This window comes from Synechococcus sp. UW69, from assembly GCF_900474185.1.
Classification (GTDB): Bacteria; Cyanobacteriota; Cyanobacteriia; order PCC-6307; family Cyanobiaceae; genus Parasynechococcus.
In genome coordinates this window covers 221739-277821 of the sequence record NZ_UCNW01000004.1, presented here as the reverse complement: position 1 = coordinate 277821, position 56083 = coordinate 221739, and the positions used below count along the sequence as shown (strand labels likewise).

Below are 56083 nucleotides of genomic sequence, written 5' to 3'. Positions count from 1 at the left end.
CAGCGTTGCGCGGAAGGCTTCCACCAGTGGGGCTGGGAGATCGCGAATGAAGCCAACTGTGTCGGTGAGCAGCAGCCGTTGGGGGCGCGCCCCAGGGCAGGGGAGGTCGAGTTTTCGCGTGGTGGGGTCGAGCGTGGCGAACAACTTGTTCTCCGCCAGCACGCGATCGCTCGCCCGTTTGCCACACAAGGCATTGAGCAGGCTGGATTTACCGGCGTTGGTGTAACCGACCAGGGCCACCCGCGGCAGACCACGCCGCTGATCCCGCAGTCGGCTGCGGTGGGATTGGAGCTGGCGCTGATCCCGCAGCAGCCGTTCGATGCGTCGGCTGATGGCCCGACGGTCTTTCTCCAGTTGTGTTTCCCCTGGGCCGCGCGTGCCGATGCCGCCGCCCTGACGCGACAGGCTGCTGCCCCGTCCCAACAGGCGTGGCAGCCGGTATCGCAGTTGGGCTAGTTCCACCTGGAGGCGCCCTGCAGCACTGCCGGCCCGCTGAGCAAAGATGTCGAGGATCAGTTCACTGCGGTCAGAGACCGGGCAGCTCAGCAGTCGTTCCAGATTGCGGGCCTGCACTGGGGTCAGCTCCCGGTCTGTGATCACCAGTGAGGCCTGGCAACGACGGATCTCGAGGGCGGCTTCCTGAAGTTTTCCGGAACCCCAGACCGTCTGGGGATTGGCTTGGCCCCGACGCTGGCTGGTCAGAGCCACGGGCTGGGCTCCGGCACTGCGCACCAGCCCCTCCAGTTCAGCTAAATCACGCTGGTCGCGCTGCCCATCCCCGCTGGTGAGCGTGAGCAGGAGCACCCGCTCCTCTCCAGTGGCGGCTTGGATGGTTGAGGCTTGGGGTTCGTCTGGTGTGAGGGAGCAAAGGTCCCGCAGGTCGCCCTGTTCGAACTCTCTCCACCCATCGGGCTGCAGTGGATCAGGGATTAATAGTTCTGCCGGGCGGCCGCCATCGGCCGCGGGGCACGGTGCAAAGCGCAGCCAGTGCCTCGGGGCGATGTCGAGAGCGACAACAGCGTCGCGGGGATCCTGGTGCAGCCCTTTGCGGGCGAAGGGGCAGCTGATCAGCCGCCATCCTCCGCTGCTCCGCCGCGGTGTTGCTGGCAGGTGCTGCAGCGGTGAATCGCTGCCGGTGAGCGGGCCCATCCAGAGCAGGCGGCAGAGCCCACGGCCGTCGAGCACCAGATGCAGGGGCATCTCGAGATCCAGAACCAGATCCGCCAGTCGTTCGAGGCTCAGCAGATCGGCCCCGCAGCCTTCCGGATGACGACGATGACTCAGGCGCTCCAGCTGACGTTGCTGGCTGGGGCGCAGACCGCGGCAGCGCCCTCCCAGGTGGGATTGCTTCAACGGCTCAGCAACCAGGCGCCGGCGGAGCGCAGTCCCAGGGACAATCCCGGAAGACGGGTCAGGTACGTGGCCCGTCGCAACTGAAATGCCAGGGGGCCGGCGAGGGTGAATCCCATGCCAGTCAGTGTGGCGTCGCCGACCCCGAGGCTGAGCATTTCGCCACGATCCTCAAACTGGAAAGGTTGCGGTTCCTCCCCCATCCGCAGGCTTGCGATGGCTGCGGCAGTGGCATCCCCCTGCTGCATGGCCACTTGTGCACTGGCGGGCCATGGACTGTCAGGCCGTGCTGAGAGATCCCCCAGGGCAAACGTGTTGGCGCTTCCCACCAGGCGCAGGTCAGCGTTGACGGCCAGACGTCCTCTCTCCAGCACTGGTGGAGGCGCGATGGCTGGGATGGAGGGGCTACTCCCTGCAGTCCAGATCAATCCCGCATGACGTAGAACCACGCCATCCGCCAGAACGGCACTGCTGGCATGCACTTCGCTCACGCTCGTGTTCAGCTGCACCACGACCCCTTTGCGTTCCAGCGCTGCCTGGGCTTTCTCCCGATTGAACGCCGTGCTGCTGGGCAGGATTTCATCGCCCATTTCCACCAAGCGAATGCTGGCGGCCCCTTCGATCAGATCCGCGAGCTTGCACGCCAGTTCCACTCCGGTGGGTCCAGCTCCAACGATGATCAGCCCTGCGTCTCCATCACGCTGCTTGAGCTGAGTGTTGAGCCATTGCTTCAGCCGGCCTACATCGCTGAGATCACGGAAACCAGAGCTGTGCTCCTGCACGCCGGGGATGCCGAAATCATTGGCTTTCGAGCCTGTCGCCAGCACCAGTTGGGCCCAGCCCAATCGGTCTCCCGAATCGAGTTCGATGGTTTGGCTGGTTTGATCGATGCGAACAACGGTGTTTTGGATCCAGCAGATGCTGTTATTCAGCAGCTGGTCATAACGGGGGGCCACCTCCCAGGTTTGAAGTTCATCGCTGAGTAGTTCGTACAGCAGCGGTTGAAACAGAAACCGATCCCGCGGTTCGATCAGAACGATGGGGCAGCCGGGCTGCCGACGCTGAAGTGCAAGAGCTGTGAAAAGTCCTCCGAATCCACCACCAACGATCACCACGGCATCCGACGTGGACGAGGGTGAACGCATGAAAGAAACCGCTGGTTTGAGAACGATAGGAAGCACAGCCGGTCCCACGACAGGGGAGGATGGCGTGATGACGGAGGCCCCCGACGCAATGGTGCCCATGGCGGTGCAAAACGACTTGCGCGATGGGCGCAAGCTGCTTGAGACCATGGAGCCGCAGGAGCGTCTGGCCTGGGGGCTGGATCAATTCGGCGACCGATTTGCTCTGACGACCAGTTTTGGCATTCAGTCGGCTGTGCTCTTGCACATGCTGAGCACACTTCCCGGAGGTGACGCTGTTCCGGTGATCTGGATTGATACCGGTTATTTGCCACCGGAGACTTACTCCTACGCCCACCAACTCACCGATCAGCTCAAGATCCGTCTGGTGGTTCGTCAGAGCGAGATGTCCCCGGCTCGAATGGAGGCCCTGCATGGTCAGCTCTGGGAGTCTGGCCGTGTCGAAGACCTGGAGACCTATCACCGGATCCGCAAGGTTGAACCTCTGGAGCAAGCGCTTAATGACCTCCATACGCGCTGCTGGGCCAGCGGCGTGCGGCGTGGTCAGACCGATCACCGTCGCTCGATGACGGCCTTGGACCCGATTCGGGAGCGCTGGTCATTGAGACCACTTCTCGAGTGGACCCAGCGTGATGTGTATTACTACATGCAATCAAACAATCTCCCTCAGCATCCATTGTTCGAGCAGGGCTATTCCACAGTGGGGGACTGGCATTCCAGTGGCCCTGATGTGGGAGACCTGAGTGGCCGCGACACCCGCTTTGGGGGGCTAAAGCAAGAGTGTGGAATCCATCTGCCCCAGGACGCTGTTGAAGGGTTGATGGGTGAAGGCATCTGAGTGAAGGCGTTTGAACGTAGTGGCGGCCGCGCTCTGCTGATTGGCAACAGTCGTTGGCATTGGGCCCAGCGGACTGAACAGGGAGTTCGTGTTGATCACGGTGATCCAGACCCTGGTCGAATCGGTACAGATCCTCCGATCTGGGCGGCGGTGGGGCCGGTGCCCGAGCAGCTCAGGGCTCACCAGGACCTGCGCATTCGTCTGGAGGATGTTCCATTGCCGAAGGCACCTCCTTGGTTGGGTGTGGATCGAGCGCTCGGGGCATGGATGGCCTGGCGACGTAGTCAGGAGCAACAGCTCGACTGTTCCAGGGGGCTGCTTTTGGTGGATGCAGGCACCGTGTTGAGCTTCACCAAGGTTGGTGCGGATGGCAGTTTTGGTGGAGGGCAGTTGCTACCGGGCTATCGCCTGCAGCTCAGGGCCATGGCGGAAGGAACTGTTGGCCTTCCAGCAACGCTGGAGCGTCCTCAAGAGGCCTTCCCCCAAGACATCTTTCCCCAAGAAACGGCGGCGGCCATGCAGCGGGGTGTGTTGCAAGGGTTGCTGGCCGCCATCGCACTTGCCCAGCAGCATTCGCAAGGGTTGCTTTGGATCTGCGGTGGTGACGCTGAGCTGATCAAGACGCACTGGGCCCATGCAACGGAATTGCTGCAGATGGAGACCGATCTTCAGCTGCAGGCTCTGTTGGATCTGGCCGCAGGCATCAGCTCACTTCGAGATCGCTGATCAATGTGTCGGCCATGGTGGCCGCTTTGACCTTGAGATAAATCCGTTCGATTTTTCCGGCTTCATCAATCAAATAGGTGTGACGCATCATTCCCATGTATTCGCGCCCCATGAATTTTTTCAGTCCGTAGCTCTCATAGAGGCTGGCTACCGCACAGGGCTCCACATCGGTCAGCAGCGTGAAGGGGAGCTCGTATTTGTTGATGAATTTGCTGTGGGATGTGGCTCCGTCCTTGCTGATGCCCAGAACGGTGATGTTGTTGGCCTTCAGTTGATCCCAGCGATCGCGGAAGTTGCAGGCTTCCTTGGTGCACCCAGGGGTGTCATCTTTCGGATAGAAGTACAAAACAACCTTCTTCCCGCGCAGTGAAGAAAGGCTGACGGGTTCACCGTTCTGATCGGGAAGGCTGAAGTCGGGGGCGGCGTCGCCGATTTGCAGGCTCACAGACTGTGCTTTGGCAGTGGCGGCAGCGTACGGCGTTCAGGACAAGCCCGGTTCCGGACAAGACTGTTTGTGCTGCCTACCTTGCAACCAACCTGCAGTTGTTGGGCCATGGTGTCGCGGACTCGGGTGGACCAAATCGGACGTTCCCTAGCTGCTTTAGGTCTGTTGGCCATGGGAGTCAGTGCGCTCGTCGCACCGCGTCATGGTCTCTCTTTGGATCAAGCCGCTCCACGGCTGTATGAGGCGAATTTGAGCCGGCAGCTGTTGCAGCGCGAAATCACCTTGCATCAACGCAGTGAAGCCGAAACGCTGCTGATGGATTTCACGCGTGCGCAGATGACGCGCCATTACTGGGGTGAATTCGCAGGCTCCCTGCAGGATCTCGGCCTGTCTGCCAGACCGCAGCTTGTGGCAACGGTCGATCGCGATGCCGTTCGGACCCGGCTGTGGATTCAGCCTCATCACGGCACGGAGGCTTACCTCGCCGAAGTTGAGCGCTGGGGCGGTCGCCTTCGGATGCGTCACTGCCGCGGCGACAGGGATGGCGTGCGTCTGGTGCATGAAGACCGCTGCCCGGACGGATGGCAAAGGATTCACTTGAATTGACCCGAGATTTCTGCTTTCTTTTGGCGAGGAGAAGGTACAAATCGACCTGAAATATTGAGTCTCGCGAGTCTGTTCTCGCGAAATTCCTGTTTTTCATGTGGTGCTGGCCTTTTCAGAGGCTTGTTCTTGTTGGCGATTTTTCTTTTGGGAGCTATTTTTTTATTGACGTGCTCTCTTTGTCGTCCGTGTTTTCTCGTCTCGCCGCTGGCCTTCTGGCCGGTGCCTCCCTCGCCGCTCTGGCAGTTCCTGCTGAAGCAGGAACCAAGCGTCCCGTCCGCTGGAACACCGGTGGTGCTGTGTGGACAACCACCTCTTCTGAGTTCAAGACCTTCCTGACCACCGGTGAAGTCACCGATCGTGCTCTGGATGCCGGCATCAACAACTCCGGTTGGACTGCCGAAGAAATCCAGGAAGGTATGACCAAGACCTACGCCGTTGACATCATCGGCGTGTCCCGCTTCCTGTACTCCGACGACGGCGTCAAGTTCCTGAAGGATCAGACCCGTTCCTACTTCCCTTACTGGAAGATGAAGTCCACCTCCGTGGTGGCCCTGCGTTCCGCGATCATCGCCGACTCCATCGACGGTGAAATCTCCTCCGCCAGCATCATGGCTGAGCTGCCCGTGGACTTCCGCCTGGCTGATACCTGCGGCACCTACGACGGCATCCAGAACGTCTGTGCCCCCGACAAGTGCGAAGGCGACGCCCAGTGCACCTCCCTGCTGTCCTGGTACGTCTTCCTGCCCGCTTGCGTGCAGGCCAACTCCGTGCTGCCCGAGCCCGCTGCTCGTCCTGCTTACGTCGCTCCTGCCCGTCCCCTCTGGTGATCAGGCCCTGAGCCCTGTGTCATCGCCCCGGCCTCGGCCGGGGTTTTTTTATGGCTTGATTTGGTTGCCTTTGATCAGTTGATGGCGCATGGGCAGCCGCAGGCCGCCGTCGCCCAGGCCATTCAACGTCCGGCGCAATTCCGCCAGCACCTCGGTTTTGATCTCTCCCATGGCCTGCCGGTAAGGCGACCCCTCGGCCAGCCATCGGTCTGCCAGCTCTTTCCCCCCCGGCAGGGTCAGGGGTTCCAGCCAATCGTCGCAACTGAGCTGCCAGCCCGCGTTTGCCAAGAGCTCTTCAGGGCGCTGTTGGAGCTCGAGCCAGTGTTGTTCCTGGGCCACAACAGGGCCTAAGAGCTCCTCTGCGCCCCCGTTCTGCTGCAGAGCACCGGCGGGACCCAGTTCGGCGCGACTGAGCAGCAGCCGTAAGCCCGTCGTCGGGAGGGAATGCCGGTTGATCGCATCCAGTAGCGCCGTCCAGTTCTGCTTTTGCAGGTCTGCTGCGGCGAGCCGTCCTCCGATCCAGTCGAAGGCTTGGGTCGACGACAGGGTGTCGAGGTTGTCGGTCAGCAGTTGGGGTCGATGCTCCGGTTCGAGCAGATCCAGCTGCGCTTCCAATCGGTTGCGATCCGCTTCGTTGTCGCAAAGCACGGTCACGCCACCTTCCGGGGTGGCCCGCAAGGGATCGATAGCCCAGATCAGCGAACGCATCCCCAACAGCAGCACCCGATCTCTGCGGGTCCAGGGGATGTCTCGCCAGAGTCGCTCGCGCAGCCGCTGCAGGCGTTCCCCCTCCTGGCCGAGTTGACGTTGCACCCAGCGGTCCACACCGGGACGGTCGGGCCCGCTGCTGAGCAGCAAGGGCTGGTCAGCTGCAAGTTCCGCGGCCGCGGCGAGTTGGGCTGCCCGGCGTTCAGCCATCCTTTCTCGCCGTTCCCCCTCCCATCCCAGTTGGCCGGGTTGCCAGAACACCTCCCCCTGCAGTGCAGAGGGGAGGTATTGCTGCTCCACCCAGTGTTCGGCGTAGGCGTGGGGGTAGCGGTAGCCCGCGCCGTCGCCAAAGGCGGCTCCGTCCCGGTTGGCGTCCCGTAAATGCCCTGGCACATCCTGTTGACGGGCGGCGCGTACCGTTTTCAGGGCATCAAAGAAGCCCAGAACGCTGTTGCTTTTTTCGGTACCCGCCAGGTAAAGGGCGGCCTGGGCCAGCGGATACAGCCCTTCTGGAAGTCCCACCCGTTCGAAGGCAGCCGCACAGGCTTCCACCACAACAATGGCCTGCGGGTCGGCCAGGCCGATGTCTTCCCCCGCCGCGATCAGCATCCGGCGGAAAATGAAGCGCGGGTTCTCGCCGGCCTCCACCATGCGCGCCAGCCAGAACATCGCCGCATCGGCATCTGAGCCCCGCAGCGATTTGATGAAGGCGCTGATGGTGTCGTAGTGGGCATCGCCGTGCTTGTCGTAGAGGACCGCCCGCTGCTGGATCGATTCCTCGGCGATGGCCAGATTGATCTGAATCACCCCCTCGCCATCGGGCTCCGAACTTTCCACCGCCAGTTCAAGCGCATTGAGCAGGCTGCGAGCGTCACCACCCGCCACGTCCACGAGGTGGTCGGCGGCATCGCTGCTGATCACAATTGATCGGTCGCCGTAGCCCCGTTCCCCATCAGCAAGGGCGCGTTGCAGCAGCCGCTGTAAATCCTCTGGCTCCAGTGGCAACAGACGGAACAGCCGTGAGCGGCTGACCAGCGCCTTGTTGACTTCGAAATAGGGGTTCTCCGTGGTGGCACCGATCAGGGTGACGGTTCCGTTCTCCACCCACGGCAACAGGGCATCTTGCTGGGCACTGTTGAAGCGGTGCACCTCATCGATGAACAGGATCGTGCGCAATCCATGCCGTTCCAGCCGTAGGCGTGCAGCATCCACCTCGATCCGCAGGTCCTTTACGCCTGCGAGAACGGCATTGAGGCTGCTGAAGTGAGCGCGGGTGTGGTTGGCAATGATCCGCGCCAGGGTGGTTTTGCCGACCCCCGGCGGTCCATGCAGGATCAGGTTGCCAACCCGATCGGCCTTGATGGCGCGACGCAGTAGCCGTCCGTCCGCCAAGATCCCGCTCTGGCCCTCAAATTCCTCCAGCGTGCGAGGGCGCATCCGGTCAGCCAGGGGGGCTAGTCGCCGCCGTTGCTGCTCACCGTGAAAAGCGAAGAGGTCCTGAGCCAACGGACAATCGGCGTTGACCCAGTGTCCCTGACGTTCCCAATCGGCGCTGGAACTGGTCCGAATCGAACGTTTTAGGCGTGCCGGTCCCCAGAGGTGCAAATCCTGTGCGGCCAGGCTCTCAGGAACGCTGCATAATCCGGGAAAGCCTTTTTGCCGTGCGTCATCCGCAGCGACTCCTGCTCACCCTCGCCGCCCTGATCACGGTCAGTTCCTGCAAGAGCGAAGCACCGAAGCCGCCGCCGCCGAAGGTGCAGGCCGTCTCGACCCAGATGGCTGAATTCACCGAGGGTGTCGACACCGTCAGCACGTTGGAAGCCAGCAATCTTGTCGAGCTCGCCGCTCAGTCGGGAGGTCGAATCCTTGAGTTGAAGATTCGCCAGGGTGATGAAGTCGAAGCCGGTGAATTGCTGGTGGTGCTTGATCAAGTCGAGAAAAAGGCCAAAGCCGAAACCGCTAGAGCCAACTACGAGCGCTACAAATATTTGACTGAGACAGGAGCTGCATCACAGAAGGAATTGGATCGTTATCGCACCCAGTACATCTCGGCGCAGGCCGAGCTTGATTACAACAACTTGATTTCCCCTTCTGCTGGCACGGTCGCTGATGTGAACGTGAAGGTTGGCGATGTGATTCAGCAAGGCCAGGTGTTCACCAGCCTGGTGCAAAACAACGAACTCGAAGCACGGGTCGAGGTGCCCGCAGTCTTCTCCTCTCGTCTGGCCCTTGGGCAGCCGGTGCTGCTCAGTGCGCCGGGTAGTTACGACCTGCTTGCAACCGGAGAGGTGGGCTCGATCGACCCCCGGGTCAACAAGCAGACCCAGGGATTGCTGGTGAAGGCGGTCTTCCCCAATGAGGATGGAAAACTGCGGGATGGTCAACGCCTTCGCACCCGGGTTCAGATCAAGGCTGAAGAAGAACTTGCCGTTCCTTTTGCAGCCGTTACCCAGACGTCAGGCCAGAGCTTCGTGTTCCGCCTCGGCACGTTTGAGGAGCTCAAAGAGAACCCCGGTAAGGCTGATATTGAAACCCTGGAGAAGGGAATCAAGGCCGGCAAGCTGCCCGCTGACGCCAAGTTCGCCCTGCAAACACCGGTCACGGTGGGCGAATTGGAGAACCAGCTCTACCCGATCACCAAAGGCCTTGAAGCCAACCAGATGGTGGTCACCACCAATCTGCTCAACCTGAAACACGGCATGCCCGTGCAGGTGCAACCCGCCAAGGCGAACTGAGGTTGAACGATGTCTGCATCCAATAACTTCATTACCAGGCCTGTTCTCAGCACGGTCTGCAGCCTTTTGATTGTGATCGTCGGTTTGATCGCGATTCCGATCCTTCCGATCGAAAACCTTCCAGACATTGCTCCGCCAACGGTGAAGGTGCAGTCCACCTACGTGGGCGCCGATGCGGTTGCTGTTGAGCAGGGGGTGACCTCCGTTCTCGAGCAGCAGATCAACGGGGTGGAGAACATGGACTTCATCACCTCCAACAGCTCGTCGGACGGTGTTAGTTCGATCTCGGTGTCATTTGAAAGCGGCACCGACGGCAACATCAACCAGGTGAATGTTCAGAACCGTGTCTCCCTGGCGGAGCCGCAGTTGCCCGAGGAGGTGCGCAAGTCGGGTGTGACGGTCAACAAGGCCTCCAACTCGATCCTGCTTGTCTACAACTTCGTCAACGAAGACCCCTCCAAGACCGAATACTCGGTGGAGACGATCAGTGGATATCTCGATAAGAACCTCACCGACAACGTCAAGCGGGTGAAGGGCGTCGGCGACGTCACCTATTTCGGCAACAGAAAGATCGCCTTTCGGCTCTGGCTGGATCCGGAGAAACTGACGGCCAATAATCTCTCGGCCACAGATGTGGTCAATCAGCTGCGCAGTCAGAACCGTCTGGTGCCTGCTGGTCAGATTGGCGGTGCCCCTGCGCCTGAAGGCCAGGAGTTCACCTTCACCGTTCAGCTGCAGGGACGTCTGACCAGCACCCAGGAATTTGAGAACATCATTCTGAGAACCACCGATGCCGGTGGTCTGGTGCGGCTCAAGGATGTAGGCCGGGTGGAGCTCGGGGGTGAGACCTACGGCATCGATGCCATGGATCTCAACGGCACGCCTTCGGTGGGTATTGCCATTTACCAGCTCTCTGGCAGTAACGCCATTGAGGTCTCCAACGGCGTCAAGGACGTGCTGGGTGAGTTCGAGAAAACCCTGCCGGTCGGCCTCGGGGTGCAGAAGATCTACGACACCACCGACTTCATCAACCAGTCGATCAAAGGTGTGACCAACTCACTGCGGGATGCGGTGATTCTGGTGGTGCTGATTCTGTTCCTGTTCCTTCAGAACTGGAAGGCCACGCTTGTTCCCGCCATTGCGATTCCAGTGGCGTTGATCGGCACCTTCGCTTTGGTGCTGGCCTTCGGCTTCTCGCTCAACCAGCTCACACTGTTTGGTTTGGTGCTGGCCACCGGCCTCGTGGTTGACGATGCCATCACGGTGGTGGAAGACACCTCGGCCAAGAAGGCTGAGGGCATGACCTCCGTGCAGGCGGCCATGGAAACCATGGATGAGCTGTTCGGGGCTGTGATCGCCACATCTCTGGTGAAGATGGCGGTGTTCCTCCCGGTGCTGTTTTTCCCCGGTGCAACCGGCACGATCTACAAGCAGTTCGCCGCCACGATCCTCTTTTCGATCGGCATCTCCACCTTCAACGCGTTGACGTTCTCGCCGATGCTCTCGGCCCTGCTGCTGTCCCGCGAAACCAAGGAGCTCAGCCGCAATCAGTACACCACGGCCGGTGTTGTCCTTGGTTTCATCTACGGCCTGCTCAGTGCTGGCAATGGAGCCGCCGCCGCCCTGATCCCCACGGTGATCGGTGCCGTGATCGGCTTCATCGCAGGCAAGATCACCGGCCTGCCGCTGCGTCTTCCCTTCACCGCTGGTGGCGCTGCAGTGGGCATGATCACCACGGGGGTGATTGTCACCAATCCGATCCCTGTGGTGTTGTTCACCGCCATCGGTGGCGGTGTCGGCTACTTCATTCCCCTGATCTTCACCAACTTCAATCGCCTCTACGGCGGCTTTGAGAAGCGCTACGCCACGATCCTCGATGGCGTGCTGAAGGCTCGTCCGATTGTGATGGCGGCTCTGGCTGCCGGCATCCTGCTCACCGGTTTTGCCTTCACCCGCATCCCTGGTGGTTTTGTGCCGATTGAAGACCAGGGCTACGCCATCGGTTTCGTGCAGGCTCCTGATGGGGTCTCCAACGCGAAAACCCTCGAGATCAACCGTCAGGTGGCTGAAGTGATGCGCTCGGAAGACGACATCTCATCGGCTGCTTTGTTCAGTGGAGCCAGCCTCGATGGCAACGCCCCCAACAAGGGTCTGTTCTTCATCGGGATGAAGCATTGGGATGAACGCCCCGGTAAGGACCACACCGTGGGTGCTGTGGTGAAGCGTCTCAACGCCAAGTTGTACGGCGCGATTGATGGTGGTCGGGTGTTTGTGGTCGAGCCCCCGTCGATTCCTGGCTACGGCACCGGTGGCGGTTTCGAGTTCCAGCTGCTTGACCAGAGCAGTGGTGTGTATTCGCTGAATGAGTTTTTCGGGTCTGCCCAGCAGATCATTCAGACGGCGAACACCGATCCCGTTCTCAGTCAGGTTCGCACGTTGTTCTCCCCCCAGGCTCCGCAATACAAGATCGATGTTGACCGCGAGCAGATGGCCTCCCTCGGTGTTGACTTCGGTTCAGCCATGTCGGCCTTCAGTGTCAACTTCGGTGGTGCCTACGTGAACGACACCTTCCAGGAAGGCAAGGTGCGGCGGGTTTATGTGCAGGCGGATGAGGTGAGTCGGGCCACCCCACAGCGGCTGTCAGCCATCTACGTCGCCAATGCCAAGGGTGAACAGATCCCACTCTCGGAATTTTTCACCGTGAAGCAAACGGTGGGCCCGAGCGTCATTCCCCACTTCAACCTCTACCGCTCGATCAAGATTGACGGCACCCCCAAGGAGGGCAATAGCTCGGGTCAGGCGATCGGGGCGATGAAGCAGATCTTCAACACGGGTAGTTACCAAGGTCTCGGCTTCGACTGGACCGGTATCTCCCGAGAGGAAGTGAAGGCTGGATCCCTGGCGGTTGTGATCTTCGCCCTGGGCATCCTGGCTGTGTTCCTGGTGCTCTCCGCCCAGTACGAGAGCTACACCGATCCGATCATCATCTTGCTGACGGTGCCCACGGCCCTGTTGGGAGCGCTTGTGTTCCTTGGGGCGGCCGGTCAGGTGCTCAACATCTACGCCCAGGTGGGACTGGTGATGTTGATTGGTCTTGCGGGCGGCAACGCGATTCTCATCGTCGACCTGGCCAACCAGAAGATGGGAGAAGGGGCCTCGGCGCTGGAAGCTGCCACGTTCTCGGCCAAGTCGCGCTTGCGGCCCATTCTGATGACGGCGATTTCCTCCCTCACCGGTTTCTTGCCGTTGATGTTGGCCAGTGGTGCTGGTGCTCAGAGTCAGTCGTCTCTGGGTCTTGTTGTGTTTGGTGGTCTGCTGGTGGCCACCTTCCTTTCCACCTTGGTTGTTCCTGTCTTCTACGTGGTGATGAAGACCCTGCTGGGACAAGCCGATGCCAAGCCGCCTGAGGATGGCCCTACTCCCACCCCGCAACCAAGCTGATGTCTGAGCCGAAGCCTGAGGTGAATCAGCGCAAGCCCTTCAGTGGCATGCGCGTTTTGATTGCTGTGGCTATTGGCGCTGGCCTTGGCTTGGCTGTTGCCTATTTCCTCAAGGTGCTGATCGACAACAGCCCGGCCGAGATCGACGTTGGCCGCTTGCGTCTCTTCTATCTGATGGTGATCACCTCCGGAGGCTTGGGTGGGTTTGCCATCGAGTCGATGCGTCAGCTGCAGGAACAAGCCACCGATCCGGCGTATCGCCACTACAACTCTCACCGTGGTCGTCGTCGCTGAGGAATCAACAAGAGCCATCAAAAAAGCCACCCACTGGGTGGCTTTTTTGATCCTCGGTTGTGGTGAGCCGCTTCAGATGATTGCAAGCTTCATGTGATCACCTGCTTCAAGTAATCACGGTGGGGGCATCCATCCCCGTGCGTTGCTTGATCTCCGCCAGGTCGTTAATCGCGCTGATCATGTCGGCGAGGGCGATCTGGGGGTCCTGGTTGAGGTCGCCACTGCTAGGCACATAGCTCTCCAGGTAGATCCGGATCGTGGCGCCTTTGGTGCCTGTGCCCGACAGACGCACCACCACGCGGCTGCCGTCGTCCAACATGATGCGCAGACCCTGGCCCGTGGTCACGGAACCATCCACGGGGTCGGTGTAGCTGAAGTTGTCCGCTTCGCTGATGACGCGTCCGGCAAAGGATTCGCCGATCAGGCTCGGCAACATGGCCTCCAGGCGGTCGTAGAGACCGTGGGCGGCCTCGCTGGCGACGGCTTCGTAGTCGTGGCGCGAGTAGTAGTGGCGTCCGAAGCGCTTCCAGTGCTCCGCCATGATCTCGGCGACGCTGCAGCGGCGTTCGGCCAGGATCTGCAGCCAGAACAGCACAGCCCAGAGCCCGTCTTTTTCGCGGACGTGGTTGCTGCCGGTGCCGAAGCTCTCTTCACCGCAGAGCGTGATCTTGCCGGCGTCCAGCAGGTTGCCGAAGAATTTCCAGCCAGTGGGCGTTTCGAAGCAGTCAATCCCCAGTTCCTTGGCCACCACGTCCACGGCAGCGCTCGTGGGCATGGATCGGGCGACTCCCGCCAAGCCGGAGGAGTAGGCAGGAGCCAGCGTGGCGTTAGCGGTCAGCACCGCAAGGCTGTCGCTGGGATTCACAAAGCAGCGCTGGCCCAGGATCATGTTGCGATCGCCATCGCCGTCGCAGGCGGCACCGAAGCGGTAGTCGTCACTTTCGAGCAGCAGTTCGGCCAGCTCGTGGGCGTAGGTGAGGTTGGGGTCGGGGTGACCCTTGCCGAAGTCTTCCAGTGGGGTGCCGTTGCGCACACTCCCGGCTGGTGCACCCAGCAACTCTTCGAACAAGCGGGTGGCGTAGGGCCCGGTGACGGCATGCATGGCGTCAAAGGCCAGCGGGAAGTCGCTGCGGATCAGATCGCGGATCTGATCGAAGTTGAACAGCTCCTGCATCAGCGTGACGAAATCGTCGACGCCGTCGATCACCTCCACCTGCATGGCGCCGATGCTGTGCAGACCGGGCGTATCCAGGGGGATCGCTGCCGCCTCAACGATCGTGTATTGCTCCAGGGTCTTGGTGCACTCATAGACCGCATCGGTGAAGGAGGCGGGGGTGGGGCCACCGTTGGCGCCATTCACCTTCACGCCGAAATCACCGTTGGGACCACCGGGGTTGTGGCTGGCGGAAAGGATGATCCCGCCGATGGCTTGGCGCTGCCGGATCAGGTTGGAAGCGGCAGGAGTGGAGAGGATGCCGCCGGTGGTGACAACCACTTTGCTGAGGCCATGGGCGGCGCCCATGCGCAGGATCACATCAATCGCCCGGCGGTTGCCGTAACGGCCATCGCCACCCAGCACCAGGGTTCCCCCTTGCACGCCCGGGAGAGTGCGAAATGACGCCTCGATGAAGCTCTCCAGGTAATGGGGCGCCTCGAACTGACTGCTGCTCTTACGCAGGCCGGAGGTTCCTGGCTTCTGGTCGGTGAAGGGGGCGTCCAGGTGCACCTGGTGTTGGGTCGGTTCTGCAGGGGCCGAAGTGGTCATCACGTCGGATGGGGGGCTTTATGCGGAACCTAAACATGGAAATCCACTTGCGATGCCATGGGCGCGACCAGTTGAGATCGCTACCCTTTGCCTCGCACCAATGCCGACGACCATGCATCGCCTTTTGTTGCCGTTGATCGTCGGCATGGCTTGCGTCTGCCCTGCTGTGGCCGCATCACAGAGCTGGAAACGGGCCCTTCCGATGCCTCAGGCATCTCAGGAGGCAGTGACGGCCGCCAATGCTGTGATCAATCAGTCAGGTTCAGAAGAATGCCTGCGCGGCAAGCTGTCCAATGCCATCGTGCGGTTGTCCAACAGTTGTGATGTTTCCGGCCACTCCTCCACGGCGTGTGAGCTGGCTTCCGAACTGGCTGGTCAGGACAGCGAACTCAGCATGGGCGAGATGCTCACCACATCTGAGATCTTGCTTGATCTCCTCAGCGAGCCGGAGTCGTCTCTCTGATGGCCTCTTTTGCTTCGACGGTTGTTAGCGATCCCGATTTCGAGCCCCTTGACGCTGATCACGACAATCTCCGGTCATTTTGGCGGCAACGCGGCGTCCACAATCACCAGCCACGGACGCTTTGCTCCCGACGTGCAAATGAAGCGGGACGTGATCAAGAAGCACCCTGATGCAGCTTCAGCGGTTCAGATTCAACTTGGATTGAGCTTGGATTCAGGCTTAAGACTGACGTGATTTGGGCTTTTCCTTTTTCTTGACCGGTTCAGCGCAGACCCTAGGGATCCGTCGGGCCGTATTGGTGATGGTGTCCTTACGCCGGAAATCGTTGGAGCTGGCGACCTTGGCTTCATCCATCAAGGACCACAGCACGTCTTTACAGAGCCCAGGCAGTCTTTGGTTGTCCATCAGGGGATCCGCAAGCTGACGAACGCGTGTGCAGGCTTCCGTTGTGTTGTGGCGGGAACAGGCGTAGGCAGCGTGTTCGATGCCTCTCAATTGCTCCTTGCTGGGCCAGGGCTCATAGGGCTCAGCTGCAATTGCGGGGCTGGCCATCGCGAGCAGCAGCAGGACGCGTGTGATCTTGAGTGTCATGGAACCATTCTGGCGTGCTTTTTCGAAGTTGAAGCCAGTATTTAGTGGCAATAGCGAAACACAGCATTTGATCATGTTTTGCTTTTGTAAGCCTTCGCTGACTCTGCTTTCGTTGGGGTCAAAGATCAATTTGCTTTGCTCGTTGATGATGATGGAATCTCCTTTGTAGATCGCTTGCTTGGATTTTCCTTGGCGATCTTGATATGTTCGCGTCAGCCAAAAATATCTATAGAGGCTTGTAGGCCCAGAATTGATACATGCTTTGAAAAGTTGACGGATTCTCCTTTTCAAAATCCCCCCAATTGCTTAGTGAGGTGCTATTGCTGTCTTCTGGAAAACGCCGCTGGTAAGCGGTCTTGATTGCTTCAGGTAGCATGAATCCGCAAAACATCAAATTTTCAGTCTCTAAAAGTTTTTGCAGGGTCTTTGTCGTGAACTGATGCTCTTGAACGTGAAAGCAAAGGTCGCGGCACTCGGAGAGTGAATAGAAGTCATTGACAAGGACTGAAATATCTTTTAGTTCATGCTGATCGTCATTCAATATTTGCTTTCGAAAATCTCTGATGCCTTCGGGTGTGCTCTGAATGCCCAGCTTTTGGATGAGGTCTCGTGCTGCTGAGACTTTCTGCCTGGCAAGTTTGCTGTATAGGCCAATCTTGATATAGCCGCCTGGCTTGAGCATGCTGTTGAGTGCTGCCAGCCCCTTGGCGGGGTCTTCCATGTGATGCAGGACTCCGCTGCACTCAATCACGTCATAGACATCCTGAAGCTGATTGGCGTCCAGAATGTCGAGTTGCTGGAGCCGAACATTGTTCATTTGGTATTCCTGTGACTTCCTGGCTGCGTAGGCCAGACTGCTGCTACTGATGTCAATGGCAGTGATTTGGGCATCTTTGTAGCGGCTGGCATTGATGATTTGGTTTCCCGTTCCGCATCCAGCGATCAGAATATTTGGGTTGGAGGAGGGTGATGAGAGCTCATTCGTGAAGAAGGGATTTGAAATTGTTGTTTCTAAGGATATGAACTCAATTAATTGTTTTGCAAAATGGGGAGGCGTGTGGTCTGCATATTGGTATCTGGGGTAAGGATTTTCTTCATACATTTGCTGGACTGCTAGTGAAACAGCATTGGTGGTTCTTTGTCTCGCGCTGAGCCGAGCTTTGATGTTTTTCTCTTTCTGCACCTCGTTGTATTGAGTCTCGATAAATGCTTTGCTCTCATCGCTGTTGATGGGATAATTATTTATGTCACCTTCTCGTATGGTGAAGCCATGGATGGATGAATAGCAGCCAATCATGGGCAAGTAGGTATTGAAAGTCTCTTTGCTTGTCTTCGCTTTTTTGACAAGATCGTTGATCCATTGTTGCTCCTCCTCTGATTGCCAATACACATACTCGTTGAGGAAGCACTGAGTTGCTAGTGCTTCTTGGAGAGGTTTTAAGTTATTGGGTATGACATTATTGTTTTTGAGGTGAACCAGAAATTCTCTCCTGAGGCGGTTGAGGAACTGCTCGATAACTTGATGGGGTGGGACCAGTAGTGTGAGAGATTTTCTGAATCTCCAGTCTGATGCAAGCTTGTGAAAGGTCTGATTCTGATCTGAGATGATGGGATCTGAATGGGCGGCTTTTTGAATGTCTTCAAGGTATTCTTGAATGAAAATTGGGCATAGTTTGCGGTGCGAAAAGTCATTGCAATTGATCAGTATTTCATAAGCTTTTCTGGCGTAATCTCGATTCGATGAGCTGATCTTAATATCACTACCAAGGCTTTTTAGGTTCTGTATCGCTTCGATGTTGTCTGCATCAGACTCGATCGCCTTGACGGTGGCTGTTAGGGCTTCATCTGTTTGTCCAAGGTCTCGGTAAATGCTGCCCAGATTCATCTGGGTGGTGGATGCTCCTTGGTCAAGATCGAGTGACTTTAATGTAAATCGAAGTGCTTGATCAAGGTTGCCAATATCTCGGTATAGATTTCCGATATTGCTGTAAATTTTGGGGTCATCGGGCTCGAAATTTAAGGCTTGTTCATAGCAGTCAAGGGCTTCTTCCATTCTTCCACTGTTTTTGCATATAATTCCGAGATTGCAAAAAACTGCAGGATCAGATGTTCCTGCAGCGATCATTTTTTTGTAAATCGACTCGGCTTCTCGGAGTCGACCTGTCTGGTGGGAATAAATGGCTTGATTGAACCATTTCTGGAAATTCAGCTGCGGCTTTTTTGAGGATTTATTACCCTTTTTGTCTGCCGGTCCGCCAAATCCAGCCACTTGGGTTGCCTGCGTATGTTTTCAGTGTAGCTGTGTGCTAACTATCTTTAGCCTCTCTACCCAATCGTCGCAATAGGCTGGCATTAAAGTTGAAAATGAAGGTAGTTAGATTTGGATTTAATTGCTGGCATTAGTGAGGTATTTAGTTGGAATTTTTGAGCTTATAGGTTTTCCAGGAGGGAAGAACGCCAGTATTTATAGGTTTTTGAGGCATCCAGGTGATGGTCGTATGGGTTGCTGTTAAGCAACGATATTTTTGGCAAGCGGGTGACTTGATCGATCAGGTTTTCGTAAGTATTGACAAACTTGTACCCTCTTTTTGTGCAGAGTTTTTTAAGATAGTAGTTATATGCTTCAGTTAGCTTACTGCGCTCAGATTGAGAGGCAGTGACCTGTGTTCGAGCACCTTTGAGGAACCTTTTGTCTGTATTATCTCGAATAGTAGGTGGGACTACACAGCATATCAATATGTGGTTGGGTTCGAAATAGTTTTCAACCTCTTTTTTTAGGAATTCAAAATAGTTGTTTAGTGATCTTTTGAGTTGACTTCTGATGCTGTCATTATATTTAGTTTTTCTAAACCAGATAACATATCCACAGTCAACTTCTCCAAGCATTGTCATGCAATGCGTGTGTGAATTAGCGTATTTGTCTAGTTTATCTTTAAAAATCGCTAGAGCATTTGTCTTGGAGTGTGGGTTGACAGCACCCTGAGCAGATGAGCCTGTCACAATACAATGAGATATCATGAGTTTACTCATAGATCTTTCGACTAGTTTGAAGACGTGAGCATGACTATCTCCAAGTAGAAGGATTTTTTTTGAGGGCGCTGTCATTTGTAAATCTCAGTCAAAAATTTGTGATTTCTTTACTCGCTCGAAGAATCCATACTGCTTAAGTGCTTGAGTGATTTCAGTTTCGATTGCTTTCTCTTGATCTTTAGTTATTGAGATTTGGTTTTCTCTGGGGAACTCCTGAAATCTATATTGATCTTCGTCTTGCAATCCCATTAAAGTACATATGTCTTCTGATGCAAGAAGTTCTTGAAACCCAAATGCTTTAACGAATGCATGTTGTTGCAAATTTTTTATAAATTCTGCATGCATTGCAGGCGTGAGAGCCGAAGTACCGGGATGACTGTTTTCAAGTATTGATTGCTTGTATATAAATTCTTTTGGTGAGATTCTTTTTAATCCTTTTCCAGATCGTGTGGAGAAGGTTCTTAGGTACTTGGACTTTAAATAGCTCGTAGGATTTCTAAGACAGATCGATATTAAAGGCGTTTCCTTAAGCGAGTTCAATGCATGAATTGTATTGTATATTGCGAATTTTGTATCTTCTGTATGACGTGAATTCCCTTGAAGAGATGCTCCACTGTCACATAATCTTTCATCATGAATTAGGATCGATTTATTTTTAGCAATCAGTACTTGTTTTAGAATCGATTCGAGAAGTGGTCGGCAAATATCTCGTTTATGCTTCTCGATGTGTCCTGACATTATCGATAAAAGTTTAATAGCGGCTGAGATTTCACATCTTCTTTGTAGATTGTTCAAGTCGGATATTGAGCTTATAAAGTCAGCCATTCTTTTTGGGGTAAATTGAGACACGCCGCCTTTTGTTAGAAAGTTGTCGCTCGTGTAAGGCGTCTTAGTTAATACGTGATGTTTTTTGAGTTGACAAAGTATATGAGATTGAATAGTAGTTGTACCTGTCCTTGGGCATCCGATGTTGATAATTAGTTGCTGTTTAGTTCTCATTGTTTCATACAGTCCCCTTCTAGGATATTACCATATCAAATACTGGTACGTCTTCTTGGTTTCGACCAGACGAGGCAAGGGATTTGGTGATATATCAAGCATTTTGTTGGGATTGTATTTTGAATCATTTTTCCATAATGCCATGTATTTATCTTTAAGTATGCCAATGAATATGAGCAGAGTAGATCCGCTGCAAAAAATGCAAATCATTGATGGGAGCCAGCAACTGGCCTTGAATTCATTTCAAATGCTGTGGGAATTTGTTAATTTGAATTTGTTCAGCTGCCAGCTTGGTAAGTACTTATATTTAGCAATTACTTACCCTTCAAGAGTGTAGTATAAGGTTCCTTTAGGTATTAATCTTTCGGATAAATGCCAATAATTAAACAATCTATCGAGCAGATTGTAATTGACTGGGACTAGAGTTTAGCTCTTGTTGCAACACTTGGAGTGGTTTCTTTTTAAAAAAACTTTGTCACAAGATGAGCGGCTTGCAAAGCTTGAGTAATTGAAAATCGAATGTACGTTATTAAAAACTTGCCTAAATAGGTCTTGCTTTGTTTAAGGATGTTCGATTGATATTGGAGAAGTGAAATATGCTCATTTTTTTTGAGCCCAAAATTGATACATGCCTCTAAAAGTTGAAGAATTGTCTTGTTCAAATTGACCCCAATTTTTTAACGAGGTCATGTTAATGTCTTCTGGATATTGATCTCCGTAGAGCTTCTTGATTTGGCCTGGAATCATGAATCCACAAAATGTCAACTGCTGAGAATTCAGTAGTTTTTCTAGCTCTCCTGTGGTAAAACGATGCTCTTGAATATGGAAGCAAAGGTCTCTACATTCTGAGAGTGAATAAAAATCTCTTGCATATTGTGGAATATCTATGAGTTCTTTGATTTCTCCATCCAGTACTTTCTTCCTGAACTTCCTTATACATTCAGGAGAGCTTTTCAGTCCCATCATTTGAATTGTTTTCCGTGCGCTCACAATACTTTTACGTGCAATCTCGCTATACAGGCCTAACTTGATGTATCCACCAGGTTTAAGTTGTTTAACTAATGCGGAGAGTCCATCTGCTGGTTGTTCCATATGGTGGAGAACTCCGCTGCATTCAATAATGTCAAACATTTCTCTGAGCTCAGAGATGTTAAGAAGATCTAACTTTTTAAAGATAACATTATTCATCTTGTATTCCGTTGTTTTCCTTATTGCATATGCCAAGCTTCTGCTACTAATGTCAATAGCTGTGATCTGAACATTTTTGTACCTAGTAGCATTGATGACTTGGTTGCCTGTGCCACAGCCAGCAATCAGGACTTTTGACCATTCGTTTGGTCTTCTTAACTCGTCTCGGAAAGAAAGCCCTTGTTTAGTTGTCTCAATGCCGATGATTTTGGAAATTGGGCTTGCTAATTTCTTAGAAGTTATGTCCGAGTACTTGTATCTCGGATAAGGATTCTCCTCATACATCTCTTGAACGCGCAGTGAGGTTGAATTAGTAGTGTTTTGATGCTCCTGAAGTGACAATATAATTTGTTTTTCTTGATTCGGCTCTGTATGTTGGACTTTGATCAGTTCTTTGCTAATGCTATTGATAGCGGGGTAGTTGCTAATGCAATCTGCTTTTATTGGTGTTGCATGAATCGCTACGTAGCAACCTATTATTGCCAGACTTTGATTGACAATTTCTTGATTGTCGACCGCATTGCTAATAGTATGATCTATGTATTCTTTTTCTTCTTCTGTTGTGTAGTAGGCATATTCATTCAAGTGACATTGAATTGCTAAGGCTTCGGTTAATGCCTTTAATTGTTCTGGCATTGCATATCCTTTTTGATTTAATTTTAGGATTTCTCTTCTTAGCCTGGTTAAAAACAATTCGATTATTGGCTTTGTGGGAATCATTAAGCTCAGCGATTTAAGAAATCTCCAGTCAGAAGCCAGTGTTTTTAATGCTTTATTTTTGTTGCAAATAATAGGGTTGAATGAAGATGCTTCGATGATCAATGGGGTAAATGCTTGCTTGAATGTCTTTGTTAGTCTGTGATGTGAGATGTCTGTTCTTGCAAGTAGGAGTTCATACGCCCTTGCGATGTCATCGGAGTTTGATTGAGTGAGGTTAAGGTCTTCCAGTATCTCTAGAGTATTTGATATGGCGCTGGTGTTCTCTGGTTTTAGATCTATGGATTTTAGGGTAAAAGTAAGAGCTTGTTCGAGATTGCCGAGATCTTTGTAGATGTCGCCCAGGTTCATGTGGGCAGTGGGGTTATCAGGCTTGAGCTCGAGTGATTTGAGAGTGGATGCAAGAGCCTGATCAAGATTGCCAAGATCTTTGTAGATGCCACCCAGGTTCATGTGGGCATCAGGGTTGTCAGGATTGAGCTCGAGTGATTTGAGAGTGGAGGTAAGAGCCTGATCAAGGTTGCCGAGATCTTTGTAGATGCCGCCCAGTTTCATGTGGGCGTCGGGGTGATCAGGGTTGAGCTCTAGGGATTTGAGAATGGAAGTAAGAGCCTGATCGAGTTGTCCAAGGAGTTGGTAAATTCTGCCCAGATTCATGAGGGCAGTGGGATTATTAGGTTTGAGCTCTAGCGATTTGAGGGTGGAAGCAAGTGCCTGATCAAGGCTGGCAATCTCCATGTATAGATTACCAAGATTAGAATGCGCATCTGGGTGATTGGGGCTTAATTCAATAGCTTTTTTGTATAAGTAAATTGCCTCGTCTGATCTTCCGCTATTCTTGCAAATTACTCCTAAATTTGAAAATATTGCTGAATTTGAGATCCCGCGATTTATGGCCTTTCTGTAGTATTTCTCCGCATTTACTTGATCTCCTCTCGCATGGTAGTTAATAGCTTTTTCAATAAGAGTATCTCCAGTGATTTGTAGTGTTCTCCTTGGGAGATTCTTTTTGTTTTTGCCGCTTTTGGGGCTCCCAAACCCTGCCATTCTTTCTCTGAAATCTCAGTCAATTGTAAGTCATCTCTCTAGCGACTATCAGCCCATCTCAATCCCATCCCCACAGAGGATCCGCTGCCGTTCCAGCTTGCGGCGCATCTGTCCGGTGACGCCGAGTTCCGCCCCGAGCCAGAGGCGATCCATTCCTCGGGTGAAGTGTTGGGCAAGTTGCGGTGAGTGAATGACGAGCAGGGTTTCGTCGTTGGTGTGGGCAGCAGAGGGCGACCAGTTGAAGGATCCTGTGATCACTTTTTTGTTGTCGATCACGGCGTACTTGTGGTGGAGCTTGTCGCCGCGTGCCAGGCGGGGTGTGCCGACACCATGTCTTTGCAGTGGTTTTGAAGGAATCGCTTAGGGATGTCCGGGACTCCCCTAACCCCATAAGCCGGAAACCAAGCCACGCGGACACTTGATCTCGTGTTGAGCTCCCATAGGGCTACGAAGGGCTACTGGATCGGCGGCTCTGGCTTTGCTTTTAAGGGGTGTCATCCCTAAGCCCGAATCCCATGTAAGGGAGAGGGATGTTGATGAAGCCTCCGAGGGTGAGGGACAACCACGGTGCTCTCCAAGTCAGGTTGAGGCTGGATGGGCGGGACCATTTCATCCATCAGATTGGTCGTTTCGACGATCCAGTCACCCAAGCCAGGGGACAAGCCATCTGCGCTGAGATCTTGCGGGATGCCCAGCAGGGAGATTTAGAACAGTCCCTAAATCGATATCGCTACTCAAACATCTGTGCCTTCATGATTTGATCGTAAAAGCCATATTGCTTGAGTGCCTCTGTGATTTCAATTTCGATTGCCTGCTCTTGCTCTTTTGTGAAGGGCAGTTTATTTTCTCTAGGAAAGTCTCGGAAGGCGTACTTGTCTTCTCCTGGTAGACCCATTAATGAGAAGACATCATCGGAGGCAAGGAGCTCCTGAAAGCCGAATGCTTTGACAAATGCATGCTGTTGAAGTTGTTTGATGAATTCTGCATGCATTGCGGGTGTGAGTGCAGATGTGCCTGGGTGATCTGATTCGAGAGTGGCTTGCTTTTGAATATACTCTTTGGGTGAGATTTTCTTCAGTTTTCCTTGGTGTCGCAAAATTGCTGTCCTGATGTATTTCGACCTGAGATAGCTGATTGCTTCTCTGAAGCAAATAGATATGAGTGGAGTTTGTCCATTGGCTTTTGTGCATACTCTTGATAGCGCGTGAACAAGAAATTCTTCGTCTGATTGAGTATGTTGTGAATCACCTCGCAGAGAGGCGGAGCAATCGCAAATTCTTTCGCTTGAAAGTAGCAGGTTGTTGTTGTTTGCAACTTGTATAAGCTGTTTGACCGCTAAGCAGATCAGGTGCTCGACTTCTTTGTCTCTTTCGCCTCGAGAGATCTGTACTAATGGTGTCATTATATTATTGATAAAGTGTTTTGTGCTATTTATTTCTTCAGGCTTGTTGGCTTGAAGTGATTGACGAATCTCTTCTTTTGTAGTGTATCCAATAAGTGGTTTTTGATTATCTCGAATATTCCCAGAACTGCTGTAGGCTCTTTTGCTAACAATGAAGGATCTTCTGCATTTTGGTAGCAAATGCTTCTGTATTACAGTTGTTCCTGTGCGGGGTGTGCCGATGTGGAGAATCGTCGCCGGCATTGTTGATTAATATTCGATTTGACTTCTTTCCTATATTACGTTTATTCCCTCTCCACCCCCTCCCCGCATCGAATCTTTTGACGATCCAGTTTGCGGCGAATCCTTGCAGTGATCCCAAGCTCGGCGGTGTCCCAGAGGCGATCCATCTCTCGGGTGAAGTGTTTGGCGAGTTGGTGAGAGTGGATCACCAGCAGCGTTTCGTCGTTGGTGTGAGCGGCAGACGGTGACCAGTTGAAGGATCCAGTGATCACTTTGCGGTTGTCGATCACGGCGAACTTGTGGTGGAGCTTGTCGCCGCGGGCGAGGCGCGGGGTGCCGATGCCTTCAAGGGCTTGATCCAGCGGCTGGTTGTTCGCTTCCACCTTGCAGGTGTGATCCGGAAGGGTGACGCCCAGCAAATCGAGAACTTCAGAGAAAGGGCGGTTGGCAAAACCAGGATCGGCGACCAGCCTGATCTCTACGCCTTGTTTGATCTGTTCCCGCAGCACGTTCGTTAATTGCTGTGCGGAGAACACAAACAGGGCCATGTCGACGCGTTGTCTTGCCTTGTTCAACTGCTTCGCCAGCAGGTTGAGCCCGTGCCCCTGATTCCTTTTGGGATGAGGTGAGAACAGCACGTCCACCTGGGTGTTGCCGACCCGCACTGTTTGAGAGCCCTCGCTTGCTTTCTGCAGGCCAAAGCGACTGTCCGGATTACCGCCGGGTCCATCCCCCCACATCTGGGTGAATTCTTTGCGGAACACAGATGCCAGCCCAGGGCTGTTGAACCGAAGCAGGTGATTCACATTGCCGCGGCTGGACGGCCGCCTCGCATCACCATGCAGGCCGGAGCTGGTGAGATTGGCGCTTCCGGTGATCACCGATGTTTGGTCGACTACCAGAAACTTTTGGTGCATCAGCCCACTGCCACGGCTGCCGTCTTCTGTGTCGTCAATGAGTGGAATGTGGGCAGCCTTTAGCAAGGCCACGGCATCGCCTTGGAAGGCTTCTTCCGGGCTGGTGGTTCCATCCCCATCGCTATCAGCCAGTTGGTTTAACTGATGCCAACGCTTCCGTTCGCGCTGGTTCAATCGGCTCGGCCGTTGTTCGCTCCAGGCGGTGCTGTAGTTGTTCTCCAGCACCACTGCCACATGCACACCTCGTTGTTTTGCCGCGATCAGTGCTTGGGCAACCCTTGGAAGGCTGAGCTCTTGAACGGCCACCAGCACTTCCTCGTGGGCGGCATCAATGGCTGCAATCAGCCATTGCTCCAGGTCGTCACCATTGCGCCAGGCCCCAGTCAGGGGTGATCTGTAGCGCGATGTGGCGTTGTGGTTGAAGACCACATCGATCTTGTTGGGAAGTGCAAGAGCCGCTGGGCTTTCGCCCACAACCGACCCCGCCTGGCTGCAGCCACTGCAGAGAAGAGCCGCTGCCATCAATGCCAACTTGCTCTTCAGCATCCCGATCAAGCCCTTTGTCTTGATCAGAGTTCCCCTGGTTTTAGTGGGGCATCTCCGATGTCTTCAGCATCGCAACAAACCAGATGCCACTCAGAACGAGGGCCACACCAACACCTGCTCCGATACTCACCCGTGTCATGACCAAGGGCACGACCAATGGGAAAACCATCGCCCCCGCGAGGGGGGTGATGGCCACGAACCAGCGCAGGGAGGCTGGAGCTTTGGGATCAGAAGGGTTCAGAACCACTCGGCGCGAGCTTCGCTGGCGGGGTTGCTGTTGTCTTCAGGGGTCTCACGCTTGAAATTGAGCGTGATGTTGCGCATCTGCTCTCCATCAGAGGCTGTGGCCTCGATGGCATACATCTGTTCGCCATCACGGAAGGGCACCTGAATCCGGAAGGTGCCATCGGTGGAGAGAGGAACTTCCTCGCCTCCGATGGTGAGGCGCGCCGAAGGGTCGGTGGCGCCGTACACGATCAGTTCGGCGTCGGCCACCAGCCAGAAGGAGCGTTGGCGAGGTGCCACGCCACCCAGGCCGGACTCGCTGCGGCCGCTGGCCCACAGACCAACACCGGAGTCGTTCAACCCGGTGCTTTCGCCAGAGGTATCGAAACCTTCCTGGAATTCTTCAGAGCCGACCCGGCGCCGGCGGAATTGAACAGTCGCGCTTTGGTAGAGCCGCTCGTGCAGACCACTGTTGCTCGACTCACTTGGTGAGACGGGAGTCGTCGTCGTTGCTGGTGCTGCTGGGGCAGCATCGAGGCTGAAGGGAACGAACTGGTCAAGAATCTGTTCGCTGGGGTGGAGAGCAGGCACGCGCGCCACCGAAGAGAAGGCCAGAGACATCCAGGTCGTGCCGATGCGGTAGCCCAGTTCGACCCGGTAATCCCGGTCGCAGAGAGGTACAGGCAGATACCACTCGGTGCTGTGGCTGTCGACCGGCACTTCCTGGAGAGTATGTGGATGTGCGTTGCCGTCCTGCATGCCGGTGACATCGGACAGGCGGAGGCAAAGACGGCTGGCTCCATCCTTCTGGGCAACCTTGCGATCGGCTTCCGAGATTTCCCAGAACACGTAGGCCCATTGGGGATCACGGGGCAGAAACACAACGCGGGTGTCACTCGTGCTCACGGCCGGTGCGTTGAGCTCAGCTTCGATGGCTTTCAGGTCTCCACCGCGCTTTTGCTGACGCTGGGCAACTTCGTCGACAAGGGTCTCTTTGCTCTTGCGGCTGTAGAGCGGCACTCCCAGATCACTGGCGATCTGACGCAGTTGACGAAGGGTGAGACGTGCCAGTGATGACAGTGTTTGAGACACGCCTAAAAACTCCAGGTTTCGTTTGGGATCATTGTGATCCGAAAAATTCCTTTTCGAGCCGGCAATGGCCCAAGGGTCAGTGGAACCTGACCACTTGTTGGGCTCCGATCCCGGGGATCACTTTCGCTCACACAAAAAAAGCGGGGCGTCAGCCCCGCTTTTTTGATTGTGCTTGGCTCCGGACTCAGCGGCCGAGGGTGCGATAAGGAACCTTTGCCAGGTAGTCGATGTCGGCACTGGAGTTCCCACCCACCCGACGTGGACTGCCGATTTCGCTGACCCAGGCCATGTAGTCCGAAGGAGAACCACCCTTCCGGATCTTTGCGCGTTCCGGCAATTTCTTGGCAGGACCACCGGTGAAGATGAGCTGAGGGAAGCCCAGGATTCCGCGGTAGTACTCGTCGTAGCGAGGGGTGGTGATGTTGAAGGGAGTGTCACCGAGCTCGCGGCCGGGAAGCACACGGTTCCGCTGGTACGGAACAGTGTCGTAGCCAAAGGTGTCGAGGTATTCAGTGCTGTCGAGGAGAACGTCAACCAGGCCTTCGAGGCCCTTGGTCGCAATCACGATCGACCAAGACAGCTCCTCGCCTTTCCCGTTGACTTTGCGGCCAAGGATCCGTTCGCAAAGGTGGCGGACAACTTTGTAATTGCTGTTGAAGCCGTAGAAGGTGCGCTTGAAGGTGTCGGAGAGCACCAGGCCGCGGATGAAATCACGAACGGTGATTTGGCCATCCTTGAGCTGGGACTCAAGGTTGACGTCCCGATCTGTCTCGAAGGCGTGGAAAAAGATTTGGCGGTAGCCGCTCTCAACCACCGTGTCGAAGTTGTCCCGGTCGTCGGCAATCTCAATGGAGTAGGCCCTCGATCCTTCCTCGGAGCCAACGCGAATGTTTGGAACACCACTCCTGAGGGAGTTTTGGGTGATCGGTGCGTACTCCAGAAGAGGAATGGCCACGCGAGCTACAGCATCCACTGTTCGGGATCGTAGAAGTGCTCGGTCTTGCCCCCTTCAGCAGGTGTTGCAGCGATTACATGCCGTAATACTTCTTCTAAGTATTTCTGCTTACCAACCGAACGGGGCGAGGCCTGCTGCGCTGATGGCAGTTTGCGCGTTATGGCTGGTCTCCGGCCTGTCGTCCAGCTGCCGGGTCTCCATGCAGAAGGAGGCGTTGTTGGAGAGCCCCTGAACCGTGCTGGTGCGCAGCCGCAGGTTCGGACCCGCGAACCAGAAGCGCTCCAGGGAGCTCATCATTTCGTAATCGGTGGTGAGGATTAGGCCGTTTTCTTCGTCCATACGGAACTGGCCCGCCACCGGTGCTTTTTCGGCGTAGCCGCGATCCCGTAGCAATAGTCCGCGTCGCCCCGTCTCGTCCTCGGGGATCAGTCCGAACATGGTCTGGTCCTCGTGGGATTCACCGGCGCGGTCCCAGGCCATTGATCCGCTCCAGCGCACCCAGCAGCCGCCGACGATTCGCTCAACGCTCTCGTTGTTGCGCTCGGCGATCTCCGCGAGTCGCTCGTCTCCCTTCAGCAGTTCCTCTACGACGATGAAGGAGGCTCCGGCTTCGGCTCGGCGATGCAGCAGATGATGCTGGCTGCGCTGCGAAGTCCACCGGCCACAGCTCAGGCGAAAGAAGCTGAGGGCGTCAGAGATATCAAGCATCGCCCGCGTTAAACAGATGAATTGATGATGGCAGCTCGACGGCGTTATCCATGACAGCCATGTCAGCCACGGCAGCGGGCTTCGGCGGCGTTGATCAGATCGTCGAGGGTCAGCGCCAAGGGTGGCTTGCCCAGTTCAATCGCCAGCTGATCGAGCTGGTCGGCGGCCGCCCTGAGCTGCTCAAGCAGGGTCTCGAGAAAGGCGGGGTCGTCCGCGACGACGGGTTGCTGCCTGCACCAGAGGCGCTGTTGGTCTTCGTCGGGGATCGCTCCTGTGGCCTTGCGTCCAGCCATCGCCTGAAAGCTGTCCAGGCAATGGCTCAGAACCCGCAGGTGATGCCGATCCAGCTGGGGCAGCAAGGTGGCATCGATCTGTTCAATCGTCGCCCGGTCGATGGCCATCAGCCCTGGGCAAGTGGAGTGATCCGGAAGCCGCAAGCGTGACCGCCCTCGAGCCGCCAATGCACGCGTTCGACTCGACAGTCCGGCACGGTCTGCCGGATCAGTAGTAATTCTTGGTCGCATACCGCAGGAAATTCCTCGGCGATGCGTTGCACCGAACAGTGGGCCTCTTCGAGTCGCCAGCTGACGCCGTCGTCATCTCTGCTGCAAACGGTGACGTAGCCCTCGTCGCGCCGCAGCCGTGCCAGATGTTCGAGGCGAGCCTCAAGGGAGGCATCGCCCAGGCTTTCTCGGTATTGGCTGGCTTTCGACTCGGCCTGCTGGTTCAGCAGCTGACGCACGGTCGCTTCGGGGAGATGGCTGCGCATCGAATCCAGTAGCCCCAGGGCGAAGCGGTCACTGCCGTCTGGAAACTGGGCCCGTCCCTGGTCGGTGAGACACCAGCGGTTACTGGGACGCCCTGGGCCGCTGGAGTTGCTGCTGGCGCACACCAAGCCACTTTCGGCGAGAGAACGCAGGTGCCGGCGCATGGCCTGCACGGAAATGCCCACGGTGCCGGCCAGATTGCCAGCGTCTTCCTCTCCTCGCTCCATCAGCAGGGAGAGCACGGCGTCGCGGGTGCTGGCAGGGGCCGAGGCGCTCATGAAGAAGCGAAACCTTCCCACACGATGCCATCGAATTGCCTCGGAATGTCGGCCGGGTTGCGGGTCACAATGGGAAGCCCGCTGACCGGAGGCCTGTTGGCCTAGGCTTCCGATAAGGAAACCGCGGGGTTTCGTAATTCGCCGCTCCCTCCACTTCCATGTCCGACGCCCCTCAAGAGCCGACAGCAGAAAGCCTGGAGGTGATCCGCAAGTTCGCTCAAACCTACGCGCAGCGGACAGGCACCTATTTCTGTGCTGATCCCAGTGTCACCGCTGTTGTTCTGAAAGGTCTCGCGCGTCATAAGGACGACCTAGGAGGCGCTCTTTGCCCCTGCCGGCACTACGACGACAAAGAGGCCGAGGTCTCCCAGGCCTTTTGGAACTGCCCCTGTGTTCCGATGCGTGAACGCAAGGAATGCCACTGCATGCTCTTCCTCACTGAGGACAATCCTTTCGCCTGCCCTGACAAGACGCAGTCCATCTCCACTGAAACGATTAACGCCACCGTCGGCTGAACGGAATGACCAGTACCTCCACACGGGATCTCGTCAGTCAGCCGTACAAGTACGGCTTTGTCACCGAGATCGAGACCGACAAAATCGCCAAGGGTCTCAGCGAGGAGGTCGTTCGTTTGATTTCGGCCAAGAAGGAAGAGCCGGAGTTTCTGCTCCAGTTTCGGCTCAAGGCCTTCCGCCACTGGCTCACCCTGGAGGAGCCTGATTGGGCTGCTCTCGGCTATCCCGAGATCGACTACCAAGACATCGTTTACTACGCCGCGCCCAAGCAGCAGGACAAGAAGGCCAGCCTTGATGAGGTGGATCCGAAGCTTCTGGAAACCTTCGACAAGCTCGGCATCCCGTTGAGCGAACAGAAGCGCCTCAGCAATGTCGCTGTGGATGCTGTTTTCGACAGCGTGTCGATCGCCACCACCTACAAAGAGAAGTTGGCGGAACACGGTGTGGTGTTCTGTTCTTTCAGTGAAGCGGTGAAAGAGCACCCCGAGCTGATCGAGCGTTACCTCGGCACTGTTGTCTCCAGCAACGACAACTACTTCGCCGCCCTGAACTCAGCGGTGTTCAGCGACGGATCCTTTGTTTTCATCCCGAAAGGGGTGGAGTGTCCGATGGAGTTGTCCACCTATTTCAGGATCAATTCCGGGGACACCGGTCAGTTCGAGCGGACCCTGATCGTGGCCGAAGAAGGTGCCTCGGTGAGTTACCTCGAGGGCTGCACCGCCCCGATGTTTGACACCAACCAGCTCCACGCTGCGGTGGTTGAACTGGTGACCCTTGAGGATGCCTCCATCAAGTACTCCACGGTTCAGAACTGGTATGCCGGCGATGAAAACGGTGTCGGCGGGATCTACAACTTCGTGACCAAGCGCGGCCAGTGCCGCGGTGATCGCAGCCGCATCAGCTGGACCCAGGTGGAGACCGGTTCGGCCATCACCTGGAAGTACCCCAGCTGTGTGCTGCAAGGTGCTGATTCGGTAGGTGAGTTCTATTCCGTTGCACTCACCAACAACTGCCAGCAGGCCGATACCGGAACGAAGATGGTCCATGTCGGACCGCGCACCCGCTCCACGATCGTGAGCAAAGGCATCAGCGCCGGACGCTCCAGCAACAGCTACCGAGGCCTTGTGCAAATGGGGCCCAATGCCAAGGGAGCTCGTAACTACAGCCAGTGCGATTCGATGCTGATTGGCGATCAGGCTGCTGCGAACACGTACCCCTACATCCGTTCTCAGCAGCCGCAGGCGGCCATCGAGCACGAGGCCAGCACCTGTCGCATCTCCGAAGACCAGCTCTTCTATCTCCAGAGCCGTGGCATTGGTTTTGAAGAAGCCGTCTCAATGATGGTCAGTGGCTTCTGCCGCGACGTCTTCAACCAGCTGCCCATGGAGTTCGCTGCTGAGGCTGACAAATTGTTGGCCCTCAAACTCGAGGGATCCGTGGGCTGATCCCTGTCTCCACCCTGTCTCTGTTTTTCAACGCCTCCTTCCGTGATTCGCCCTGACGCTGAGCTGCTGCTCGACATCCAAGACCTGCATGCCTCCGTCGAGGACAATCCCATCCTCAAGGGGGTGAATCTGCAGGTGCGTGCTGGTGAGATCCATGCCGTGATGGGCCGCAACGGCAGTGGCAAGAGCACTCTCTCCAAGGTGTTGGCTGGGCATCCGGCGTATCGAGTCACGGGCGGCACCGTTCGCTACCGCGGTCAGGATCTGTTTGAGCTGGATCCTGAGGAACGGGCCCGGCTGGGGGTGTTTCTCGGATTTCAGTACCCGGTTGAGATCCCCGGCGTCAGCAACCTGGAGTTCCTGCGGGTGTCCACCAATGCTCGGCGGGAGAAACAGGGGGAGGAGGAGCTCGACACGTTTGCCTTTGAGGATCACGTGCACGACAAGCTCAAGGTGGTGCAGATGGACCCCGCCTTCCTCGAGCGGAGTGTGAATGAAGGGTTCTCCGGTGGTGAGAAAAAGCGCAACGAGATCCTGCAGATGGCGCTGCTTGAGCCTGTGGTGGCGATTCTCGATGAAACCGATTCGGGTCTCGATATCGACGCCCTGCGCATCGTTGCCGGTGGAGTGAATCAATTGGCGACGGAAGACAACGCCACGCTGTTGATCACCCACTACCAGCGTCTTCTTGATGAGATAACCCCGGACTATGTCCATGTGATGGCTGCGGGCCAGATCCTGCGCACTGGCGGACGGGAACTGGCCCTTGAGCTCGAGCAGACCGGATACGACTGGGTGGATCAGGAGCTGGCCACCCAGGGGGCTGCTTAATCATGTTGAGCAGTGTGCTGGCGCCGGTTCAGGAGCGCGGTCGCGCCGCGTTGGAGCACCTCGGTCTGCCCAGCCGCCGGGAAGAGTCCTGGCGACTCACCGACCTCAAGCGTCTTGCGGCTGTGTCGGCGTTGCCGACCAGTGCGTCAAAGAGTTCAGCACCACTGCCGCCCAGCTCGGAGGGGGTGACCCGTCTGGTGCTCAACGGTTCTGACGATCCCTTGGCAGGGCAGCTCCTTCCAGAGGGGATCACGGTTCTCAATGCTGATGAGCTGAAGCAGGCCCTCGGTCACACCCTTGATTGCTGCGGTTGCGCCCAGGCCTGGCCGGTGGAGTTCAACCACGCCAAAGCGCAGCAGATCCTGGCCCTCAGGGTGCAGGGGTGCGTGGGTTCGCTGGAACTGGTCCTCGCGGCGGGTGCCGGGTTGAACGCCACCCGGGTGCTACTGCTGCTCGAGGAAAAGGCGGAGCTTGAGTTGCTGCAGGTGTTGTTGGCGGAGGGTGCGTCCGCCCACAGCCACGTGCTGGAAGTGCATTTGGGGCAGGAGGCGCAACTGCGGCATGGGGTGCTGGCCACGGCTGATGGCGCTTCGTCGTTGATGGCGCATCTGGCGGTTGAGCAGGAGCCCCGCAGCTCCTATGCCCTCACCTCGGTCGTTCAGGGCTGGAGCTTTGGACGGGTGGAGCCCCGGGTGGTGCAGGTGGATGGACAAGCGCAGACCGTGCTCAAGGGCTTGGCGGTGACCGGCGCCGAACAGCAGCTGGCCACCCATACCGCGGTGCGTTTCGACGGGCCTGAAGGGGAGTTGGATCAGTTGCAGAAATGCCTGGCCGGTGGCCAATCCCACGCGATTTTCAACGGTGCCATCAGTGTTCCCCGCGATGCCCAGCGCACCAATGCGGCGCAGTTGAGCCGCAACCTGCTGCTGTCTGATCGCGCCCGGGTCGACACCAAGCCCGAGCTGGAAATCGTGGCGGACGATGTGCGCTGCGCCCACGGCGCCACCGTGTCTCAGCTCCAGGACGATCAGTTGTTCTATCTCCAGAGTCGTGGGATCGCCGCGGCGGAGGCGACCGCGCTGCTGTTGCGCGGGGCCTGCCAGGAGGTGATCGAGCAGCTGCCTGCTGCTGCGCAGGCCTGGCGTCCCCTGAAGCGCGTGATGGGCAGCCTTGCCCCATGACAATCACCGCAAAAGCACGATCTGGTGCGGATTTCGTGGATTTATCCTCTCGATATCGTTCCGACTTCCCGATTCTTGAGCAGCTGGCTCCCGATGGCCGGCCGCTGATTTATCTCGATCACGCCGCCACCAGTCAGAAGCCCCGCCAGGTGCTGGAGGCGCTGCAGCAGTACTACAGCTGCGACAACGCCAACGTGCATCGCGGCGCCCACCAGCTCAGTGCCCGCGCCACCGATGCTTTTGAGGCAGCCCGCAGCACGACTGCGGCCTTCGTGGGTGCCGCCACTTCCCGGGAGATCGTCTTTACCCGCAATGCCAGTGAAGCGATCAACCTCGTGGCGCGCACTTGGGGTGACGCCAACCTGAGGGAGGGGGACGAAATTCTCCTCACCGTGATGGAGCACCACAGCAATCTGGTGCCTTGGCAGCTCCTGGCCCAGCGCACCGGTTGTGTGCTGCGTCATGTCGGCATCACCGAATCCGGTGAGCTGGATTTGGAGGATTTCCAGGCCCAGCTCAGCCAGCGCACCCGGCTGGTGAGCCTGGTGCACATCAGCAATGCACTCGGCTGCTGCAATCCCCTTGATCAGGTGATCCCGGCGGCCCATGCCGTTGGCGCCTGCGTGCTGGTTGATGCATGCCAGAGCCTGGCCCACAAGCCGATTGATGTGGCAGCGATGGAGGCCGACTTTCTTGTCGGCTCGTCCCACAAGCTCTGCGGGCCCACCGGCATGGGCTTTCTTTGGGCGCGGGAGTCTCTGCTGGAGGCGATGCCTCCCTTCCTCGGCGGTGGGGAGATGATCCAAGACGTCTTCCTGGATCACAGCACCTGGGCGGTGCTGCCCCACAAGTTCGAAGCTGGAACCCCTGCCATTGGAGAAGCGGTGGGCATGGGTGCCGCAATTCGCTATCTGCAGGCAGTTGGTCTGGAGGCGATTCAGGCCTGGGAGGCTCAGCTCACCCGGCATCTGTTCAACAGGCTGCAGGCCATTGATGGTGTGCGGGTCTTGGGGCCGACGCCGGATCAGCAGCCCGACCGCGGTGCCCTCGCCACATTCCTGGTGGATGGCGTGCATGCCAACGACATTGCCGCGCTGATTGATGCGTCCGGGATCTGTATTCGCAGTGGTCACCACTGCTGTCAGCCCTTGCACCGTTTGTATGACGTCACGGCTTCAGCCCGGGCCAGCCTGAGCTTCACCAGCACCTTTGAAGAGATCGACCGCTTCAGCGAGGAGCTCGCTTCCACGGTCGCCTTCCTGCGCGAACACAGCTGAGCCGACTCAGGCGGCCAGCTGCTGATCGTTCGAAATGCATTCGCGTTGCTCCAGGGGGACGACGTTGTCGCTTTGGATGGCGTACTGCACCCAGCGGTAAGACCGCACGCCGGCACGGGGTGCTGCGTTGATCGGTTCAGGGCTGGCGTAGCTGTTGCCGCGATAACGCAGGATCCGCATTAATACTCAGGAAGCTTTGCTCACCATCTCAGACCCGCTGCAGTCTCATCCGTTCCATGGGGCACAGGTTGAACGTTCCTGTTGGTTGCTCGCTTAAGCCATCACATTTGCTGAACCCGGTTGTGTGGGTTGTAACCATCTGCTAGCTCAGTCTTCGTTGGGAAAAGGGCCTGGCAGCGCTTTTGGGTCGATCACGTTCATCGCTTTAAAGCTGATCAATGGATTGGTGTTGCCAGAGCATTGCCTGTAGTGATCAAGATCTCGACAACTTCTCCATGCCAGCGCTGAAGCATTGGCTCAATTCTGAATATTGAGTGTTTCAGATCCGTTGCTCCGCCAAGCCCAATTGACGTCGGAAAAAGGCTTCGGTCTCTTCCAAAACCTGGATCTGGGTGCTCTGGTTGCGGAAGCCATGGCCTTCGTCGTCGAAGAGCCGCACCTCCACCGGTATGCCGTTGCTGCGCAGGGCTTCGGCCATGCGCTCGGTCTGTTCCGGAGGCACCACCTTGTCTTTTAACCCCTGGAAGAACAGCACCGGACAGCGAATTTGATCCGCATGTAGCAGGGGCGATCGCTTCTCATAGAGATGACGTTCCGTTGGCCATGCCCCCACCAGACCATCGCAGTAGCGCGCCTCAAACCGGTGGGTGTCTTCGGCCATGGCGGTGAGATCACACACTGCATAGCGGCAGGCACCGGCCTGGAACACATCGGTAAAACACAGAGCCGCCAGGGTGGTGAACCCGCCAGCACTCCCACCTTCGATGGCGATCTTGTCGGGATCAGCGCGACCGGAGTCGATCAAGGCCCGGGCTGCTGCGGCGCAGTCGGCCACATCCACCACCCCCCAGCCACCGTTCAGCCGTTCCCGGTAATCCCGGCCGAACCCCGTTGAGCCGCCGTAATTCACATCCACCACGCCCCAGCCACGGGAGGTCCAGTACTGGATCGCCAGGCTGAGGCCGCGGCGGGCCATGGCCGTTGGTCCGCTGTGGCTTTTCACCAGCAGTGGGGCTGCCCCTGGTGGTTTGCTGCTGGGGGGGTAGTACCAGGCATGGGTGCGTTCCCCTTGGTGGCCGTTGAACCACAGCGGTTCGGCCACGCTGATCTCTTCTGCCGCTAAGGGTGCTGGTATGGCAGGGCTGTGGCTCCAGAGGGCGGTCGCCGGTCGCAGGTCGAGTTCCAGCAGTCCGGCCACGCTGGTGCCGTTGCTGGCCACGGCCACGGCGCGGCCGTGGCAGGCATTCAATCCCGCCAGATCATCAAAGGGCTGCGGCAACGGCTGCACGCTTCCATCCAGACTGAGCCGTTGCAACGACCAGGCCCCGCGGCTGCACACGGCTGCAATCAGCTGTTCGCCATCCCAAGCCGTGGTGCTCATCCCATAGATCCATTGGGGCATGGCTGTTTCAGCGGCCATCGGCCAGGGCCTTTCCCAGTCGGAATCGGCGCTGGGTTGGAGCATCAGATTCCACCAACCCGTGCTGTCTTCCGCCACAAGCAACTGTCCGTCGGACAGCCACTGGGGTTGAAACACCGAGATGCCGTCGCCCCCGGCCAACTGACGGGGCTGGAGCAGCCCGCCCGTGTCGCTGAACCCCGCGCACCAGAGACTGCTGCTGTCCCAGGGCATGGCGGGTTGCTGCCATTCCACCCAGGCGAAGCGCTGGCCATCGGGGCTCAAGCATCCATAGCCGGCAAAGTCCGCCGGTTGGTGCAGCAGCAACGGGGTCTGATCGGCCCCGCTCAACGCCAGGCTCACCAGCTCGTCACGGCCCTCGACTTCACGGATTCCGATCCAGCGCTGCCTGGGCAGATCGAGCACGCCATCCGCCAGCGCCCAGTCGCCCTCCCGGCTGAGCCGTTCGGCTGCCGCCAGGGGGGTGGGATGGTCTGTGTTGGTCTTTGGCAGGCGCCAGTCCTGACGCCAGACGCAGCCGCTGTCGATCCAGCTCAGGATCAGCCTGTCCTGCTCCACAGCAGTGGCGAGCACCCCGCCGCCGTAGTCATGTACGCGACTGCGCAGGTTGCTGGGGGCCGGCGTCAGCTCCAGAGGGTCCGCTTCGGAATCGCCGAAACGGCGAATCAAGGCTGTGGTGCGGCCCCGTTCCTGGGGACGTTGCTCCAGCCAGATCAGCCACACCGTTGCATCGGGTCCGCTGACCAGTACCGGTTCCTTGAGCCCCGGCAAACGGCCGACGGCATGCTGCGCGGATAACGGAACGGCTCCCATGGCGGCTGAATTAGGCCGCTTACCATGCTGAATCAACGCGGCGTTGGCCTTGGCAGGAAGCTTTGCAGAGTTGGCCCGTCAGGCCGACAAGTCGCGGGACACGATGCTGGTCCCCAAAACCGCCCTTGAAACTCCGCCGTTGGAGATTCACACCCTGGGCGATGAAGTCCTGCGAAAGTCGGCGCGTCGCATCGGCAAGGTGAATGAGCAGGTGCGGGAGCTAGCCCGCGACATGCTGCGCAGCATGTACACCGCTAAGGGCATCGGTCTGGCGGCACCTCAGGTGGGGATCCATCAGCAGCTGCTCGTGATTGATCTCGACTTGGAGAATGCGGCCACACCGCCTCTGGTGTTGATCAATCCGGAAATCAGTGCGGCCAGTGCCGGGCTCGATACCTATGAGGAGGGCTGCCTCAGCATTCCTGGGGTGTATCTCGATGTGGTGCGCCCGACGGCGATTGAAGTGAGCTTTCGCGATGAGATGGGTCGGCCCCGCAAGATGAAAGCCGATGGATTGATGGCCCGCTGCATTCAGCATGAGATGGACCATCTCAATGGCGTGTTGTTCGTCGATCGCGTCACCGATGAAGACGGTCTGCAGAAAGAGCTCAAGGAGAAGGGCTTCGAGCGCCAACATGTTCGGAGCGTCGCCTGAGCCATGCCAATGAAACCCTTGGCCGGCGTTTTCCTGGCCCTTGCCTGTGTTCTTGGCATTGCCAGCACAGGTTGTGTCTTCGAACTGGCCTATGGCGATCCCGACCTCGGGGTCAAAGCCACCAGTTGGATCTTGGCCCTTGCGGCCCCCGCAACCGTTGGCACCCTTCTGGTCGCCATACGCCTCAATAAACCGGCCTGATCGGGGGCGACCGATTCAGGCATCACTTTTACGATCCGCTCAGTTCCTCCATGGACGTGATGGCACGCTTTCGAACCGTGGCTGCTGCTGGCCTAGCTCTCGCAGCGACCTCGGTACCAGTGGCCTTGGCCCAGGGCTCTCTGTTCACGGCGGTGCCCGTGGAGATGAGCAACTTTGTTCTGGTGTCGGCTCCCATCGGCCAGGGGCAACGCTCGCAGTTGAACATCTACGAACAGCGGACCACGAAACGCCCGTGTTTTGCGGTGGGTGCTGGCTCGCCGGCGATGGTGGATCCCCTGCTGTCCAAGTTTGATTTCACCGGGGTCTGCAACCGTTACATCGACGGCAACGGCTATTCCCTGCGCATCGGTGGTGATGACCTTGGCACCCGTTATCGGCTCAGCGTGGTGAACAGCGGCAGTGATATTGAGTTGCTGGCGACACCGACCCGGAATCCCTCCCAACCGACCCTGCTCGTCGCCCGGGCCGGCGGGGCCGCCAGTGGCTTTGTTCAGCTGAAGTTTGAGCCGGGGTGGACCCTGAAGCGACGGGCCTACGGCAAGAAAAGCCTGGGCCATCTCTACGTCTATCGAGACAGTGCACCGACTCCCTGAGCTGAGAGGGGTAAAACCGGTCAAAACACCTGTTGTCGAGACCTGTCAGTGAACTCACACTGAAGGAAGACCCAGGAGGCCGTGATGAAAACCACAGTTGTGCAATGGTTCGAGTGGTTTGGTGAAGCGATGACCCATGCGCTGGGGTCGCTCAACGACCGCCATCTCCAGCCCCCGCCGATCGGCACCCAGCCCTACCGGGATACACCGGACAAGCGGGCGCGCAACTACTGAGGTTCAGGTCCCCTCAGCAGATCGGTGCAGCGGTAGCAGCTCGCTTCCGCCACGGCATTGCGGTTAACAGATGACTGATCGTTCAGATCAGCAATGGTCCGTGCCACCCGCAACAGCTGAAGACTGCTGCGGGTGCTCAGGCCGCGTTGTTGGATCAATTGTTCCCATAGATCCAGCGCCGCAGTCTCGATTGCTCCGCTCTGCCGCAGCGCTTTTGCCGACAGTCGGCCATTGCGGCAGCCGGCGGGATTGCGGCTCTGCATCCGCTGGCGGGCCCGTTGAATCCGTGCTGGGCTGCACCAGGACTCGGAGGCTGTCGTTGCGCCGTGAGGATTCAGCACGTTCGCCATCTCCTTGGCGGAGCGCCGTTCGAGCCGCAGTTGTAGGTCGAGCCGATCCAGAAGCGGGCCTGAGAGCCGCTGCCAGTACCGCTGGCGCTGGCTGATGCTGCAGCGACAGCCATGGTCGCGATCGCCATGCCATCCGCAGGGGCAGGGATTGGTGGCTGCCACCAAGGTGATCAAGGCGGGGAAGACAGTGCTGTGCTGGGAGCGGCTGATCTGTACGGCGCCTTCCTCCAGGGGCTGCCGCAACTGATCCAGCACTGTTCGCGGAAATTCCGCTAGCTCATCGAGAAAGAGCACACCACCGTGGGCCAGGCTGAGTTCGCCGGGACGGGGCGAGCGTCCTCCCCCCAGCAAGGCGGCTGCGGAGCAACTGTGATGGGGCGATCGAAAGGGGCGTTGCTGCTGCAGATGATCGATGTCATGGAGATGTCCGGCGATCGAATGGATGCGTGTGATGGTGAGCGCTTCCTTCCGGCTCAGGGGCGGCAGCAGGTGTGGCAAGTGATGGGCCAGGCGGGTCTTGCCGCAGCCGGGGGGACCCACCAGCAGGAGATGGTGGCCGCCTGCAGCGGAAAGGGCCAAGCCGCGTGAAGCCAGGCTTGTCTCAATGGATGGCGAGGGCTCCGGGCTATTGATGCGGCCTGATGCTCGGGAGCCGCTGCAACCGATGACGGGCCAGGGTTGCTCTCCTTTGAGTTGCAGAACCAGCTCCCGCAGGTTGGGCGCGGTGTGGATTGGCAGCCCCTCAATCAAGCTGGCTTCGCTGGCATTGGCGGGAGGGATCACCAGGGCTCGGGCCTGCTGCTGATGGGCCTGGTCGGCGAGGGCGATCACTCCGCGACAGGGCCTGAGGCTGCCGTCGAGACCCAATTCGCCAGCACACCAGAGGCCGTCCAGCTGAGGGCGGGCGAGCTGCCCGCTGGCCACCAACAGTGCCAAGGCAATCGGGAGATCAAAGGAGGGGCCTTCCTTGCGTAGATCGGCCGGAGCAAGGTTGATCACCACGCGAACCAGGGGGCCGCGGAAGCCGCTGTTGCGCAGGGCGGAGCGGACGCGCTCCCGCGACTCCTGAATGGCCTTGTCTGGCAGGCCCACCAGCTGGACGCCCGGCAGGCCTGGGGCGAGATCCACTTCCACCACCACAGGCCTGGCCTCCAGACCTTGTAGTGATGCACTGAGACAACGTGCCAGCATTCTGAAGTGGGTGACGCAGGAGATTCATGCCCTTGCTGTCACACCGGTATGGCTGTTCCTTCGTTCTCAAGGCCCATGGCAGACGACACGATCTTCGGCAAGATCCTTCGCGGCGAGATTCCGTGCGATGAGGTCTATAGCGATGAGCAGTGCCTGGCCTTTCGGGATGTCGCCCCCCAGGCACCGGTTCATGTGCTGGTGATTCCCCGCAAGCCGATCGAGAGCCTGCGCTCCGGTGCTGCAGAGGATGCTCCCCTGCTGGGCCATCTGCTGCTGGTCGCTGCTCGGGTCGCCAAACAGGAGGGGCTGGACGACTTCCGCACGGTGATCAACAGCGGTGCCGGTGCTGGCCAGACGGTGTTTCACCTTCATGTGCATGTGATCGGTGGGCGTTCTCTGGCCTGGCCCCCCGGCTGATGCTGACGGCGAAGCAGCGCAATGGCCGCCAGACTGAGCACAGTTCAGCAGTGGCATGACCCACCAGCTTCAGAACCTGCGGGATCAGGCCGCCAAGCTGCGTCGACTTTCGCAGCCCTACTTCTTTCCATACACCGAAGACAACGGTTGGCAGTTCATCGGACTTCTGGTGAGCCTGCTGTTCTGTGTGGCCGGGATCGTGCTGTTCCTGGTCACCGGGCTGATGAATGGGCTGTCCTGGCTGCTGCCGCAGTTGACCGGTCAGTACCTCGGTGGCGTCCAGTCCTCCCTGGCCATGCTCTGGTCCCGTGGATGGGGGACGGGCATCAGTGCCCTGTTCGTGCTGGGGGCTGTGGTGTTCGCCTCCGTGCGGGGCCAGCTGCGGCACCGCCGCTGGCTGCCTTGGCTGTTTCTCGGTTTGATCATCCTGATGCTGTTGAGTGTGAACGGCATCAATGCCGGCATCACATTCATCGCTAGGGATCTCACCAATGCGTTGATCTCCAAGGACGGGGATGCGTCCTACCGCAATCTCTGGGTTTATGGCGCCTGTTTTGCGGTTGCCCTGCCGATTCGCAGTCTGCAGTTTTATTTCACCCAGAAGCTGGGTCTGTTCTGGCGGGAATGGTTGTCGCTGAGTTTGGTGGACGACTACCTCCGGGATCGGGCGTATTACGTCCTCAACCCCAACGATGAGGCGGCCACCAACGTTGATAACCCTGATCAGCGCATTTCAGAGGATGTTCGTGATTTCACGGCTCAAGCCCTTGGCTTCGCACTCAATATCTTTGATTCGATTCTCACCTTTTCTCTCAATATCCTCATCCTTTATTCGGTGAGTGAGGGCTTGACTTTCGCTCTGTTGGCCTACGCCGCTGCTATTTCGGTCTTGATGATTGTTGCCGGTCGCAAGCTGGTGCGTCTGAACAATTTTCAGTTGCGTTTCGAAGCGGATTACCGCTATGGCCTTGTTCGGGTAAGGGATAACGCCGAATCGATTGCTTTCTATGCAGGTGAACAGCAGGAAGCCAAGGAGGTGACGCGTCGCTTGGCCACTGTTGTTGAGAACTTCAATCTACTGATCGTCTGGGAGGTGTTGCTGCGTGTGCTGCAGCGTTCCAGCATCTACGCCAGTAATTTCATCCCTTATCTGATTCTTGCTGCGCCGATTCTGGCCGGTGAGATGGATTACGGCGGCTTCGCTCAGGCGAATGTTGCTTACAACCTGGTTGAGGGATCGCTCTTCTTCATTGTCTACAACATCGAAGCGCTGGCCCGATTCTCGGCATCAATTAACCGGCTGGAAGGTTTCCAGTCGAATATCTCGAACCTGGATCGTGAGGAGTGGAGTGATTTCGCTCCGCGGATTGTGCCGTCCGACCGTTTGGCGCTTCAAGGGGTCACGGTCAAAACACCGCGGACCGACAACGTGCTGGTGCGCGATCTCAGCTTTTCGCTCGACACCTCTGAAGGCTTGCTTGTGGTCGGGCCCTCTGGCTGTGGCAAGACCTCATTGCTGCGGGTTGTGAGTGGGTTATGGGGATCGCCGACAGGCACTGTGTATTCCCCAGGGCAGGGGGACCTTCTGTTCATTCCGCAGAAGCCTTATATGGCTCTGGGATCGCTCCGCGAACAGCTCTGTTACCCATTGGATCAGGCTCGTTTCAGCGATGAACAGCTGCGGGCCGTTCTGGATCAGGTGATGCTCGCGAAATTGCTGCAGCGTTACCCCGACCTCGATATCAAGCAGGACTGGCCGCGGTTGCTCTCTTTGGGAGAACAGCAGCGGCTGGCGTTTGCCAGGTTGTTGCTGAATTCCCCCAAGGTCGTGGTGCTTGATGAAGCCACCAGTGCCTTGGATGTCGACACTGAATCCCGTCTTTATGCGCTGCTGCGCGAACGCGAGGTGGCTTTCATCAGCGTTGGTCACCGGCCGACCTTGAAGGAGTTCCATGACACCGTTCTCGAGTTGAGTGGAGATCGCGACTGGCGGCTGATCCCGGCGACCAGCTATGACTTCGAACGTTCCTGAACCGGCCGGATGACCTCCACAAGCGAGACGCCTGATTCCACGTCTGTTCCGGAGACGTCCGCCACCACCAACGACGTACCGGCATTCGGTTGGAGTGGATATGCCGAGCGCGTGAACGGCCGTTTCGCCATGGTCGGTTTTGTCGCGGTGCTCTTGATCGAGGCCCTCAGCCGCGACACCTTTCTGCACTGGGCGGGGTTGCTGCCCTGATCAGGGCAGACGAATCAGATCCACATCCCAGCGTCCGTTTCGGCTCACCTGCACCGCCAGACGCCGGCCTGCTCCGTCAAGGCTGACACTGCGGGGCACGCCCGGTGGATCCAGAGGCAGCCGTTGTGTTGCGCCCACGTTGCGGCGATAGAGCACCAGTTCCGTGCGGCCATCGCGTTGCTGGACGACGGCCAAGCGCTGCCCATCCGCACTGACGCTGACGCTGATGGGTTGGGCGTCTGCACGGTTGAGGCCTGGCAGCGGGACAGGGCTGCGGTTGCGAAGGTCGATCAGTTCGACCCGTTCCCGCCCATTGCGTTGGCCAAGGCTGGCTAACCAGCGTCCCCCCAGGGATGGATCCCGGCGGCTGTTCATCGACTGGCGCAGCAAGCCGTTGAGATCGGGCCGGGGTGTGGGTCTGGGACTGCTGCAGCCCGTCATCAGCACCAGGCTGCAGATCAGAGCAACGCGGATCATGGCTCTGACGACAGTGTTGGCGTGGAGAGGCTCTGGCCCGGTGGACGGTCTGGTTCGAGTACTTCACTCAGATCCAGCAGTTCCACGCGCCACCGGCCCTGATCTGTCACCTGGAGGGCGATTTGCTGTGCATCTGGCGCGAGGCTGAGCAGCACCGGGTCCCGTCCCCCCGGCAGCGGCAGGGGATGCATTCGTCCATTCAGGCGGTCGGTCACCACCGCGAGTCTGCGGCGACCACGCTGGGTGATGACGGCCAGGTAGCGACCGTTCCAGCTGAGGGAGGGGGAGCTGTGGGGCTGATGACGGCTCAGCTGCGGAACCGACACCACGGATCCGTCGCTGAGGCGGCGCAGCTGCACCGTGGGTCTGCCGCGGCGATCGCTCACGACCGCCAACCATTCACCACTGCCACTCAGGGCGGGTGCCTGCTGACTGCTGCCGAACAGGGCTCCACCGGCCCGTTCTTGGCGACCGTTGCAGCCCATCAGCGCCAGGCTGGCCAGGAGAAGGAGCAGCGGGCGACGCAAGTGGCTCAGTCGTCAAAGCGGGAGCTGTTGTCCCGAGGGCTGCCGGAAGACGGCCTTGAGCTGCGGGGGGGTTGACGGCTACTGGTCGGGCGGTTCGAGGCCAGCGGCGGTTCAGCAGAACGCCTCGACTCTGTTGTCGCAACCGGGTTGGCTCCGGGACGTCCCCGGTTCAGTGATGCGCTGCGGCTGGGACTGAAGGCGGCATCCTCAGCGCCGGAAGGGGCGGGTTCGCCGGCAGGACGTTCAGAGCGGCCCGTAGGACGGCTGCCGCGGCGTTGATCGTCCCGCTCCGATCGTCTGGATCCGAAATCGGGGCGTTGCTCATCACGGGCTTCTCCGGCCCGGAAGCGGGCCATGCGGCGGGAGCGTTCACTGTCTTGTTCCCAGCCGGAATCCGTTGGGATGCGACCCATGGAGCGACGGCTGGCTGCCTCTTCAGGGATCGCGGCGCGGCTGGTGCGGCGCGGTCTGTAGAACTCCTCTTCAGGTCGCTCTTCAGGGTCGTCGCCGCGGCCGGAGAAACGCCGCCGCACCGGCTGGGGTTCATCGAAACGGTCGTAGCCGTCATCCCAGCCCCCGCGCAGTCCACCAGGACCATCGCCACGATCAGGGGCGGGCTCGTCATCGAAATAGGCGGAACGCCGCGCTTGCTCGGTGGCGACTCCGCGCAAGCGCACGCTTTCGTAAGCGAAGAAAACGGTTGTACCCGCTAAGAGGAATTGGCCGAACTGCAAAATCGGGTCAAGACGCCATCCCTGGAAAAAGAGGATGCCTCCGCAAAGCAGTCCAATCGCTGCGAAGAAGACGTCGTAGTCCCGAGCCAGGGCTGGTTTGAACGTCCGCATGAAATAGAGCAGAGCTCCGCCGACGGCCAACACGATGCCGACGATGCTGGCCCAGTTGAGACTGGCGTTAACCAAAACTCTGATCCCGCTAGGGGCTCAGTCTACGAGGGGCGCCAGGGGCAGGTCAGAGCTTGCGGTCGAGACGGTCGGTCTGGCTCAGCAGGATCAGCGCGATGGTGGCGGGAACAACAACGATCACACCTCCCCAAACGAGGCTGCTCAGGAAGTTGGAGAGGGAGGGGGTCATGGGGTTGCTGCTGTCTGCATCAAAGCCGCGCTGATCCTAAGGAGCGATGTCGGCTTTCTACGATGACGGGGCGATTTGCTTTGAGCTTTGTGACGCCGCTGCTGCTGCAGGTCCTGCCAGTTGTTCATCTTCTCCTTGGTCTGCTGTTAGCAGCCTGGACCCTGGCGTTCCTGCTTCGCATCGTGCTCACTTGGTACCCCCAGGTGGACCTGAACCAAGGCGCTTGGCCCGTGGTGGCCTGGCCGACGGAGCCTGTTCTGGCGGTTAGCCGCCGCGTGATCTCCCCGATTGGTGGGGTCGATGTCACCCCCGTGATCTGGGTTGGATTGATCAGCCTCGTGCGTGAGTTGCTCGTTGGTCAGCAGGGGCTTCTGTCCCAAATTCTGATGCACGCTCAGGCGGCAGCCTGAGTTCAGGGAAGCATCTCCTGCTCGACGAACTTGGTGTGGATGTCGCCGTTGATGAATTCAGGCCGATCCAGCATTTCGAGATGAAATTCCACCGTTGTCGGGATTCCGGTGACGGCACATTCGTTTAGGGCCCGTTTCATCCGGGTCATGGCGTGATCGCGGTCTTTGCCCCAGACGATCAGCTTGCCAATCAAGGAGTCGTAGAAGGGCGGGATGTCGTAGCCGGTATAAACGTGGCTGTCGACGCGCACGCCTGGTCCCCCGGGGGGCAGCCATCCTGTGATTCGTCCAGGGGCGGGGCGGAAGTTATGGCGTGCATCCTCCGCGTTGATCCGGCATTCGATCGCATGGCCGGTGAGCTGGATCTCTTCCTGGCGCACGCTGATGGGTTCGCCACCGGCGATGCGCAACTGCTCGGCAATCAGATCAACACCCGTGACCATTTCGGTCACCGGATGCTCCACTTGGATGCGGGTGTTCATCTCCATGAAGTAGAAGCCCCCACTGCGATCCAGCAGGAATTCCACCGTTCCAGCGCCCTCGTAATGAATGCTGCGGGCAGCAGCAACGGCGGCTTCACCCATGCGCAGCCGCAGTTCTGGATCCAGGGCCGGGCTGGGGGCCTCCTCCAGCAGTTTCTGGTGACGACGCTGAATCGAACAGTCGCGTTCTCCCAGGTGCACCACATTGCCGTGGCGGTCGGCCAGCACCTGCACTTCCACGTGGCGGGGCCGGTCGATGAATTTCTCCATGTAGAGCCCAGGGTTGCCAAAGGCTGCTTCCGCTTCGCCTTGGGCCGCCTTGTACAGGCTTTCCAGCTGACTGGCGTCCGGCACGAGCCGCATGCCGCGTCCGCCACCGCCGGCGGTGGCCTTGATCATCACGGGGTAGCCCATCTCCTCGGCAAGGGCCGCCGCCTGGTTCGTGCTGCTGAGCAGACCTTCGCTGCCGGGAACCGTGGGAACACCCACCGATTGCATCGTCGTTTTGGCGGTCGACTTGTCCCCCATCGAGCGAATCGCGTGGGGTGACGGTCCCACGAAGGTGAGGCCGTGATCACGGCACATCTCGGCAAACTTGTCGTTCTCGGCCAGAAAGCCGTAGCCGGGATGGATGGCGTCAGCGCCGCGGGAGGTGGCCGCCGCCAGGATGTTGGGGATGTTGAGGTAGCTCTTGCTGCTCAGCGCCTCGCCGACGCAAACCGCTTCATCCGCGAGCTGAACGTGGAGTGCGTCTTTGTCGACTGAGCTGTAAACCGCCACGGTGGCAATGCCGAGCTCGCGGCAACTCCGAATGATTCGGAGAGCAATCTCGCCGCGGTTGGCGATCAGCACTTTGCCGATGGGCATCCCGCAGCATCTTCAGGCCTGACGCCGGATCGTATCAGCGCCGACCGATCAAGCCGAAAGCAAAGACCCCGACCGGTATGATCTGACGTCGACAGAGCCCGAGCGGTGAAGTCGACCACGCGGATGTGGTGGAATTGGTAGACACGCACGTTTGAGGGGCGTGTGGCTTCGGCCTTGCGAGTTCAAGTCTCGCCATCCGCACTTTTTCTTTTGGCCCGTCCCCGCGCAGCAGAACCTGGACCGGCCGTTGTTCTTGTTTCAAACGGTCCCGGTGAGCTGACCACATGGGTCCGCCCACTGGCGGAACGTCTGCATGCCAGCCTCCGCCTTCGTCCACGGTCCGCGACGGCCGCGGCGTCCTTGCATTTGGTCCTGGTTCCCTGTCCCAATGCCACCGGGCAGGAGCCCATGGCGGCAGAGCCCTGGGGCTTGTTTGAGCGCATCGTGCCGGCACGGCGTTTCTGGTCGCTGTTGTTGCGCCCGCAGCGGTACGGCCCCTGGCCCCAGCGGGGTGTGGTGGTGTTCCTGGGAGGGGATCAGTTCTGGACCGTTCTGCTCTCTGCCCGACTTGGTTATCGCCACATCACCTATGCCGAATGGGTGGCGCGCTGGCCGGGCTGGAACGACCGGATCGCGGCCATGTCGGAGGCGGTTCAGCGCCAGCTTCCGGTTCGGTATCAGTCCCGATGCCGTGTGGTTGGGGATCTGATGGCGGATTTGTCATCCTTCGCCCGTCGGGAGGATCCCCTGCCTGAAGGCCAGTGGGTGGCCCTGCTGCCGGGCTCCAAGCCGGCCAAGCTGTGCGTGGGCATGCCATTTCTGCTCGACACCGCTGACCGCCTGGCTCGATTGCAACCCGAATGCCGTTTCTTGCTCCCTTTGGCCCCCACCACAAGCGTGGCGGAGCTACTCCGTTTTGCCGGTGGATCCAATCCAATCGCTGCCCGTTACAGCGCTTCCGTCGCGTCGGTTGACCAAGAGGAGTTGGTCACCGAGTTGGTGACGGCGGCGGGGACGCGGATTCGCCTGTTGCAGCAGCATCCGGCCCACGGGGCCTTGAGCCAGTGCGCCCTGGCCCTGACCACCGTTGGTGCCAACACGGCCGAGCTTGGAGCACTGGCTGTGCCGATGATCGTGATTGTTCCCACCCAGCACCTTGAGGTGATGCAGGCCTGGGATGGTGGGCTGGGGCTGCTGGCGCGCTTGCCGGGCTTGCGGCGTCTGATTGGGGTCTTGCTGACTCTTTGGCGTCTGCGCAACAACGGTCTGATGGCCTGGCCCAACATCAGTGCTGGCCGCGCCGTGGTTCCGGAGAGGGTGGGGGCGATCACGCCGGAGCAGATCGCGCTGGAAGCATGCGACTGGCTGAATGCTCCCGAGCGGCTGGAGGGCCAGCGGCAGGATCTCCAGGCGTTGCGGGGGGATCCAGGGGCGGTGGCTGCCCTGGCTGCAGAGGTGAGGGCATTGCTCCCCCGCGAGCTCAGCTCTTCCTAGGCTGAATCGGCTGCTAAATCCGACGACCATGACCCCGTCCAATCCGGTCGAACGCAGTGCAGAGGAGTGGAAGCAATCCCTGACCCCGGAACAGTTCCAGGTGGCTCGTTGCGGCGGTACTGAGCGTGCTTTCACCGGTGCTTATTGGAACAACAAGGCCACCGGGATGTATCACTGCATTTGCTGTGGATCGCCGTTGTTCAGTTCTGACGCCAAATTTGACTCGGGCACCGGCTGGCCGAGTTTCTGGGACGGTGTGAGTTCCGATGCGATCACCACCAAACAGGATCTGACCCACGGAATGGTGCGCACCGAAATCAATTGCGCCCGCTGTGATGCCCATCTGGGGCATGTCTTTGCTGATGGCCCCGCCCCTACAGGCCAGCGCTACTGCGTCAACAGCGCATCTCTGGACTTCAAGTCGGCCTGATCGCCTCCCCGCGCTCAGGCTCGCTCACCAGGGGTCGTCCAGATCCTGGGTCCCGCGCTGAGGAGCTGAGTCTTCCATCGGTTCCACATCCAGGGGTTCACCGGACTGCTGAACAGCACGGCGGGAGGCTGGCATGGCGCGCCTGGGCGGCTGTTCCTGATATGCCGGCTCTTCCTGATAGGCAGGCTGCTCCTGATAAGCAGGCTGTTCCTGATATGCCGGTTGTTCCTCGTAAGGGGCTCGTTCGTCGTAGGCGGGGGGTTGCTGCTGCTCGTAGGACCGCGGTCGTTCAGTGGATCGGTCGTTTCTGACGTTGTCCCGCTCGTCGTAGCGCGGCCGTTCCTCGTAGCGCCGCTCGTCATACCGCTGGGGCTCATCGAGGTAACGGCGTTGCTGCATGGCCTCCTGCCGCCGATCCTCCAGTTCCACGTATTCGAGTTCCGCATCAGCATCAAGCCGTTCAGCTTCTGAGGCCTGGAGGCGCCGTTGTTCCTGCTCCTGGGGTTGTCCAGAAGTGAGCTGGTTTTCCACGGGCACCAAGTTGACCCGGTAACGCTCCCGCTCCTGCTCTTCCCAGCTGGGGCCACCGACTCCAAGTTTCTCCAGCACACCGCTGTTCAGCTGTTTCAGCTTGTCTTCGGCCCCTTCGTAAACAATGATCCGATCCGGACCACTGCTGACGATTTCCTCCACCGGCATTTCCCAGGTGCTCAGCACTCCTTCCCCCAGTAGGGGCACGCCGAGGGCTCCCATCACCAGGGTGGTCAGTTCTCCGGTTTCGATGTCGAAGGCGAAGCCGAGCACCCGACCCAACTGCTCACCGGATTCGGTGATCACCTGGCAGTTGATCACCCGGCTGTAGCGCTCGGGATTGAAGTTCTCACTCAGGGAGTCGGCGGAATCCACCAGGATCACGTCTCCCACCTGACGGATCCGGTCCAGCGGCATCCAGCGCGGCAGACCAGGCAGAAAACGGGTCAGCGGATTGTCCCGCAGACCAACGGCGACCACCTCACGGCGGTCGATATCCACGATCACTTCACCGACCACCCCCAGGCGGCGGCCGGTGTCGCGGGTGATCACTTGGGTGCCCATCAGTTCGGAGCGCAACCAGAGGCGATCGCTGGGTACGCCAGTGGTGATGGCTTCAGTCGGGGAAGGGGTCGGGGTCAAGCGCGGGCCCTCGGCCATGGACAGTCAGGCCATTGTGGCGCAGGGGTTCCGACTGTCACGTTCAGGTTGCACAGCGAAAACGTCGATCGTTCAGGCGGCATCCGGCAAACCCACCACCTGGGTGTGGGCGCCGCGGGCCTGTGTCACTCCAATGGTGCGCTGGGCCGCGCCGATCATCGGGCGGCGATGGCTGACCACCATGAACTGTGCCGCCTCGGCCTGACGGGCGATCAGGGCGGCAAGGCGCTCCACATTGACGCCGTCCAGGAAGCTGTCCACCTCATCCAGGGCATAGAAGGGCGACGGCCGGAAGCGCTGCAGGGCAAACAGGAAGCTGAGAGCGGTGAGCGATTTCTCACCACCTGACATCGAGGCCAGGCGCCGTACGGTCTTGCCCTTGGGATGCGCCACCAGGGTGAGGCCACCTTCCAGAGGATCGTCCGGGTTCTCCAGCTGGAGGTGGCCATCACCATCAGAGAGCGAGGCAAAGATCTCGCGGAAATGGCCATCCACGGCGGTGAAAGCTTCCATGAAGGCGTCCTGACGCAGGGTGGCCACGGTTTCGATCCGCAGCAGCAGCTCTTCCCGCTCGCTGTTGAGCACATCGAGCCGCTCGTTCAGTTCGTTGAGCCTCTGTTCGAGGGCCTCAAGTTCTTCCAGCGCCAGCATGTTGACGGGCTCCAGCGCTTCCATGCGTTGCTGGATCGCCTGCAGATCGGCTTGTAAGGCCTCCAGGCCAGACAGTCGCAAGGCCTCCGGGATCTCAGGTCTGGGATCCGGCAGGGCCTGTTCCATCTCCTGGAGGCGCACCGCACCGCTGCGCTGCTCTTCGATTAACCCTTCCCGGTCTTCCTTGAGCCGTTCCAGATTCCACTCAGCCTGCTGCAGGGCCTGACGTTGCCGGCCCACCTCGGCTTCCGCGGCATCCCTGGCCCGGCGCTGGCTGCCAAAGCGTTCCTGCAGGTCGCTCTGCTGCTGCTCCAGTTGTTGACGCTTCTGCTGGAGGTCGCTTTGCTGCTGGCGCCAGGCGCCATGGGCGCTGGCTAGGGCCTTCACAGCCTCCTGCAGCCGGGTCTCCTCTGCGGCCAGTGCCTTCTCCTGATCCCCCAGCCGTTCGATCGCCAGCTGTCGCTCGCGGCGGGCGTTCAGCAGCTGGTCCCGCTCGCTGCGGGCCGTCTCCAGCCGTTGATCTGCGCTTTCCTGCTCCTTCTGCAGTTGGGCCCAGGCCGCGGCATCGTCATTGCTGCCGCTGTTCCGCTCCGCCTCATCAAGGCCTTGGAGCTCCACTCTCAGGGGGGCGAGCTCATGGCTGATCGCTTCGAGCCGCTGCTGTTGTTCCGTCTGGTCCTGCTGCAGTTTGCTGAGCCGTTCGGCCCGCTGGCGGCTGCGTTCGAGCAGGGGGCCGTGGTTCCGCCGGGCCGCATTGCGCTCGGCGATCAGAGCGGCTTGTTGCTGCTCGAGCTGGCGTAGCTGGGGTTTCTGCTGCTCCAGCAGTTGCGCCAGCTTCGACTCCTCCCGCCGACAGGCCACCAGGGATTCACCCAGTTCCAGCAGGCGACGACGCAGGGGCTCGGCTTCGTCCTGATCACTGCTGCGACCGAAACTGAGGCTGCTGCTGCGCTGGGAGAAGCTGCCGCCGGTCATGGCGCCGCTTTTCTCCAGCAGCTCACCATCCAGGGTCACAGCCCTGGAGCGGCCTAATTGTTGGCGGGCGCTGGCCAGGTCGGAGAACACCTGGGTCTCGCCGAAGACGTAAGCGAACACCTGGTCGTACACCGGCTCGAAGCGCACCAGTTCCACAGCTCGACCGATTAGTCCAGTGCCGCTGTCCCCTCCTGGGCGCGCCCCGCGGGCAAAGGCGGCTGAGCCGCCCCCCCCGGGTGAGCGGATCTTGTTCAGGGGCAGGAAGGTCAGCCGGCCGGCACGGCGGCTCTTGAGCAGCTCGATGGCGCGGGCAGCGATGCGGTCGTCGTCGACCACCACCTGGCCGAGACGGGCCCCAGCCGCCACTTCAAGGGCGAGGCGATGGCGATCCTCCACCTCCCCCAGCTGGGCCACAGGGCCATGGATGCCATCGAGGCCGGCCTCCAGCAGCAGGCGAAGGGCACCGGTGCCGCGGCTTTCCTGAAGGGCATCACGGCGGCTCTCCAGACGAGCGATCTCCCGTTCCAAACGGGTTTGTTCCTGTTCAAGCCGGCTGCGGGTGCGCTGTTGGATGGCCAGGGAGTCGGCCTTTTGCTGGAGTTCCTGTTTGCCATCGGCAATGGCTTGAAGAAGGGTTTGCCAGGTCTCCTCCAGGGTCTCGAGCTGCTGCTGCACGGCGGCACCGTCGGAGCCGTCCTGCTGCTGTTCCTGGGTGAGCTCCTCGAGGCGTTCCCGTTCCTGACGCAGCCGTTCCTGCAACTGCTGTTGCTCCTCCAGCAAGGGAGCGACGCTGCTCTGTAAGTCCTGACGGCGGCCACTGCGGCGCTTTTGTTCCTCCACCCAGGCGCCGGAGCGGCCGGCAACATCCGCCAGTCGGCGGCGGGACATCTCAACCGACGCCTCAGCGGCTTTGCAGTTGTCTTCAGCAGCGCTCAGGGCGTCCTGATTGGGGTCGCGCTCCAGTTCCCGCGACTGCAGCTGCCACTGCTGGCGACGGGTGGCGAGGTCATGGCGCTGTCCCTGAAGTTTCTGGCCTTCGTCCTGGTGGAGGGTGGCCTGGCGTTCTAGTTCGCGGCTGCTCGTGTCGAGGCCAGCCAGTTCTGCCTGAACCGCAAGCAGTTGGTCTTCTCCTAGGGCCTTGACCTGCTCCTGCAGCAGCTCCAGTTCGACCACAGCCTTGTTCAGTTGCTCCCGGCCACTGGCGATGGCCGCAGCGTCCCGCTGTTCCTGGGCTTCCAGAGCCTGTTGGCGCGTGGCCAGATCCTTCAGGGCCTGCTGTGCTGCCTCGAAGGCCAGCACCATTTCCTGGCGGCGTCCCAGCTGCAGCCGTTCCCTTAACTCCTGGTACTGGCGGGCCTTGGCGCAGTCCTTCTCCAACCGTTGGCGGCTGGTCAGCAATTCCTGCTCAATAATCCGGCAACGCTCTTGGCGCTCCTGCACGTCATCGAGCTTGCGGCGGGTCTGTTCGATCCGGGTGTCGAACAGGGCAACACCGGCCAGCTCATCGATGAGGCCGCGGCGGTCCCGGTTGCTCATCGAGACGATGCGGGTGACGTCCCCCTGCATCACAACATTGCTGCCTTCGGGATCGATTCGGAGTCGTCGCAACTGGGTCTGCAGCTGTTGCAGATTGCAGGACACTCCATCAGCGCTGTAGCTGGAGCTGTAGGAGCCCCCCGGCATCACCCGCAGCTTGCGGGTCACCGTCCACTCGGTTTGTCCCGGTTGAATCCAGGGGCCTTCCGCTGGTGCGTCGAGGCCTTCCTCGGCGGCATCGGGTGTCCAGTCGCTGAGATCGAAGCGAACACTGACTGTGGTTTCGGCGGCCTTGCCAGCCTTCAGCATGCCGCTGTTGACGAGGTCCGGCAGGCGGTCGGCCCGCATGCCGCGACTGGTGGCCAGGCCTAGGCAGAACAGAACGCCGTCGAGGATGTTGCTCTTGCCGGAACCGTTGGGTCCGGTCACAACGGTGAATCCCTCCTCAAGAGGGATGGTCATCGCTCCGCCGAACGACTTGAAGTGCGTAAGCCCAACCTGATTGATATGAACCAACAGGATCTGGGGCTGTCAGCAGGCTGAAGCTAGCGGAGCTCACGAAAAGCTCAAGGGATCGTTAACGAGCAGTTTCCGTTGGCGATGCGTAGGCAGCCCTGAAGGTCGCCCTGGAGCTGCAGGGTCACGTCTGCATCCGTGCTGTTTGGAAGTACGCCGCTGTAGCTCCCAGCATGGATCCGTTCGGCCCAGCCCCGGTTGCCCGAAACGGCAGCACTGCGTGGTTCCAGCCAGATCCGCCGATGTGGTGGCAGGGGAACCGCCGGTTGCGCCCCTGCGTTCGGGCGCGGAACGGTCGCAAGGCGCCAGGTTCTGCAGCTGTGCCCATGCTCAAGCAGCAGATCGATATGGCATCCGCTGGGGTCGTCCGGTGCTCCGGTGTGACGCAGTAGGGCGTATCGCGGCAAAGACTTTCCCTCAGCCTTCAGTCTCCCTACCCTTTTAGAGGTTTCTGCCACTGGTCTTTATGGCCTCGACACCGCCGCAGTCCAACGGCAGATTCGAGCATCACTTCCGTGAGCGGTTCGACAGCCTGCTTCCCACGATCCAAGAGCGTTGGCCCGATTTGGCCCATCACACCCTGGAAGCGACCCGGGGAAGTGTGGATGAGCTTGTTCGTCTGATCGAAGCGAATACAGGCCTGACGCCCCAAGGAGTGCGCGATCAGCTTGAGGATCTTCTCCATAGCGCGGGTGATCGCAGCCGCGACTGGGCCGACAGTCTTGACCCGCTGGAAGAGCAACTGGAACAGCTGCTGGATGAGTTGAACAGCACGCTGCGGCCAAAGATTGAGGCGCCTGTGCGTCAGCGACCGCTTCTGGCAGTCGGTGTTGCCCTAGGTGTTGGTTTGCTGCTGGGCAGCATGCTTCGCGGAGGACGGCGTTCCTGATGGCCGATCAGAACTCTCCGCGTGGATTTGGAGCGGCCGCCCGGGTCACGGCGCTGGCGGCGTCAGTCATGGACCTGCATGTGCGTATTGCTCTGCAGGAGGTGGATCGTGAAAAACGCCGATTGATCAGCGGTGGTTTGTTCCTCGCCATCGGAGGTACCGCCATGTTCCTGGCGTTGTTGGCGGGAGAAGCGTCGTTGCTGCTTTGGATTCAGGCCGAGTGGGGGCTGGATTGGATGCGCGCGCTGCTGACCCTTTCCGTTGCCAATCTTGTGCTGGCTGGCATCAGTTTGCGCATCGGTGGGCAGGTTTTGAAGGGGCCTTTCTTGCCCCAGACGCTTGAGGGCCTGATGAAAACCGTTCGTGCGGTGCTGGGGCGGGTCTGAACCGGCCCCAGCGCGTTAGACGAATCGGCATCATTCCACCAGGCAATTAACAGTTAACCCACGGTTAATGCCGGGTTAACTTGCTTTGATTGTTGTTCTGTGATCGTTGCGCTCCCCCTTCTGGCGAAGGTTTCGGCAGGATCTTGTTCCTGATCAGCAATCCGGTTCGCGCCTTGAGCTTGGCTCGGGACAGTCAACTCTTTTCCTGGTGGCCGGTCCCTGTGGATCTGGAAAGTCCTCAGTCATCCAGAAAGCGGTCCAGGCTGATCTTCCTTTGTTCGGTGATGCACTGAGAGCTGAGTTTCTCGAGTCTGTTTTGGATCGATCCGGTCGTGAATATGACGACTACAGCCTTGCTTTAGAGCAACATTCCTGTTTTCAGGCAAGTCATGTGAAGCGGTTATCGCGTGAGTCGGCCCTGCCATCTGGTCTGTTACTTCATCTTGATCTTTATCAAATACTGAGGGGTATTGATGCGTCCTATTGGCCTGGGGGGCTGAAAAGAAGGGCACAGCGTCTTTCAAATGATTCCGACAGATTGCCGAAACGATGCTTTGAAGATCTGCTCAAG

The 56083-nt window shown here is 58.5% G+C and carries 56 protein-coding genes, 1 tRNA gene and 1 pseudogene (2 of these 58 only partly in view); 27 read left to right on the top strand and 31 right to left on the bottom strand.

What is annotated here, in order from left to right; genetic code table 11:
* Positions 1-1353, bottom strand: the 5' portion of a protein-coding gene (gene hflX / locus DXY29_RS02410; protein WP_115022562.1) for a GTPase HflX. Its footprint begins 324 nt before the window's first position; 1353 of the gene's 1677 nt are visible here — the first part of the coding sequence; the start codon lies at positions 1351-1353; its stop codon lies off the left edge, out of view.
* Positions 1350-2495, bottom strand: a complete 1146-nt coding sequence (locus tag DXY29_RS02405; RefSeq protein ID WP_115022560.1) for an NAD(P)/FAD-dependent oxidoreductase — start codon at positions 2493-2495, stop codon at positions 1350-1352. Before DXY29_RS02405 ends, hflX begins: the two co-directional genes overlap by 4 nt.
* Before the next feature lie 67 nt (positions 2496-2562).
* Here DXY29_RS02405 and DXY29_RS02400 point away from each other — a divergent pair, with 67 nt between their 5' ends.
* Positions 2563-3330, top strand: a complete 768-nt coding sequence (locus DXY29_RS02400) for a phosphoadenylyl-sulfate reductase (protein WP_115022657.1) — start codon at positions 2563-2565, stop codon at positions 3328-3330.
* Complete coding sequence (locus DXY29_RS02395; RefSeq protein WP_115022557.1) at positions 3331-4056, top strand: type III pantothenate kinase; 726 nt, start codon at positions 3331-3333, stop codon at positions 4054-4056.
* Here DXY29_RS02395 and bcp read toward each other — a convergent pair.
* Positions 4034-4501: a thioredoxin-dependent thiol peroxidase gene (gene bcp, locus DXY29_RS02390; protein WP_115022555.1), complete on the bottom strand. Its 468-nt coding sequence runs from the start codon at positions 4499-4501 to the stop codon at positions 4034-4036. The two genes, DXY29_RS02395 and bcp, sit on opposite strands and share 23 nt — an antisense overlap.
* Before the next feature lie 108 nt (positions 4502-4609).
* On the opposite strand from bcp, the gene DXY29_RS02385 reads away from it, so the two are divergent.
* Both DXY29_RS02385 and DXY29_RS02380 read left to right on the top strand, forming a co-directional pair.
* Positions 4610-5107, top strand: a complete 498-nt coding sequence (locus DXY29_RS02385) for a thymidylate synthase (protein WP_244279284.1) — start codon at positions 4610-4612, stop codon at positions 5105-5107.
* Between the two features lie 185 nt (positions 5108-5292).
* A complete protein-coding gene (locus DXY29_RS02380) occupies positions 5293-5934 on the top strand; it encodes an alpha/beta hydrolase (RefSeq protein ID WP_170952085.1) in 642 nt (213 codons plus the stop codon).
* Between the two features lie 48 nt (positions 5935-5982).
* On the opposite strand, the gene DXY29_RS02375 is transcribed toward DXY29_RS02380, so the two are convergent.
* Complete coding sequence (locus DXY29_RS02375; protein WP_115022653.1) at positions 5983-8148, bottom strand: AAA family ATPase; 2166 nt, start codon at positions 8146-8148, stop codon at positions 5983-5985.
* Between the two features lie 155 nt (positions 8149-8303).
* Here DXY29_RS02375 and DXY29_RS02370 point away from each other — a divergent pair, with 155 nt between their 5' ends.
* The 3 genes from DXY29_RS02370 to DXY29_RS02360 are packed head-to-tail and all read left to right on the top strand — an operon-like array spanning position 8304 to position 13111.
* On the top strand, positions 8304-9377 hold the full coding sequence (locus DXY29_RS02370; RefSeq protein WP_115022554.1) for an efflux RND transporter periplasmic adaptor subunit: 1074 nt from the start codon (positions 8304-8306) through the stop codon (positions 9375-9377).
* Positions 9378-9386: 9 nt separating this feature from the next.
* Positions 9387-12818 (top strand): efflux RND transporter permease subunit, encoded by a 3432-nt coding sequence (locus DXY29_RS02365; protein WP_115022551.1) that lies wholly within the window; start codon positions 9387-9389, stop codon positions 12816-12818.
* Positions 12818-13111, top strand: a complete 294-nt coding sequence (locus tag DXY29_RS02360; protein WP_115022550.1) for a hypothetical protein — start codon at positions 12818-12820, stop codon at positions 13109-13111. Before DXY29_RS02365 ends, DXY29_RS02360 begins: the two co-directional genes overlap by 1 nt.
* 106 nt (positions 13112-13217) lie before the next feature.
* Here the strand turns inward: DXY29_RS02360 and DXY29_RS02355 are convergent, their stop codons facing one another.
* Complete coding sequence (locus DXY29_RS02355) at positions 13218-14876, bottom strand: alpha-D-glucose phosphate-specific phosphoglucomutase (RefSeq protein ID WP_115022548.1); 1659 nt, start codon at positions 14874-14876, stop codon at positions 13218-13220.
* Between the two features lie 100 nt (positions 14877-14976).
* Here DXY29_RS02355 and DXY29_RS02350 point away from each other — a divergent pair, with 100 nt between their 5' ends.
* Entirely contained in the window at positions 14977-15339 is a 363-nt protein-coding gene (locus tag DXY29_RS02350) for a hypothetical protein (RefSeq protein WP_244279283.1), read from the top strand.
* Positions 15340-15558: 219 nt separating this feature from the next.
* On the opposite strand, the gene DXY29_RS02340 is transcribed toward DXY29_RS02350, so the two are convergent.
* The 15 genes and pseudogenes from DXY29_RS02340 to DXY29_RS02275 form a co-directional block, all read right to left on the bottom strand.
* The gene (locus tag DXY29_RS02340; RefSeq protein WP_115022545.1) at positions 15559-15930 is read right to left on the bottom strand and encodes a hypothetical protein; all 372 of its coding nucleotides are present in this window, start codon (positions 15928-15930) and stop codon (positions 15559-15561) included.
* 226 nt (positions 15931-16156) lie between these two features.
* The gene (locus tag DXY29_RS02335; protein WP_244279282.1) at positions 16157-18199 is read right to left on the bottom strand and encodes a tetratricopeptide repeat protein; all 2043 of its coding nucleotides are present in this window, start codon (positions 18197-18199) and stop codon (positions 16157-16159) included.
* 161 nt (positions 18200-18360) lie between these two features.
* Entirely contained in the window at positions 18361-19035 is a 675-nt protein-coding gene (locus DXY29_RS12950) for a hypothetical protein (RefSeq protein WP_136987705.1), read from the bottom strand.
* 9 nt (positions 19036-19044) lie between these two features.
* A complete protein-coding gene (locus DXY29_RS12945; protein ID WP_136987704.1) occupies positions 19045-19809 on the bottom strand; it encodes a hypothetical protein in 765 nt (254 codons plus the stop codon).
* 750 nt (positions 19810-20559) lie between these two features.
* Entirely contained in the window at positions 20560-22911 is a 2352-nt protein-coding gene (locus DXY29_RS02325; protein ID WP_115022542.1) for a class I SAM-dependent methyltransferase, read from the bottom strand.
* 48 nt (positions 22912-22959) lie between these two features.
* Positions 22960-23241: pseudogene (locus tag DXY29_RS02320) on the bottom strand (phospholipase D-like domain-containing protein); the annotation flags it as partial.
* A gap of 154 nt (positions 23242-23395) precedes the next feature.
* On the bottom strand, positions 23396-23524 hold the full coding sequence (locus tag DXY29_RS13815; protein WP_256377593.1) for a hypothetical protein: 129 nt from the start codon (positions 23522-23524) through the stop codon (positions 23396-23398).
* A 117-nt stretch (positions 23525-23641) separates the two neighbouring features.
* Positions 23642-24556: a hypothetical protein gene (locus DXY29_RS12940; protein ID WP_136987703.1), complete on the bottom strand. Its 915-nt coding sequence runs from the start codon at positions 24554-24556 to the stop codon at positions 23642-23644.
* A 41-nt stretch (positions 24557-24597) separates the two neighbouring features.
* On the bottom strand, positions 24598-25998 hold the full coding sequence (locus DXY29_RS02305) for a phosphatidylserine/phosphatidylglycerophosphate/cardiolipin synthase family protein (RefSeq protein WP_115022538.1): 1401 nt from the start codon (positions 25996-25998) through the stop codon (positions 24598-24600).
* A 40-nt stretch (positions 25999-26038) separates the two neighbouring features.
* On the bottom strand, positions 26039-26245 hold the full coding sequence (locus DXY29_RS02300; RefSeq protein ID WP_115022537.1) for a hypothetical protein: 207 nt from the start codon (positions 26243-26245) through the stop codon (positions 26039-26041).
* On the bottom strand, positions 26236-27315 hold the full coding sequence (locus DXY29_RS02295; protein WP_115022535.1) for a DUF4912 domain-containing protein: 1080 nt from the start codon (positions 27313-27315) through the stop codon (positions 26236-26238). Before DXY29_RS02295 ends, DXY29_RS02300 begins: the two co-directional genes overlap by 10 nt.
* A 184-nt stretch (positions 27316-27499) precedes the next feature.
* On the bottom strand, positions 27500-28288 hold the full coding sequence (locus DXY29_RS02290) for a phycobilisome rod-core linker polypeptide (RefSeq protein WP_115022534.1): 789 nt from the start codon (positions 28286-28288) through the stop codon (positions 27500-27502).
* A 90-nt stretch (positions 28289-28378) separates the two neighbouring features.
* Positions 28379-28978, bottom strand: a complete 600-nt coding sequence (locus DXY29_RS02285; RefSeq protein WP_115022532.1) for a phycobiliprotein lyase — start codon at positions 28976-28978, stop codon at positions 28379-28381.
* Between the two features lie 62 nt (positions 28979-29040).
* Positions 29041-29379: a hypothetical protein gene (locus tag DXY29_RS02280; RefSeq protein ID WP_115022530.1), complete on the bottom strand. Its 339-nt coding sequence runs from the start codon at positions 29377-29379 to the stop codon at positions 29041-29043.
* Positions 29379-30023: a metalloregulator ArsR/SmtB family transcription factor gene (locus DXY29_RS02275; protein ID WP_115022529.1), complete on the bottom strand. Its 645-nt coding sequence runs from the start codon at positions 30021-30023 to the stop codon at positions 29379-29381. The genes DXY29_RS02280 and DXY29_RS02275 overlap by 1 nt, the downstream gene beginning before the upstream one ends.
* Positions 30024-30181: 158 nt before the next feature.
* On the opposite strand from DXY29_RS02275, the gene DXY29_RS02270 reads away from it, so the two are divergent.
* Genes DXY29_RS02270 through DXY29_RS02250 form a run of 5 tightly spaced genes read left to right on the top strand, consistent with a single transcriptional unit; the run spans position 30182 to position 35272 of the window.
* Entirely contained in the window at positions 30182-30538 is a 357-nt protein-coding gene (locus DXY29_RS02270) for a ferredoxin-thioredoxin reductase catalytic domain-containing protein (RefSeq protein ID WP_115022527.1), read from the top strand.
* Between the two features lie 5 nt (positions 30539-30543).
* Positions 30544-31983, top strand: coding sequence for a Fe-S cluster assembly protein SufB (sufB, locus tag DXY29_RS02265; RefSeq protein ID WP_115022526.1), 1440 nt, complete (start codon positions 30544-30546; stop codon positions 31981-31983).
* A 42-nt stretch (positions 31984-32025) separates the two neighbouring features.
* On the top strand, positions 32026-32814 hold the full coding sequence (gene sufC / locus DXY29_RS02260) for a Fe-S cluster assembly ATPase SufC (protein ID WP_115022524.1): 789 nt from the start codon (positions 32026-32028) through the stop codon (positions 32812-32814).
* A gap of 2 nt (positions 32815-32816) precedes the next feature.
* Positions 32817-33995 carry a Fe-S cluster assembly protein SufD gene (sufD, locus tag DXY29_RS02255; RefSeq protein ID WP_115022522.1) on the top strand — a complete coding sequence of 393 codons (1179 nt, stop codon included), beginning with the start codon at positions 32817-32819 and terminating at the stop codon, positions 33993-33995.
* Positions 33992-35272 (top strand): SufS family cysteine desulfurase, encoded by a 1281-nt coding sequence (locus tag DXY29_RS02250; protein WP_115022520.1) that lies wholly within the window; start codon positions 33992-33994, stop codon positions 35270-35272. Before sufD ends, DXY29_RS02250 begins: the two co-directional genes overlap by 4 nt.
* A gap of 6 nt (positions 35273-35278) precedes the next feature.
* Here the strand turns inward: DXY29_RS02250 and DXY29_RS13295 are convergent, their stop codons facing one another.
* Both DXY29_RS13295 and DXY29_RS02245 read right to left on the bottom strand, forming a co-directional pair.
* Entirely contained in the window at positions 35279-35452 is a 174-nt protein-coding gene (locus DXY29_RS13295; RefSeq protein ID WP_170952084.1) for a hypothetical protein, read from the bottom strand.
* A 319-nt stretch (positions 35453-35771) separates the two neighbouring features.
* Complete coding sequence (locus tag DXY29_RS02245; RefSeq protein ID WP_115022519.1) at positions 35772-37685, bottom strand: prolyl oligopeptidase family serine peptidase; 1914 nt, start codon at positions 37683-37685, stop codon at positions 35772-35774.
* 49 nt (positions 37686-37734) lie between these two features.
* Between DXY29_RS02245 and def the strand changes: the two genes are divergently transcribed.
* From def to DXY29_RS13290, 4 genes are all read left to right on the top strand, one after another.
* A complete protein-coding gene (gene def, locus DXY29_RS02240) occupies positions 37735-38340 on the top strand; it encodes a peptide deformylase (protein WP_115022648.1) in 606 nt (201 codons plus the stop codon).
* Between the two features lie 3 nt (positions 38341-38343).
* Positions 38344-38541, top strand: a complete 198-nt coding sequence (locus tag DXY29_RS02235) for a hypothetical protein (protein WP_115022517.1) — start codon at positions 38344-38346, stop codon at positions 38539-38541.
* Between the two features lie 50 nt (positions 38542-38591).
* Positions 38592-39155: a DUF3747 domain-containing protein gene (locus DXY29_RS02230; protein WP_115022515.1), complete on the top strand. Its 564-nt coding sequence runs from the start codon at positions 38592-38594 to the stop codon at positions 39153-39155.
* A gap of 84 nt (positions 39156-39239) precedes the next feature.
* Complete coding sequence (locus DXY29_RS13290) at positions 39240-39389, top strand: hypothetical protein (protein WP_166017731.1); 150 nt, start codon at positions 39240-39242, stop codon at positions 39387-39389.
* Here the strand turns inward: DXY29_RS13290 and DXY29_RS02225 are convergent.
* A complete protein-coding gene (locus DXY29_RS02225; RefSeq protein WP_115022514.1) occupies positions 39383-40930 on the bottom strand; it encodes a YifB family Mg chelatase-like AAA ATPase in 1548 nt (515 codons plus the stop codon). The two genes, DXY29_RS13290 and DXY29_RS02225, sit on opposite strands and share 7 nt — an antisense overlap.
* 75 nt (positions 40931-41005) lie before the next feature.
* On the opposite strand from DXY29_RS02225, the gene DXY29_RS02220 reads away from it, so the two are divergent.
* From DXY29_RS02220 to DXY29_RS02210, 3 genes are read left to right on the top strand one after another with little or no spacing between them, the layout of a single operon-like run.
* Positions 41006-41347, top strand: coding sequence for a histidine triad nucleotide-binding protein (locus DXY29_RS02220; RefSeq protein WP_115022512.1), 342 nt, complete (start codon positions 41006-41008; stop codon positions 41345-41347).
* Between the two features lie 55 nt (positions 41348-41402).
* Positions 41403-43379 carry an ABC transporter ATP-binding protein/permease gene (locus tag DXY29_RS02215; protein ID WP_115022511.1) on the top strand — a complete coding sequence of 659 codons (1977 nt, stop codon included), beginning with the start codon at positions 41403-41405 and terminating at the stop codon, positions 43377-43379.
* 9 nt (positions 43380-43388) lie between these two features.
* A complete protein-coding gene (locus tag DXY29_RS02210) occupies positions 43389-43589 on the top strand; it encodes a chlorophyll a/b-binding protein (RefSeq protein WP_115022509.1) in 201 nt (66 codons plus the stop codon).
* Here the strand turns inward: DXY29_RS02210 and DXY29_RS02205 are convergent, their stop codons facing one another.
* Genes DXY29_RS02205 through psbX form a run of 4 tightly spaced genes read right to left on the bottom strand, consistent with a single transcriptional unit; the run spans position 43590 to position 45685 of the window.
* Positions 43590-44066, bottom strand: a complete 477-nt coding sequence (locus DXY29_RS02205) for a hypothetical protein (RefSeq protein ID WP_115022507.1) — start codon at positions 44064-44066, stop codon at positions 43590-43592.
* Positions 44063-44593 carry a hypothetical protein gene (locus DXY29_RS02200; protein WP_115022505.1) on the bottom strand — a complete coding sequence of 177 codons (531 nt, stop codon included), beginning with the start codon at positions 44591-44593 and terminating at the stop codon, positions 44063-44065. Before DXY29_RS02200 ends, DXY29_RS02205 begins: the two co-directional genes overlap by 4 nt.
* A 5-nt stretch (positions 44594-44598) precedes the next feature.
* Entirely contained in the window at positions 44599-45513 is a 915-nt protein-coding gene (locus DXY29_RS02195; protein WP_115022503.1) for a Ycf66 family protein, read from the bottom strand.
* A 49-nt stretch (positions 45514-45562) separates the two neighbouring features.
* Entirely contained in the window at positions 45563-45685 is a 123-nt protein-coding gene (psbX, locus tag DXY29_RS02190) for a photosystem II reaction center X protein (RefSeq protein ID WP_115022502.1), read from the bottom strand.
* An 80-nt stretch (positions 45686-45765) separates the two neighbouring features.
* Between psbX and DXY29_RS02185 the strand changes: the two genes are divergently transcribed.
* Positions 45766-46095 (top strand): YggT family protein, encoded by a 330-nt coding sequence (locus DXY29_RS02185; protein WP_115022647.1) that lies wholly within the window; start codon positions 45766-45768, stop codon positions 46093-46095.
* 2 nt (positions 46096-46097) lie between these two features.
* Here DXY29_RS02185 and accC read toward each other — a convergent pair whose 3' ends face one another.
* Positions 46098-47444, bottom strand: a complete 1347-nt coding sequence (gene accC, locus DXY29_RS02180; RefSeq protein WP_115022500.1) for an acetyl-CoA carboxylase biotin carboxylase subunit — start codon at positions 47442-47444, stop codon at positions 46098-46100.
* 119 nt (positions 47445-47563) lie between these two features.
* On the opposite strand from accC, the gene DXY29_RS02175 reads away from it, so the two are divergent.
* The 3 genes from DXY29_RS02175 (at position 47564) to msrB (ending at position 49368) form a co-directional block, all read left to right on the top strand.
* Positions 47564-47645, top strand: a tRNA-Leu gene (locus tag DXY29_RS02175).
* A gap of 9 nt (positions 47646-47654) precedes the next feature.
* Positions 47655-48938, top strand: coding sequence for a glycosyl transferase (locus DXY29_RS02170; RefSeq protein WP_115022498.1), 1284 nt, complete (start codon positions 47655-47657; stop codon positions 48936-48938).
* 28 nt (positions 48939-48966) lie between these two features.
* A complete protein-coding gene (msrB, locus tag DXY29_RS02165; RefSeq protein ID WP_115022496.1) occupies positions 48967-49368 on the top strand; it encodes a peptide-methionine (R)-S-oxide reductase MsrB in 402 nt (133 codons plus the stop codon).
* Between the two features lie 24 nt (positions 49369-49392).
* On the opposite strand, the gene DXY29_RS02160 is transcribed toward msrB, so the two are convergent.
* The 3 genes from DXY29_RS02160 to DXY29_RS02150 form a co-directional block, all read right to left on the bottom strand.
* The gene (locus tag DXY29_RS02160; protein WP_170952094.1) at positions 49393-50541 is read right to left on the bottom strand and encodes a PRC-barrel domain-containing protein; all 1149 of its coding nucleotides are present in this window, start codon (positions 50539-50541) and stop codon (positions 49393-49395) included.
* A gap of 90 nt (positions 50542-50631) precedes the next feature.
* The gene (gene smc / locus DXY29_RS02155; protein ID WP_115022493.1) at positions 50632-54237 is read right to left on the bottom strand and encodes a chromosome segregation protein SMC; all 3606 of its coding nucleotides are present in this window, start codon (positions 54235-54237) and stop codon (positions 50632-50634) included.
* Positions 54238-54287: 50 nt separating this feature from the next.
* The gene (locus DXY29_RS02150) at positions 54288-54644 is read right to left on the bottom strand and encodes a hypothetical protein (protein ID WP_115022492.1); all 357 of its coding nucleotides are present in this window, start codon (positions 54642-54644) and stop codon (positions 54288-54290) included.
* A gap of 59 nt (positions 54645-54703) precedes the next feature.
* Between DXY29_RS02150 and DXY29_RS02145 the strand changes: the two genes are divergently transcribed.
* The 3 genes from DXY29_RS02145 to DXY29_RS12935 form a co-directional block, all read left to right on the top strand.
* The gene (locus tag DXY29_RS02145; RefSeq protein ID WP_115022490.1) at positions 54704-55126 is read left to right on the top strand and encodes a YqjD family protein; all 423 of its coding nucleotides are present in this window, start codon (positions 54704-54706) and stop codon (positions 55124-55126) included.
* Complete coding sequence (locus tag DXY29_RS02140; RefSeq protein WP_115022488.1) at positions 55126-55512, top strand: phage holin family protein; 387 nt, start codon at positions 55126-55128, stop codon at positions 55510-55512. Before DXY29_RS02145 ends, DXY29_RS02140 begins: the two co-directional genes overlap by 1 nt.
* A gap of 106 nt (positions 55513-55618) precedes the next feature.
* Positions 55619-56083 carry the 5' portion of a hypothetical protein gene (locus DXY29_RS12935; RefSeq protein ID WP_136987702.1) on the top strand. Its footprint extends 321 nt past the window's final position, so 465 of the gene's 786 nt are visible here — the first part of the coding sequence; it begins with the start codon at positions 55619-55621; its stop codon lies off the right edge, out of view.

What these genes read in the sequence shown, in the direction of transcription:
- DXY29_RS02405 (WP_115022560.1), bottom strand. Translation starts at nt 2,495, where the DNA reads ATGCGTTCACCCTCGTCCACGTCGGATGCCGTGGTGATCGTTGGTGGT.
- DXY29_RS02400 (WP_115022657.1), top strand. Translation starts at nt 2,563, where the DNA reads ATGACGGAGGCCCCCGACGCAATGGTGCCCATGGCGGTGCAAAACGAC.
- DXY29_RS02385 (WP_244279284.1), top strand. Translation starts at nt 4,610, where the DNA reads ATGGTGTCGCGGACTCGGGTGGACCAAATCGGACGTTCCCTAGCTGCT.
- DXY29_RS02365 (WP_115022551.1), top strand. Translation starts at nt 9,387, where the DNA reads ATGTCTGCATCCAATAACTTCATTACCAGGCCTGTTCTCAGCACGGTC.
- DXY29_RS02360 (WP_115022550.1), top strand. Translation starts at nt 12,818, where the DNA reads ATGTCTGAGCCGAAGCCTGAGGTGAATCAGCGCAAGCCCTTCAGTGGC.
- DXY29_RS02355 (WP_115022548.1), bottom strand. Translation starts at nt 14,876, where the DNA reads ATGACCACTTCGGCCCCTGCAGAACCGACCCAACACCAGGTGCACCTG.
- DXY29_RS02350 (WP_244279283.1), top strand. Translation starts at nt 14,977, where the DNA reads ATGCCGACGACCATGCATCGCCTTTTGTTGCCGTTGATCGTCGGCATG.
- DXY29_RS02340 (WP_115022545.1), bottom strand. Translation starts at nt 15,930, where the DNA reads ATGACACTCAAGATCACACGCGTCCTGCTGCTGCTCGCGATGGCCAGC.
- DXY29_RS12950 (WP_136987705.1), bottom strand. Translation starts at nt 19,035, where the DNA reads ATGACAGCGCCCTCAAAAAAAATCCTTCTACTTGGAGATAGTCATGCT.
- DXY29_RS02325 (WP_115022542.1), bottom strand. Translation starts at nt 22,911, where the DNA reads ATGGCAGGGTTTGGGAGCCCCAAAAGCGGCAAAAACAAAAAGAATCTC.
- DXY29_RS13815 (WP_256377593.1), bottom strand. Translation starts at nt 23,524, where the DNA reads ATGAAATGGTCCCGCCCATCCAGCCTCAACCTGACTTGGAGAGCACCG.
- DXY29_RS12940 (WP_136987703.1), bottom strand. Translation starts at nt 24,556, where the DNA reads ATGCCGGCGACGATTCTCCACATCGGCACACCCCGCACAGGAACAACT.
- DXY29_RS02305 (WP_115022538.1), bottom strand. Translation starts at nt 25,998, where the DNA reads ATGCTGAAGAGCAAGTTGGCATTGATGGCAGCGGCTCTTCTCTGCAGT.
- DXY29_RS02285 (WP_115022532.1), bottom strand. Translation starts at nt 28,978, where the DNA reads ATGCTTGATATCTCTGACGCCCTCAGCTTCTTTCGCCTGAGCTGTGGC.
- DXY29_RS02280 (WP_115022530.1), bottom strand. Translation starts at nt 29,379, where the DNA reads ATGGCCATCGACCGGGCGACGATTGAACAGATCGATGCCACCTTGCTG.
- DXY29_RS02275 (WP_115022529.1), bottom strand. Translation starts at nt 30,023, where the DNA reads ATGAGCGCCTCGGCCCCTGCCAGCACCCGCGACGCCGTGCTCTCCCTG.
- DXY29_RS02270 (WP_115022527.1), top strand. Translation starts at nt 30,182, where the DNA reads ATGTCCGACGCCCCTCAAGAGCCGACAGCAGAAAGCCTGGAGGTGATC.
- sufB (WP_115022526.1), top strand. Translation starts at nt 30,544, where the DNA reads ATGACCAGTACCTCCACACGGGATCTCGTCAGTCAGCCGTACAAGTAC.
- sufD (WP_115022522.1), top strand. Translation starts at nt 32,817, where the DNA reads ATGTTGAGCAGTGTGCTGGCGCCGGTTCAGGAGCGCGGTCGCGCCGCG.
- DXY29_RS02250 (WP_115022520.1), top strand. Translation starts at nt 33,992, where the DNA reads ATGACAATCACCGCAAAAGCACGATCTGGTGCGGATTTCGTGGATTTA.
- DXY29_RS13295 (WP_170952084.1), bottom strand. Translation starts at nt 35,452, where the DNA reads ATGCGGATCCTGCGTTATCGCGGCAACAGCTACGCCAGCCCTGAACCG.
- DXY29_RS02245 (WP_115022519.1), bottom strand. Translation starts at nt 37,685, where the DNA reads ATGGGAGCCGTTCCGTTATCCGCGCAGCATGCCGTCGGCCGTTTGCCG.
- DXY29_RS02235 (WP_115022517.1), top strand. Translation starts at nt 38,344, where the DNA reads ATGCCAATGAAACCCTTGGCCGGCGTTTTCCTGGCCCTTGCCTGTGTT.
- DXY29_RS02230 (WP_115022515.1), top strand. Translation starts at nt 38,592, where the DNA reads ATGGACGTGATGGCACGCTTTCGAACCGTGGCTGCTGCTGGCCTAGCT.
- DXY29_RS13290 (WP_166017731.1), top strand. Translation starts at nt 39,240, where the DNA reads ATGAAAACCACAGTTGTGCAATGGTTCGAGTGGTTTGGTGAAGCGATG.
- DXY29_RS02225 (WP_115022514.1), bottom strand. Translation starts at nt 40,930, where the DNA reads ATGCTGGCACGTTGTCTCAGTGCATCACTACAAGGTCTGGAGGCCAGG.
- DXY29_RS02220 (WP_115022512.1), top strand. Translation starts at nt 41,006, where the DNA reads ATGGCAGACGACACGATCTTCGGCAAGATCCTTCGCGGCGAGATTCCG.
- DXY29_RS02215 (WP_115022511.1), top strand. Translation starts at nt 41,403, where the DNA reads ATGACCCACCAGCTTCAGAACCTGCGGGATCAGGCCGCCAAGCTGCGT.
- DXY29_RS02210 (WP_115022509.1), top strand. Translation starts at nt 43,389, where the DNA reads ATGACCTCCACAAGCGAGACGCCTGATTCCACGTCTGTTCCGGAGACG.
- DXY29_RS02205 (WP_115022507.1), bottom strand. Translation starts at nt 44,066, where the DNA reads ATGATCCGCGTTGCTCTGATCTGCAGCCTGGTGCTGATGACGGGCTGC.
- psbX (WP_115022502.1), bottom strand. Translation starts at nt 45,685, where the DNA reads ATGACCCCCTCCCTCTCCAACTTCCTGAGCAGCCTCGTTTGGGGAGGT.
- accC (WP_115022500.1), bottom strand. Translation starts at nt 47,444, where the DNA reads ATGCCCATCGGCAAAGTGCTGATCGCCAACCGCGGCGAGATTGCTCTC.
- msrB (WP_115022496.1), top strand. Translation starts at nt 48,967, where the DNA reads ATGACCCCGTCCAATCCGGTCGAACGCAGTGCAGAGGAGTGGAAGCAA.
- DXY29_RS02145 (WP_115022490.1), top strand. Translation starts at nt 54,704, where the DNA reads ATGGCCTCGACACCGCCGCAGTCCAACGGCAGATTCGAGCATCACTTC.
- DXY29_RS02140 (WP_115022488.1), top strand. Translation starts at nt 55,126, where the DNA reads ATGGCCGATCAGAACTCTCCGCGTGGATTTGGAGCGGCCGCCCGGGTC.